Source organism: Kocuria gwangalliensis (assembly GCF_039544365.1).
Lineage (GTDB): Bacteria > Actinomycetota > Actinomycetes > Actinomycetales > Micrococcaceae > Kocuria > Kocuria gwangalliensis.
Genome location: NZ_BAABLN010000002.1, coordinates 57,672 through 114,889 on the forward strand (window position 1 = coordinate 57,672; position 57,218 = coordinate 114,889).

General features: G+C 65.1%; 54 protein-coding genes, 1 tRNA gene, 1 other RNA gene and 1 riboswitch (1 of these 57 only partly in view). Of the genes, 42 read left to right on the top strand and 14 right to left on the bottom strand.

The genetic code is table 11. From position 1 onward, the window contains the following. From ABEA06_RS01540 to ABEA06_RS01550, 3 genes are all read right to left on the bottom strand, one after another. Window positions 1–1,213, bottom strand: the 5' portion of a protein-coding gene (locus tag ABEA06_RS01540) for an AMP-dependent synthetase/ligase (RefSeq protein WP_345310339.1). It extends 596 nt beyond the left edge of the window; the window shows 1,213 of its 1,809 coding nt (coding positions 1–1,213); it begins with the start codon at window positions 1,211–1,213; its stop codon lies off the left edge, out of view. Window positions 1,214–1,315: 102 nt separating this feature from the next. Then, window positions 1,316–1,738: a hypothetical protein gene (locus ABEA06_RS01545; RefSeq protein WP_303381784.1), complete on the bottom strand. Its 423-nt coding sequence runs from the start codon at window positions 1,736–1,738 to the stop codon at window positions 1,316–1,318. Then, window positions 1,735–2,541 carry an alpha/beta hydrolase gene (locus ABEA06_RS01550; RefSeq protein WP_303381783.1) on the bottom strand — a complete coding sequence of 269 codons (807 nt, stop codon included), beginning with the start codon at window positions 2,539–2,541 and terminating at the stop codon, window positions 1,735–1,737. Before ABEA06_RS01550 ends, ABEA06_RS01545 begins: the two co-directional genes overlap by 4 nt. Window positions 2,542–2,684: 143 nt before the next feature. Between ABEA06_RS01550 and ABEA06_RS01555 the strand changes: the two genes are divergently transcribed. Together ABEA06_RS01555 and ABEA06_RS01560 are read left to right on the top strand one after the other, a co-directional pair. Further along, window positions 2,685–3,539 carry a lysophospholipid acyltransferase family protein gene (locus tag ABEA06_RS01555; RefSeq protein ID WP_303381782.1) on the top strand — a complete coding sequence of 285 codons (855 nt, stop codon included), beginning with the start codon at window positions 2,685–2,687 and terminating at the stop codon, window positions 3,537–3,539. 9 nt (window positions 3,540–3,548) lie between these two features. Continuing rightward, a complete protein-coding gene (locus ABEA06_RS01560) occupies window positions 3,549–4,943 on the top strand; it encodes a class II 3-deoxy-7-phosphoheptulonate synthase (protein WP_345310340.1) in 1,395 nt (464 codons plus the stop codon). Between the two features lie 91 nt (window positions 4,944–5,034). On the opposite strand, the gene pknB is transcribed toward ABEA06_RS01560, so the two are convergent. After that, window positions 5,035–6,774, bottom strand: a complete 1,740-nt coding sequence (gene pknB, locus ABEA06_RS01565; RefSeq protein WP_345310341.1) for a Stk1 family PASTA domain-containing Ser/Thr kinase — start codon at window positions 6,772–6,774, stop codon at window positions 5,035–5,037. Continuing rightward, window positions 6,767–7,891, bottom strand: coding sequence for a lytic transglycosylase (locus ABEA06_RS01570; protein ID WP_345310342.1), 1,125 nt, complete (start codon window positions 7,889–7,891; stop codon window positions 6,767–6,769). The genes pknB and ABEA06_RS01570 overlap by 8 nt, the downstream gene beginning before the upstream one ends. A 136-nt stretch (window positions 7,892–8,027) precedes the next feature. Here ABEA06_RS01570 and ABEA06_RS01575 point away from each other — a divergent pair, with 136 nt between their 5' ends. Further along, a complete protein-coding gene (locus tag ABEA06_RS01575) occupies window positions 8,028–8,420 on the top strand; it encodes an Rv2175c family DNA-binding protein (RefSeq protein WP_345310375.1) in 393 nt (130 codons plus the stop codon). A 2-nt stretch (window positions 8,421–8,422) separates the two neighbouring features. Here the strand turns inward: ABEA06_RS01575 and ABEA06_RS01580 are convergent, their stop codons facing one another. After that, a complete protein-coding gene (locus ABEA06_RS01580; protein WP_345310343.1) occupies window positions 8,423–9,535 on the bottom strand; it encodes a polyprenyl synthetase family protein in 1,113 nt (370 codons plus the stop codon). A gap of 185 nt (window positions 9,536–9,720) precedes the next feature. Between ABEA06_RS01580 and dinB the strand changes: the two genes are divergently transcribed. From dinB to ABEA06_RS01710, 26 genes are all read left to right on the top strand, one after another. Continuing rightward, the gene (dinB, locus tag ABEA06_RS01585) at window positions 9,721–10,989 is read left to right on the top strand and encodes a DNA polymerase IV (RefSeq protein WP_345310344.1); all 1,269 of its coding nucleotides are present in this window, start codon (window positions 9,721–9,723) and stop codon (window positions 10,987–10,989) included. Window positions 10,990–11,039: 50 nt separating this feature from the next. Next, window positions 11,040–11,426 carry a DUF3040 domain-containing protein gene (locus ABEA06_RS01590; protein ID WP_303381776.1) on the top strand — a complete coding sequence of 129 codons (387 nt, stop codon included), beginning with the start codon at window positions 11,040–11,042 and terminating at the stop codon, window positions 11,424–11,426. Window positions 11,427–11,650: 224 nt separating this feature from the next. After that, the gene (gene mraZ / locus ABEA06_RS01595; protein ID WP_303381775.1) at window positions 11,651–12,082 is read left to right on the top strand and encodes a division/cell wall cluster transcriptional repressor MraZ; all 432 of its coding nucleotides are present in this window, start codon (window positions 11,651–11,653) and stop codon (window positions 12,080–12,082) included. Between the two features lie 203 nt (window positions 12,083–12,285). After that, window positions 12,286–13,269, top strand: a complete 984-nt coding sequence (rsmH, locus tag ABEA06_RS01600) for a 16S rRNA (cytosine(1402)-N(4))-methyltransferase RsmH (RefSeq protein WP_303381774.1) — start codon at window positions 12,286–12,288, stop codon at window positions 13,267–13,269. After that, window positions 13,266–13,892, top strand: a complete 627-nt coding sequence (locus ABEA06_RS01605) for a hypothetical protein (protein ID WP_303381773.1) — start codon at window positions 13,266–13,268, stop codon at window positions 13,890–13,892. Before rsmH ends, ABEA06_RS01605 begins: the two co-directional genes overlap by 4 nt. Before the next feature lie 89 nt (window positions 13,893–13,981). Continuing rightward, window positions 13,982–15,835, top strand: coding sequence for a peptidoglycan D,D-transpeptidase FtsI family protein (locus tag ABEA06_RS01610; protein ID WP_345310345.1), 1,854 nt, complete (start codon window positions 13,982–13,984; stop codon window positions 15,833–15,835). An 84-nt stretch (window positions 15,836–15,919) separates the two neighbouring features. After that, window positions 15,920–17,578: a UDP-N-acetylmuramoyl-L-alanyl-D-glutamate--2,6-diaminopimelate ligase gene (locus ABEA06_RS01615; protein WP_345310346.1), complete on the top strand. Its 1,659-nt coding sequence runs from the start codon at window positions 15,920–15,922 to the stop codon at window positions 17,576–17,578. Continuing rightward, on the top strand, window positions 17,575–19,086 hold the full coding sequence (locus tag ABEA06_RS01620; protein WP_303381770.1) for a UDP-N-acetylmuramoyl-tripeptide--D-alanyl-D-alanine ligase: 1,512 nt from the start codon (window positions 17,575–17,577) through the stop codon (window positions 19,084–19,086). Before ABEA06_RS01615 ends, ABEA06_RS01620 begins: the two co-directional genes overlap by 4 nt. Then, window positions 19,083–20,216 (top strand): phospho-N-acetylmuramoyl-pentapeptide-transferase, encoded by a 1,134-nt coding sequence (gene mraY, locus ABEA06_RS01625; protein ID WP_303381769.1) that lies wholly within the window; start codon window positions 19,083–19,085, stop codon window positions 20,214–20,216. Before ABEA06_RS01620 ends, mraY begins: the two co-directional genes overlap by 4 nt. Beyond that, on the top strand, window positions 20,213–21,751 hold the full coding sequence (murD, locus tag ABEA06_RS01630) for a UDP-N-acetylmuramoyl-L-alanine--D-glutamate ligase (RefSeq protein WP_303381768.1): 1,539 nt from the start codon (window positions 20,213–20,215) through the stop codon (window positions 21,749–21,751). The genes mraY and murD overlap by 4 nt, the downstream gene beginning before the upstream one ends. Continuing rightward, window positions 21,751–23,178 carry a putative lipid II flippase FtsW gene (gene ftsW, locus ABEA06_RS01635; protein ID WP_303381767.1) on the top strand — a complete coding sequence of 476 codons (1,428 nt, stop codon included), beginning with the start codon at window positions 21,751–21,753 and terminating at the stop codon, window positions 23,176–23,178. The genes murD and ftsW overlap by 1 nt, the downstream gene beginning before the upstream one ends. Beyond that, complete coding sequence (gene murG, locus ABEA06_RS01640) at window positions 23,168–24,292, top strand: undecaprenyldiphospho-muramoylpentapeptide beta-N-acetylglucosaminyltransferase (protein WP_303381766.1); 1,125 nt, start codon at window positions 23,168–23,170, stop codon at window positions 24,290–24,292. Before ftsW ends, murG begins: the two co-directional genes overlap by 11 nt. Before the next feature lie 44 nt (window positions 24,293–24,336). Continuing rightward, window positions 24,337–25,746, top strand: coding sequence for a UDP-N-acetylmuramate--L-alanine ligase (gene murC / locus ABEA06_RS01645; protein ID WP_345310347.1), 1,410 nt, complete (start codon window positions 24,337–24,339; stop codon window positions 25,744–25,746). Next, complete coding sequence (locus tag ABEA06_RS01650; RefSeq protein ID WP_312395326.1) at window positions 25,746–26,771, top strand: cell division protein FtsQ/DivIB; 1,026 nt, start codon at window positions 25,746–25,748, stop codon at window positions 26,769–26,771. The genes murC and ABEA06_RS01650 overlap by 1 nt, the downstream gene beginning before the upstream one ends. 255 nt (window positions 26,772–27,026) lie before the next feature. Next, on the top strand, window positions 27,027–28,274 hold the full coding sequence (gene ftsZ, locus ABEA06_RS01655; RefSeq protein WP_303381763.1) for a cell division protein FtsZ: 1,248 nt from the start codon (window positions 27,027–27,029) through the stop codon (window positions 28,272–28,274). Between the two features lie 108 nt (window positions 28,275–28,382). Beyond that, window positions 28,383–29,144 carry a polyphenol oxidase family protein gene (locus tag ABEA06_RS01660; RefSeq protein WP_345310348.1) on the top strand — a complete coding sequence of 254 codons (762 nt, stop codon included), beginning with the start codon at window positions 28,383–28,385 and terminating at the stop codon, window positions 29,142–29,144. After that, complete coding sequence (locus ABEA06_RS01665) at window positions 29,141–29,968, top strand: YggS family pyridoxal phosphate enzyme (protein WP_303381761.1); 828 nt, start codon at window positions 29,141–29,143, stop codon at window positions 29,966–29,968. The genes ABEA06_RS01660 and ABEA06_RS01665 overlap by 4 nt, the downstream gene beginning before the upstream one ends. A 64-nt stretch (window positions 29,969–30,032) precedes the next feature. After that, entirely contained in the window at window positions 30,033–30,557 is a 525-nt protein-coding gene (locus ABEA06_RS01670; protein WP_345310349.1) for a cell division protein SepF, read from the top strand. 2 nt (window positions 30,558–30,559) lie between these two features. Continuing rightward, the gene (locus ABEA06_RS01675) at window positions 30,560–30,856 is read left to right on the top strand and encodes a YggT family protein (protein ID WP_303382865.1); all 297 of its coding nucleotides are present in this window, start codon (window positions 30,560–30,562) and stop codon (window positions 30,854–30,856) included. A 120-nt stretch (window positions 30,857–30,976) separates the two neighbouring features. Next, the gene (locus ABEA06_RS01680) at window positions 30,977–31,663 is read left to right on the top strand and encodes a DivIVA domain-containing protein (protein WP_345310350.1); all 687 of its coding nucleotides are present in this window, start codon (window positions 30,977–30,979) and stop codon (window positions 31,661–31,663) included. Window positions 31,664–31,669: 6 nt separating this feature from the next. After that, window positions 31,670–32,272 carry a signal peptidase II gene (lspA, locus tag ABEA06_RS01685; protein WP_396415689.1) on the top strand — a complete coding sequence of 201 codons (603 nt, stop codon included), beginning with the start codon at window positions 31,670–31,672 and terminating at the stop codon, window positions 32,270–32,272. Next, on the top strand, window positions 32,265–33,242 hold the full coding sequence (locus tag ABEA06_RS01690; RefSeq protein ID WP_345310351.1) for an RluA family pseudouridine synthase: 978 nt from the start codon (window positions 32,265–32,267) through the stop codon (window positions 33,240–33,242). Before lspA ends, ABEA06_RS01690 begins: the two co-directional genes overlap by 8 nt. Window positions 33,243–33,446: 204 nt before the next feature. Continuing rightward, entirely contained in the window at window positions 33,447–36,941 is a 3,495-nt protein-coding gene (gene dnaE, locus ABEA06_RS01695) for a DNA polymerase III subunit alpha (RefSeq protein WP_425559484.1), read from the top strand. Between the two features lie 79 nt (window positions 36,942–37,020). Continuing rightward, window positions 37,021–38,400: a histidinol dehydrogenase gene (hisD, locus tag ABEA06_RS01700; RefSeq protein WP_345310353.1), complete on the top strand. Its 1,380-nt coding sequence runs from the start codon at window positions 37,021–37,023 to the stop codon at window positions 38,398–38,400. Window positions 38,401–38,403: 3 nt separating this feature from the next. Continuing rightward, the gene (nrdR, locus tag ABEA06_RS01705; RefSeq protein WP_303382860.1) at window positions 38,404–39,066 is read left to right on the top strand and encodes a transcriptional regulator NrdR; all 663 of its coding nucleotides are present in this window, start codon (window positions 38,404–38,406) and stop codon (window positions 39,064–39,066) included. Between the two features lie 58 nt (window positions 39,067–39,124). Further along, window positions 39,125–39,697, top strand: coding sequence for a hypothetical protein (locus ABEA06_RS01710; RefSeq protein WP_345310354.1), 573 nt, complete (start codon window positions 39,125–39,127; stop codon window positions 39,695–39,697). A 23-nt stretch (window positions 39,698–39,720) separates the two neighbouring features. Here ABEA06_RS01710 and ABEA06_RS01715 read toward each other — a convergent pair whose 3' ends face one another. The 3 genes from ABEA06_RS01715 to ABEA06_RS01725 all read right to left on the bottom strand — a co-directional run bounded on the left by ABEA06_RS01715 (window position 39,721) and on the right by ABEA06_RS01725 (window position 41,401). Further along, the gene (locus ABEA06_RS01715) at window positions 39,721–40,386 is read right to left on the bottom strand and encodes a histidine phosphatase family protein (protein ID WP_312395311.1); all 666 of its coding nucleotides are present in this window, start codon (window positions 40,384–40,386) and stop codon (window positions 39,721–39,723) included. A 128-nt stretch (window positions 40,387–40,514) separates the two neighbouring features. Next, window positions 40,515–41,192, bottom strand: coding sequence for a YoaK family protein (locus tag ABEA06_RS01720; protein WP_345310355.1), 678 nt, complete (start codon window positions 41,190–41,192; stop codon window positions 40,515–40,517). A gap of 133 nt (window positions 41,193–41,325) precedes the next feature. Further along, window positions 41,326–41,401 (bottom strand) — tRNA-Val (locus tag ABEA06_RS01725). A 428-nt stretch (window positions 41,402–41,829) separates the two neighbouring features. Here ABEA06_RS01725 and gndA point away from each other — a divergent pair. Next, complete coding sequence (gndA, locus tag ABEA06_RS01730) at window positions 41,830–43,287, top strand: NADP-dependent phosphogluconate dehydrogenase (protein WP_345310356.1); 1,458 nt, start codon at window positions 41,830–41,832, stop codon at window positions 43,285–43,287. 94 nt (window positions 43,288–43,381) lie between these two features. Here gndA and epsC read toward each other — a convergent pair whose 3' ends face one another. The 3 genes from epsC to msrA form a co-directional block, all read right to left on the bottom strand. Then, on the bottom strand, window positions 43,382–43,966 hold the full coding sequence (gene epsC, locus ABEA06_RS01735; protein WP_303381617.1) for a serine O-acetyltransferase EpsC: 585 nt from the start codon (window positions 43,964–43,966) through the stop codon (window positions 43,382–43,384). 239 nt (window positions 43,967–44,205) lie between these two features. Further along, the gene (gene cysK / locus ABEA06_RS01740; protein ID WP_303381618.1) at window positions 44,206–45,141 is read right to left on the bottom strand and encodes a cysteine synthase A; all 936 of its coding nucleotides are present in this window, start codon (window positions 45,139–45,141) and stop codon (window positions 44,206–44,208) included. 85 nt (window positions 45,142–45,226) lie between these two features. Then, the gene (gene msrA, locus ABEA06_RS01745; protein ID WP_303381619.1) at window positions 45,227–45,766 is read right to left on the bottom strand and encodes a peptide-methionine (S)-S-oxide reductase MsrA; all 540 of its coding nucleotides are present in this window, start codon (window positions 45,764–45,766) and stop codon (window positions 45,227–45,229) included. Between the two features lie 70 nt (window positions 45,767–45,836). Here msrA and ABEA06_RS01750 point away from each other — a divergent pair, with 70 nt between their 5' ends. From ABEA06_RS01750 to ABEA06_RS01765, 4 genes are all read left to right on the top strand, one after another. Then, window positions 45,837–46,760 (top strand): Nif3-like dinuclear metal center hexameric protein, encoded by a 924-nt coding sequence (locus ABEA06_RS01750; RefSeq protein WP_345310357.1) that lies wholly within the window; start codon window positions 45,837–45,839, stop codon window positions 46,758–46,760. Next, a complete protein-coding gene (locus ABEA06_RS01755; protein ID WP_345310358.1) occupies window positions 46,757–47,485 on the top strand; it encodes a zinc ribbon domain-containing protein in 729 nt (242 codons plus the stop codon). The genes ABEA06_RS01750 and ABEA06_RS01755 overlap by 4 nt, the downstream gene beginning before the upstream one ends. Before the next feature lie 39 nt (window positions 47,486–47,524). Continuing rightward, window positions 47,525–47,899: RNase P RNA component class A (gene rnpB, locus ABEA06_RS01760), an RNA gene on the top strand. Between the two features lie 17 nt (window positions 47,900–47,916). After that, entirely contained in the window at window positions 47,917–48,699 is a 783-nt protein-coding gene (locus ABEA06_RS01765; protein WP_345310359.1) for a YaaA family protein, read from the top strand. Between the two features lie 111 nt (window positions 48,700–48,810). Here ABEA06_RS01765 and def read toward each other — a convergent pair whose 3' ends face one another. Beyond that, window positions 48,811–49,380 carry a peptide deformylase gene (def, locus tag ABEA06_RS01770; protein WP_345310360.1) on the bottom strand — a complete coding sequence of 190 codons (570 nt, stop codon included), beginning with the start codon at window positions 49,378–49,380 and terminating at the stop codon, window positions 48,811–48,813. Window positions 49,381–49,666: 286 nt separating this feature from the next. Here def and ABEA06_RS01775 point away from each other — a divergent pair, with 286 nt between their 5' ends. The 8 genes from ABEA06_RS01775 (at window position 49,667) to ABEA06_RS01810 (ending at window position 56,115) form a co-directional block, all read left to right on the top strand. Beyond that, window positions 49,667–50,656 carry a glycosyltransferase family 1 protein gene (locus ABEA06_RS01775; protein WP_345310361.1) on the top strand — a complete coding sequence of 330 codons (990 nt, stop codon included), beginning with the start codon at window positions 49,667–49,669 and terminating at the stop codon, window positions 50,654–50,656. Further along, a complete protein-coding gene (locus ABEA06_RS01780) occupies window positions 50,653–51,714 on the top strand; it encodes a glycosyltransferase family 4 protein (RefSeq protein ID WP_303381625.1) in 1,062 nt (353 codons plus the stop codon). Before ABEA06_RS01775 ends, ABEA06_RS01780 begins: the two co-directional genes overlap by 4 nt. After that, on the top strand, window positions 51,711–52,727 hold the full coding sequence (locus ABEA06_RS01785; RefSeq protein ID WP_345310362.1) for a glycosyltransferase: 1,017 nt from the start codon (window positions 51,711–51,713) through the stop codon (window positions 52,725–52,727). Before ABEA06_RS01780 ends, ABEA06_RS01785 begins: the two co-directional genes overlap by 4 nt. Further along, the gene (locus tag ABEA06_RS01790) at window positions 52,712–53,545 is read left to right on the top strand and encodes a glycosyltransferase family 2 protein (protein ID WP_303381627.1); all 834 of its coding nucleotides are present in this window, start codon (window positions 52,712–52,714) and stop codon (window positions 53,543–53,545) included. Before ABEA06_RS01785 ends, ABEA06_RS01790 begins: the two co-directional genes overlap by 16 nt. Before the next feature lie 34 nt (window positions 53,546–53,579). Beyond that, window positions 53,580–54,218 carry a response regulator transcription factor gene (locus ABEA06_RS01795; RefSeq protein WP_312397001.1) on the top strand — a complete coding sequence of 213 codons (639 nt, stop codon included), beginning with the start codon at window positions 53,580–53,582 and terminating at the stop codon, window positions 54,216–54,218. Between the two features lie 53 nt (window positions 54,219–54,271). Continuing rightward, a complete protein-coding gene (locus ABEA06_RS01800; RefSeq protein WP_303381629.1) occupies window positions 54,272–55,177 on the top strand; it encodes an SDR family oxidoreductase in 906 nt (301 codons plus the stop codon). A gap of 172 nt (window positions 55,178–55,349) precedes the next feature. Beyond that, a riboswitch (guanidine-III (ykkC-III) riboswitch) is annotated at window positions 55,350–55,416 on the top strand. Between the two features lie 12 nt (window positions 55,417–55,428). After that, on the top strand, window positions 55,429–55,743 hold the full coding sequence (locus ABEA06_RS01805) for a DMT family transporter (RefSeq protein WP_303381630.1): 315 nt from the start codon (window positions 55,429–55,431) through the stop codon (window positions 55,741–55,743). Continuing rightward, the gene (locus tag ABEA06_RS01810; protein ID WP_303381631.1) at window positions 55,744–56,115 is read left to right on the top strand and encodes a DMT family transporter; all 372 of its coding nucleotides are present in this window, start codon (window positions 55,744–55,746) and stop codon (window positions 56,113–56,115) included. Window positions 56,116–56,218: 103 nt separating this feature from the next. On the opposite strand, the gene ABEA06_RS01815 is transcribed toward ABEA06_RS01810, so the two are convergent. Then, window positions 56,219–57,157, bottom strand: coding sequence for an SDR family NAD(P)-dependent oxidoreductase (locus ABEA06_RS01815; protein ID WP_345310363.1), 939 nt, complete (start codon window positions 57,155–57,157; stop codon window positions 56,219–56,221). Window positions 57,158–57,218 lie beyond the last annotated feature (61 nt).

Sequence of the window (57,218 nt, forward strand, 5' to 3'; positions counted from 1 at the left end):
GGATCGGGTGGCCCACGGTGCCCAAACGGTTGATGCTGGGGAAATTCGCGGAGATGGGTGCGGTCGTTTCGGTGAGGCCGTAACCCTCCACCACGTAGACGCCTATCCCGTTGAAGAAGTGACCCAGACGCGAGCCCAGGGCGGCACCGCCGGACACGGCGTAGCGAACCGCACCTCCCATGGCGTTGCGCAGCGTGGAGTACACGAGCTTGTCGTAGAGCCGATGCTGGGCCTCGAGCAGCGGGGAGACCTTGCCCGCCTGCGAGGCCTTGGACCACTCGACGGCCACGGAGACGGCCCGGGCGAAAATGAGCTTCTTCACGGGGGAGGCCGCCGAGGCCTTCAGGCGCGCGCCCACGAAGATCTTCTCGAACACGCGAGGTACGGCCAGGATGAATGTGGGGTTGAACCGCCCCAGGTCCTCCATGAGCCCGGAGACGTCCGGGGTGTGGGCCAGGGTGACGCCGGCGTCCAGCGCGATGACTTCCACGAACCGTGCAAACACGTGGGCCAGCGGCAGGAACAACAGCGTGCGGGCACCCGGATAAATGACTTCCGAGGCCACGGGAATGGTGTTGGCCGCGCATCCGACAAAGTTTCGGTGAGTCAGTTCGCAGCCCTTGGGCGGGCCGGTGGTCCCCGAGGTGTAGATCAGGGTGGCGGTGTCGTCCAGGGAGATTCCGCCGTGTGGGTTGTCGAAATCCGTCCGGTCGGCACCTTCGGCAATGAAGGTCTCCAGTGATGACTTCTGATCCGCCGTGTCGAAAACACACATGCGGGACACGGCATCGAACGGGGTGATGGCGGCGGCCAGCTCAACGCGTTCGGCCAACTCATCGGTTTCCACGAAAATCGCCCGCGCCTTGGAATCGGACAGGATCCAGGCGATCTGGTCCGGGGAAGACGTGTCGTACACGGGTACGGGCACGGCGCCGACCCACCACAGGGCGAAGTCCACCAGCGACCACTCGTAGCGGGTGCGGCTCAGGATGCCCACGCGGTCGCCGGGTTGAATGCCCCGAGCGGCCAAGCCACGGGCCACGGCAATGACCTCGTCGCGGAACTCTCGCGCCGTGACATCGCGCTCCTTGCCTTCGGCCAGGATCGTGTACAGGACAAGGTCCGGGTTTTCGCGTGCTTGGCGGGCCAGGATCTCGGCCACGCTGTTGTGCGGAAGCGGGTCAACGGCGGGGGGTACGCTCACGCGTCTCATGGGTCACCCTTCTGTGCAAGGACTTTCAGCCAGCCTACTGTGTGATGCGGATCATGCCGCGGCATGTATGGACGTGTCCACCGTCAGCTCGGAAAAACTCGTTCAGACCACGGCGCCGTCGTCATCCCGGGGATCCTCGGGAAGAGCGCGAAACACCAGGTACAGACCACCGATCAAGCCGGCGACACCGGCGGCCCACACCACCGCGGGCAGCGAACCGGGCAGCACCGCCAGGCCCACCATGATGACGAGCACCGCAAGAATCACTGTAACGGCTCGGATCATCGTGGCACTCACACCGCGGGTGATCTCTCCAGGATCGGGGTTGTACGACTCGTCCTCCTCGGACTCGAAGAGCTCGAGGGGTACCTCCGCGGCGGGTTGCTCCCGGGGTTCCCACGGAATCTCATCGGCCCAGGGCTCGGCCCCCTCATCATCGCGGGGCACGTTGTCCCAGTCGTTGCCGTCAATGATGCGGCGGAAATCGTCGTCGGGCCGGGAGTCCTCGGGGTCGCGTGCGCTCATGCCGACGCCGCCACCTCACCGGCGGAGTGCGTCAGACCAAGGCCGCGCATGAGGTTCTGTACCGCCTGACGGGAGGCCGTTTCCACGATGCCCTGGTCGTAGTCCATGGTGGCCACGTGAAAACTGTTGGGCAGGGCAATCACTTCCACCGGCCCCGCGCTGCGCTCGCGGATGAGGTCCACGGACGCACCCGCCACCACGTGGTCCTCCGCCGAGCGGAAGACGAGGGCCGGAGCGCTCACCGCGGGAAGCGTCTTGATCGCCTGTCGAATCAGGAGGTTGAGCTGGGCCACCGCGGCCAGCGGAGTGCGGTCATAGGTGACCTCACCCTCGGAGGGTCGCTTGATGTCGCTGCCGATTCCGGGGACCGAGGTCACTACGTGGCGGGCAATATGGCTGTACGCGGCGGCACGGTTGGTCAACGCCAGAGCGGGATTGACCAGGAGCAGTCCCGCCACCCGGTACCGGGCGGCCAGCTGAACCGCCAAGGCGCCACCCATGGACAAACCACACACCACCACGTGGTCGTGCCGGGAACGCAACCGCCAGTACTCCTCGTCCACGGCGTCGCGCCACGCGTGCCAGTTCTCCTTGGCCAAGTCCTCCCACGAGGTGCCGTGACCCGGCAGGAGCGGAACGGACACGGACGGGTGGTGGCCGGCGGCGTCGTCGGCGTGGTGGATGGCGCGCGCCCACTCGATGACCGAGGCGGTCGTGGACGTGAACCCGTGCAGCACCAGCACCCCCACGGACGCGGAACCGGGGAAGAACTGATGGCCGTGTGTGGCGGGATCGAAGCTCATGGCGCCATTGTGCCAGCCCGGGCACAAGGCATGAGAGAATCCAGCGGTGAAGTCGCTACGCGCACTGCTGATCCGCGCGTACCAGACCCGTTCGACGCCGCGGTCACGTGGTTCAACAAAAGCTTTCCGGAAGGATCCGAGTCATGGTGTACATGTTCCTCAAGCGCTACGTGGTGGGCCCCGTGGTGAACACGGTTTACCGACCCAAGGCGATCGGATTGGAGAACGTCCCCTCCCAGGGTGCGGCCATCCTGGCGAGTAACCACCTGTCCATCTCGGATTCCGTGTTCATGCCGGTGGCGGTGCCCCGCCAGGTCTATTTCCTGGCCAAGTCCGAGTACTTCACCGGCCCCGGGGTCAAGGGCAAGGTCGTGGGGGCCTTCTTCCGCGCCATCAACCAGATCCCCATGGACCGCAATGGGGGCAAGGCCAGCGCCAAGGCCCTGAGCGCCGGCGGTCAGGCCCTGCAGGACGGGAAGCTGCTGGGAATTTATCCGGAGGGCACGCGCTCGCCGGACGGTCGCCTGTACCGCGGCAAGATCGGTGTGGCTCGTCTGGCGCTGGAAACCGGCGCGCCCGTGGTGCCGATCGCGATGGTCGGTACGGACAAGATCCAGCCGCTGGGGTCCAAGTTCCCGGACCCCCGGAAGGCCAAGGTCACCACGATTTTCGGCAAGCCGCTGGACTTCTCCCACCTCAAGGGCCGGCACGGGGATCACGCCCTCATGCGTGAAGTCACCGACCAGATCATGGTGGCCATCCAGGAACTGTCCGGCCAGGAGACCGCGGACGTGTACGCCGCCAACCACAAGAAAGAACTGGCGGAGCATAAACGTGAACAGTTCAAGACCCAGGTCAAGGACGCCGCCGAATCCGCCCGTGAAAAGGGCCGCTCGATGTCCGCCACCGTGTCCCAGCAGGCGGAGCAACTGGGTTCCAAACTGCCCGGCCGTTCACATGATGGTAACGATGACCACCCCTCGGACCGGAACGCCTAGACTGGGACAATGACCTCTGTAACCCAGTCTGAACAAGCACGCTCCAGGACTACCCCCTCACCCAGTGCCGCCAACTATCCCGGGCTGGACGAGTGGCGTCAGCGGACCATTGGTCAGCACCCGCAGTGGTCCGAGCACCCGGATTTCGCCTCCGCCATTGAGGAGCTCAACACTGTTCCGCCGCTGGTCTTTGCCGGTGAGGTGGACCTGCTGCGGGAGCGCCTGGCATCCGTGGCCGCGGGCGAGGCATTTTTCCTGCAGGGTGGCGACTGCGCCGAGACGTTCGGCGGTGCCACCGCGGACAAGATCTCCGGCCGCGTTCAGACCCTGCTGCAAATGGCCGTGGTCCTGACCTACGGCGCCTCACTGCCCGTGGTGAAGATGGGCCGCATGGCGGGTCAGTTCTCCAAACCCCGCTCCTCCAACCTGGAGACCCGCGGTGATCAGACCCTGCCGTCCTTCCGCGGTGAGATGGTCAACGGTTTTGATTTCAACGAGTCCTCCCGCGTTCACGACCCCAACCGCATGCTGCGCGGCTACCACACCTCCGCCTCCACGCTGAACCTCATTCGTGCCTTCACCACCGGCGGTTTCGCGGACCTGCGCCGCGTGCACGCCTGGAACATGGGCTTCGCGGCCAACCCCGCCTACGCCCGCTACGAATCCATGGCCCGCGAAATCGATCACGCGGTCAAGTTCATGGCGGCCTGCGGCGCCGACTTCGACGCGCTCAAGACCACCGAGTTCTTCGCCGGTCACGAGGCGTTGTTGCTCGACTACGAGCGCGCGTTGACCCGTATCGATTCCCGCACGCACCTGCCGTACGGCACATCCGGGCATTTCCTGTGGATCGGGGAGCGCACCCGCGAGCTCGACGGCGCCCACGTGGACCTGCTCTCGCGGCTGCGCAACCCCATTGGTGTGAAGCTCGGCCCGTCCACCACGGGTGAGGATGCCTTGCGTTTGATCGACGCCCTGGACCCGAAGCGCGAACCGGGTCGACTCACGTTCATCATCCGCATGGGCGCCAAGAACATCCGCGAGAAACTCCCGGCCATCATTCAGGCGGTCGAGGGTTCCGGCGCCAAGCCCGTGTGGGTCACCGACCCCATGCACGGCAACACCGTGTCCCTTCCGTCCGGGTACAAGACCCGCAACTTCGACGACGTGGTGGACGAGGTCCGCGGCTTCTTCGAGGTGCACCAGTCCCTGGGTACGTTCCCGGGTGGCATCCACGTGGAGATGACCGGCGACGACGTCGCCGAGTGCCTGGGTGGTTCGGACCCGGTCAATGAGTCCTCCTTCGCGGAGCGCTACGAAACATTGTGCGACCCGCGACTGAACCACATGCAGTCGCTGGAAATCGCGTTCCTCGTGGCGGAGTACCTCTCCGCGCAACGCTGAGCCCGTTCAACCACCATCGCGGCACCGCCGGATGATTTCCGCCAAGGATGTCATTCGCCGGTGCCGCGGCGCGTTGGTGATCGAATCGTCCTCAGAACACCGTGAGGATCACGGTGTCGCCGTCCTCGCGCTGGTGAATCACGCGGTCCAGAGTGGATCCCACGGGGCGGTTCACCTCCACGGTGAATCCCAGTTCCTCCAATGACTCCCGTGCGGAATCCACGGTCTGACCGACCACGTTGGGAACCTCCTCCGTGGGGCTGGCCGTGGCGACGGTAAGGCCCACGGCCGAGCCCTCTTCGGCCTTGGACCCCGAGGCCGGTTGCTGCTCCACCACGGTGCCCTCGGGTTCCTCCGAGAACCGGGACTGTACGGCGCCCACGGAGAAACCCGCCTGGCTGATTGCGTTGCGGGCCTCGTCCAGGGACATGCCCTCGAACAACGGCACGTCCAACTGGGCCGGACCTTCCGAAACCACCAACACCACCTGTTCGATCCCGCGCACCTGGGAGGATGCCCCGGGATCCGTGGCAATCACGGACCCGGCAGGGATCTGGGCGTTAGTCGCCGTGTGCACGCCCACGTTGCTGATCCCGGCCGCGTCCAGGGTGCGTTCCGCAGTGGCCACGGGCACACCCGACACATCGGGCACGGTGGCGGCGGCGGTCCCCGGCCCGGAGGCCAGCCACCAGCCCAAGAACCCGGCCAGGGCCAGAGACAGGACGAACAGCACGGCGCCGATGGCCAGGTGCAGCGGTTCGGGTTGTGGGTTGAGCATGACGCGGGGTTGTTCCGGCGTGCGATGCGCGGTGGAGCCTGCCGCCGTGATGGCCACGGTCCGGGTTGCATCCAGGTCTTCCCGGGGCAAAATGCCGGCGGCCGGAACAGTCCGATACGCCGGAGCGGACCGCGGCAATGACTGGGTCTCATCCGACGGGGGAATCAGGTCGGTCGGCTGATCCAGCGAGGCCGAATCAATTACGGGTGGCAACGACCGTTGAATTGCGAGGGCAAGGTCCAGGAGGGCGGCGGCGTCGGCGGGGCGGGCCCTTGGATCGCGCGCGGTGCAGCGCAGCACGAACTCGTCCAGGCTGCCAGGGATCCCGTGGGACGTGCGACTCGGTGCGGGGACGTCGCGACTGACGTGGGAGGTGGCCACCTGCAGTGCGGTGCCGGTGTAAGGCCGGGAGCCGGTGAGCATTTCGTAGGTCATGATGCCCACGGCGTACACGTCGCACCGCTGATCCACGGGTTCGTGGCCCACGAGTTCGGGGGCGGCGTACGCGACCGTGCCCAGGATGGTGCTGCTCGTGGAGGTGTGCTCGTCCACCGCGCGCATCAAACCGAAGTCCGCCACCTTGACGTCCCCGCCGGTGGTCAACAGCACGTTCTCCGGTTTGATGTCTCGGTGGACCATGCCGGAGCGATGCGCCTGGGCCAGGCCGCGCAGCACGGGGATCAACAGTTCCAGGGCGCGGCGCGCGGTCATGGGGGATTCGCGGGCAATCACCTGGCGCAGAGTGGGTCCGTCCACGTACTCGAGGACCAGGTACACCACGCCGTCCTCCGTGTGACCCTGATCCAGTACGGCGACCACGTTGGGGTGGTGCAAGCGTGCGGCGGCCTTGGCCTCACGCTGGGCGCGTTCCACGAATTTGGGGTCGTGCGCGTAGTGGCCGTGGATGATTTTCAGCGCCACGGGACGGTCGAGGCGCTCATCCAACCCCACGTAGACGGAGGCCGTTCCGCCCGTGGCCAATCGCCGCTGGATCCGGTAACGCCGGTCCAGCAACGTGCCGCTCAGGCGGTCCTGCTGAGAATGATCAGGCAAATCGTTTTTCCTGAGCGGAAACCGCCCGTACGTAGTCCTTGGTGTCCGAGAACAAACCATAGGTCTTCACACCGTGCAGACCCTGGTAATACGCGGCGATACCCATCTCCTTGGACGGCGTCTTGTCCTGGAGTTCCTTGATGATGGCCACACCGGCGGTGACATTGTCGCGCGCGTCCAACAGGTCCAGATCGCGACCCACCAGCTGGGACGCCCACTCTCCCGCGGACGGGATGACCTGCATGGTTCCCACGGCATCCGCGGGGGAGACCACGCCCTGCTGGAAACCGGATTCCTGAGCGGCATGAGCCAGCGCCAACGTGGGTTCCACGCCCATTGACTCAGCGGTCTCTCGGACCAGGGATTGCAGGGCTTCCTGGGACGGCAGCTCCCGCTTCTGCAACTCGGCGTGGTGCTCGTTCGCCGAATTCACCACGTGCTGGGGATAGGTTCTCCCGGCGAACGTGTCGTCCACGGCGGCATTGGGTGCCGCCTTCGCAGCCTCCGGCGCCTTGGGCTCGGGTGCGGGTTCGGTCGCCGACGCCGCGGCGGGCGCCTGAGCGGCGTCGGCGGCCTGGGGCGTGGCCTGCGAGCCGGGGATGGTGAGCGTGCGCCCCGGCCGCAGCAACGAGGAGGCGTCGAGGTCGTTCGCTCGCTGCAGTTCGACCACGCTGACCCCGTGCTGGTCGGCGAGGTCCCACACGGTGTCCCCGGGGGCAACGGTGTGCTGCGCGCTCGGAGGCCGGGGCTCCGACGGCTCGGCGGGCTCGGCCTCGGTATGTTCTTTGGGCCGACCGGGGATCGCGAGGCGATCCCCGGGGCGGACCATGGCGTGAGCCGGGATCTTGTTGGCGTTCATCATGTCGGTCACCGTCACGCCGTGTTTGGTGGCCAGGGACCACACGGAATCACCGGGGGCCACGGTGATCTCGCCCCGCGTGTGAGCATGCTGGGAGGCCGCATTGTTCTGAGGTGTCACCGGCGAGTGCGCGTGGGCCGCGCCCAGGGAACCGAGGGCGGAGAGAGCCGCCAGCGCGGTGACAGCGGAGCCCTTGGTGGCCCTGCGCGCCCACGCGGACCGGGCGGACGGGCGATGTTCTGGTGGCTCAACCGGCATGTTCGTGCTTCCTGCCTAAGTACGAGGGTGAGGGGGAAGGCCACCGACTCGCGGGAGCCGTGACAGCGTCTCCAGAGTACCTGACCTGGCCGGACGAGTTGAAGACATGAACCTGACCGCCAACCGTGGCAAAGTATTGTCCGTGAATCATTCATCCGAGATCAGCGCCGAAACCTTTGCCGAACTTGACTCCTTGGTGGGGGAGTGGACGTATCTGCCCGATATCGCCCAGGCCCTGGACATCCAGATCACCAAGGTGCACCGCATGATGGACCAGGGAGAGTTCCTGGAGGTCCGCCGCCCCTCCGACGGCGTCCGCGTGGTTCCGGCGGAGTTCATGGCGGAGGGCCAGCCGCTCAACGCTCTCAAGGGCACCATTTCGGTGCTGCGCGACGCCCGCTACACGGACGAGGAGGCCATTCGCTGGCTCTTCACCGACGACGAGTCCCTTCCGGGCCGTCCCGTGGACGCGCTGCGTGAGGGTCGCAAGACCGAGGTCCGACGCCGGGCGCAAGCCCTGGGCTGGTAGCCTTACCGGCTGCGCCGCACCGCGGCGTCCGCGAGCGCGCGCAGTCCGGCGCGGGCCACCTCATTCGTGGGGAGCGTTGCCAGCTGCTGCTCGGCCGTGGCCACGAGTTCACCGATCAGAACTTCGGTGTGTCCTAGCGCCCCGCTGTCGGTCATGAGTGTGCGGGCTCGTTCTACGTCGTCTTCGCTGAGATCGGCGCGGCCCAGGGCAGAATCCAACCACTCGATCTCTGCCCGGGAGGCGCCCCTGGCGCACAGGGCGACCAGTGCGGTGCGCTTACCCTCCCTGATGTCGTCACCGGCGGGTTTGCCGGTGGTTTCCGGATCACCGAAAACCCCCAGGACGTCGTCGCGCAACTGGAATGCTTCTCCCACGGGCAGCGCGAAGGACGAGCAGTGAGCCACGAACCGCTCGTCCGCTCCCGCCAGTGCGGCGCCGATTCGTACCGGGTGTTCGACCGAGTACTTGGCCGACTTGTAGCGCAGCACGGCCAGGGCACGAGCCAGCTGCTCCTCCGGATCGTCCGGCGCGGGGGCGACCTCGGCGTGGACGTCCAAATATTGACCCACCATGACCTCGGTGCGCATGGTGTCGAAAATGGCTCGTGCCGAGCGCTCGTCGTCGCGGGGTAATTGCGCGCAGGCCTGAGCGAACAGTTGCTCGGAGAACGACAAACTCAAGTCCCCGGTCAGCACCGCGGCACCGACACCGAAGTGCGCGGCGTCATCACGCCAGCCCTGTTGTGTGTGTACCCGCTCGAACTCCCGGTGCACACTGGGCTGTCCGCGGCGGGTGTCGGAGCGATCCAGGATGTCGTCGTGGATGAGTGCCGCGGATTGAAACAACTCCAACGCGGCGGCCGCGTGCACAATGGCCGGCGCCGGGGACCCGCCGCCGGCTGCGCGCCATCCCCAGTAACACAGCCGAGCGCGCAATCGTTTGCCACCGGAGGTGAGCCGTTCAATGGAGTCCACCAGCCGCGGGGCGTCCGGGGAAATCTGGGTGACCCGCTGGCGCTCCACCGCGAAGAACTCCGCCAGCTGATCGGTGAGCGCCCGAGAGAACTGTGCGTCCTCGGCACCTGCTGCGGCTGCGGATTCTGGCGTCTCGGTCATACGGCGGGCACCTCGTGTGCTGGTGGTCTGGTGATGGCTGCCCCCGCCACGGGCGTGGAGCACCACTCCAGCCTAGCGGGGCACCCCAGGGTCCTTGCGTGTCTGAGGCGCTGCATAGGCTGGTGGCATCGCGGCGGACGAAACCGCGGTTCACCGCAGCCATGACCACGGGGAGGGCAGAGCCAATGGGTGAGTCGAGACTGTCCACGGAGCCCGCGCAAGGCCCGTCCCCGGAGCAACTGGACCGGTACCGCCGCTGCGCCATCCTGCACGTGGACATGGACATGTTCTACGTGGGTGTCGAACTACTGCGGACACCCCAGCACCGGGGCAAGCCGGTGATCGTGGCGGGTCTGGGCCCCCGATCCGTGGTGCTGTCCGCCTCGTACGAGGCGCGGAAATTCGGCGTGAATTCAGCCATGCCTCTCGTCCAGGCCCGTGCGGCGTGTCCACATGCCGTGATCCTGGAGCCCCACCGGGAGGATTACACGCAGTACTCAGGGCTGGTCATGGCCATGTTCCGTGAAATCACCGACCGCGTTGAGCAGCTCAGCGTGGACGAGGCCTTCTTGGACGTCTCCGGGGCAATCCGTCGGCTCGGGCCGCCGGCCGTTATCGCCAGGCGGATTCGTGCGGAGATCGAACACCGCACGGGACTCACCGCCTCAGTGGGTGTGGCAGAGAACAAAACGGTTGCCAAAATCGCATCCGCCCACTGCAAGCCGGACGGCCTGCTGATCGTGGAACCGCAGCACACCCTGGCATTCCTGGCGCAGCTGTCCTTAACCGCACTATGGGGAGTGGGCAAGCGAACGGCCGCCGTTCTGCAGGGTGCCGGGCTGAGCACGGTGGGGGATATCGCAGCCACCCCCGTCACTCGTCTCCGATCACTCGTGGGTGACGCCGCAGGCCACCATCTGCATCAACTCGCCAACGGTCACGACCCCCGCGCGGTGACGCCCGTGCGTGCAGAAAAGAGCCTGGGAGCGGAACGCACTTTCGACCGCGACATATCGGACACCGCTCAGCTCAAACGAGTGCTCCTGGGGCTGTCCCACGACACTGCGGCTCGGTTACGCAGACACGGGCTCCGCGCGGAACGCGTGGGGCTGAAACTGCGGTACGCGGACTTCTCCACCGTGTCGCGCTCGCGGACCCTGAGTCATCCCATCACGTCAGCCCATGATTTGTACGCGGAATCCACAGCCCTGCTGGACCATGTGGGGCCACGGAAACAATCCGTCAGGTTGCTGGGAGTTCGCGCTGAAAAATTGGCGGCCTCCGGTGACGCGTTGCAGCTCAGCCTGGACGGTCGCGAGGAGGAATGGGGGGCAGCCGAGCAGGCCATGGACCGAGTTCATCACAGGTTCGGCCCGGGAGTGCTTCGCCCGGCCAAACTCCTGGGCCCTGCCGTGCCAAACCAGGCCGCAAAGGATATCCTTGATGACACGTGATGATTTTCCGGGTTTCGCGGTCAACTTCACTTCAACACTCAGGAGGAAACGTGCCCCTTTCCGAGCACGAACAGCAGCTTCTGGCGCAGCTTGAGAAGCAACTGCACCAAGAAGATCCGCGTTTTGCGTCCACCATGCAGCCTGAGCCCACGCGTGGGCGCGGGTCCAAGCGCAACGTGGTGCTGGGCGTGGTGATTGCCGTGGTCGGTCTGGGTGTCGTTCTGGCGGGTGTGGCCGCCAACTTGATCATTCTGGGTGTACTGGGCTTCATCGTCATGGGAGTGGGCGTGTACGTGGCATTCATTCCGGCCGGGGGAGACCTTGCGGACGCCAAACCCTCCGGTACCAAGCGCGGCGGTAGCACCAAGTCCTCGTCCGGCTTCCTGCAGAACCTCGAGCAGAAGTGGGATCAGCGCAATCAGGGTGGCGGAAACTAACCCCCGCCCCACGCCCCCCACTTTCCTCCTCGTACCCCCTCTTTCCACTCCTCGGTCCGCGACCGGGGAGTATTTCTTTGCCCGAAAACTGGCGGGGACACGCCAGAACCCTTGACGGGCCGGGGCCGGGGAGGCGCTGCGTTGACGGTGGAGGCAAGTGGAGTAAAGTGGAGCGCGATAGAGGAACGAGGGTGCGGCTGGACCCCTGACTCAAGGCGGTGGAGATGTTTCTAGGAACATATTCGCCACGCCTCGACGAGAAGGCCCGGTTGATCCTTCCGGCCAAGTTTCGGGCCGAACTGGCGGACGGACTCGTACTGACCCGCGGGCAGGAACGCTGCCTGTACGTGTTCAGCATGGAGGAGTTCGCCCGGGTGCACGAACACATGCGAGCGGCACCGTTATCGTCCAAGCAGGCACGGGACTACATCCGCGTTTTTCTGTCCGGCGCTTCGGATGAGGTACCGGACAAGCAAGGTCGAGTGACCATTCCCGCGGCACTGCGCACGTACGCCGGGCTCGGAAAAGAACTCGCCGTGATCGGCGCAGGGAGCCGCGCGGAGATCTGGGATGCGCAGGCGTGGCAGCAGTACCTGGATGAGAAGGAGGCAGCGTTCTCGGACACCGAAGAAGAGGTGATCCCGGGGTTGTTCTGATTTTCACCGCAGCGCACGCGCACCGGATATGAGATCTCCAGCCGCCCACGTCACCGTCCTGACTCGACTTCCCCCGAGTCAGGCCGGATTCGAGTGGCGAGTGGCGGAGGGGGATCTGGTAACCGGATCGCGGAAGACCACACATCGTCAATCACGCGGGTGACAGCGGCCAGGGCTGAACCCGGAGCAGATCAGGAGCCCGAATGCAGGACACACCAGCTGAGCAGCGCCACGTACCGGTGCTGCTCGATCGCTGTCTGGACCTCCTCGCTCCCGGTTTCGACGTTGATTCACCCGTCGCCCTGGACGCCACCTTGGGGATGGGTGGCCACACAGAAGCCATGCTCGAACGTTTCCCCCACCTCACCGTGGTGGGGATCGACCGAGATCCACAAGCCCTGGAACTCGCGGGACAGCGCTTGGCGCGCTTCGGGGATCGCTTCCTGAGCATCCACACCACCTACGACAACATTGCGGACGCCGCTGCGGTCGCGGGAGTCGAGATGGTGGACGGTGTCCTGTTCGACCTGGGTGTTTCCTCTTTGCAATTGGACGAACGTGAACGGGGTTTCGCGTATTCATTCGACGCGCCACTGGACATGCGCATGAACTCTCAGGCGGACTTCACGGCGGAAACCGTGGTCAACGAGTACGACGAGGACCAGTTGCGCGACATCTTGCGCAATTGGGGTGAGGAGCGCTTTGCCCCGCGGATCGCGCGAGCCATTGTGGCGGCGCGTGCGGTGAAGCCGCTCAAGACCACTGGCGAGCTCGTGACCGTGGTGAAAAGCGTGGTCCCCCTGAGTGTCCAGCACAAAAAGGGGCACCCGGCAAAGCAGACGTTCCAAGCCCTGCGCATTGAAGTTAATGAAGAACTTGATGTTCTGGCTCGTGCCATTCCCGCCGCATTGGAAACTCTGCGGGTCGGCGGGCGTGTCGTCGCCATGAGTTACCACTCACTTGAGGACAAAATTGTAAAGCAAGAATTTGCGCGCGGAGCGCGGTCCACGGCACCCAAGGGCTTCCCCGTCGAGCTGCCGGAGCACCAGCCCACGCTCAAGGTTCTGACCCGAGGGGCCGAGAGGCCCACCGAGGAGGAAACCGCAACCAACCCCCGAGCTGCCTCTGCTCGGTTGCGGGCCGTCGAGAAAATACGCACCACCATGAACTCAGGGAGAACACGATGAGCAGCGCGGCTATGACACGACCGGCGCCCCCATCGACCCCCGGGGAAGAAGAACACACGCCGCAACCGCGCACCCCGTTGTCGGTGGTGCCGCACCGCGAAGTTCGCCGCAGTCGCGTGTCGACCGTGGTGATGTGTGCCCTGGCCCTGGCCGCGGCGCTCATGGGCATCTTGTTCCTCAACATCCAGATCTCCTCGGGGCAGTATCGACTCACGGAACTCACCATTCAGGAACGGGCACTTTCTCAGGAGAACGAAGCCCTGACCCAGGACATCGAGGCCAACGCCGCCCCTCAGAACCTGGCCGCGCGCGCCAACGATCTGGGAATGGTTCAGGCTCAGGACATCGGAACGATTCAGCTGAGCAGCGGGGCCGTTGTTGCGGCGTCGGGCGCGGCAGAAAAGGGTGAGACCCAGGACATTCTGGTGCCTCCTGCCGAGATGAAGGGCTCCGAAGCCGCGGAGAGCGCTCGGGTGGCCGCCGAGGAACGTGCGGAAAAGCGCGCCAAGGAAGAGGCCGCGAAGAAGGCCGCCGATCGCAAGGCTCAACAGCAGGCCCAGCAGGAGGAGAGCCTCAACGGAGGCTCCGTCCCGGCACCTGCACAGCGTGAGCCCGGACAGTAACCTTCGTGCAGTTCCGGCTACGGAGCCGGAACACGGCCGGACCTTCGGAGGTAGCCCACTTCTCTGACCCTAGGAATTGAGGATTCACCGTGTCATCACCCGCAACCAGAACCGCGTCCTGGCGACCGCGTTGGACGCGCGCGCAGGTGGGCATCGCCCTGCTGCTGGCGCTACTTCTGGTGGTCGCGGGAAAGCTGTTCTGGGTGCAGGGACTGGACCCCACCGGCCGTGCGGAGGCTGCCGCGCAGAGCCGGACCCAGACGGAAGTCATCCCGGCGGTGCGCGGAGATATCCGCGACACGAACGGCAAGGTTCTTGCCAGAACCCTGCAGCGTTACGACATCACGGTGGATCAGACAGCGGTCGCCGAGTTCACCCGCGTCAAGGACGATCAGTCCACCGAGCAGGTGACACCCACCCAGGCCGTGTACGACATAGCCGATGCCCTGGGTCTCCCCGACACCGAGGTCAAGAACGCTCTGGACGGGGACAAGACCTTCAATTACGTGGCCCGCGGGGTGACTCCCGAGCAGTACGGAAAGATTCAAGACCTCAACCTGCCCTATGTCTTCGGCCAGCCGACCTTCCAGCGCAGCTATCCCAATGGTGCGGTGGGTGGTTCCATCGTGGGGTTCCTGGGTGGTGACAACGAGGCCTTGGGCGGTATCGAGCAAACGCAGGACGAGCAGTTGCGCGGGGTGAACGGTGAACGCCGGTACGAAATCTCCGGGGACGGCGTTCGGATCCCCGTGGCGCCACAGGAACTGCAAGCTGCCGAGGACGGCGCGGACGTGCAACTGTCCGTGGACAGCGACGTCCAGTATTTCGCGCAGCAGGCCGTGTCCGAGCGGGCCGAGGAACTCGATGCCGAATGGGGCAGCGCCGTGGTGATGGACATCAAGACGGGCAAGGTTCTCGCCATGGCGGATTCGTCCACGGTGGATCCCAATGTGCCCGGAGAGGCGGATTCGCAAGACCTGGGCGTCCGGTCCGTCACGCACGCCGTGGAGCCGGGATCGACCCAGAAGATCCTGACCACGGCCGCCGTGATGGACCAGGGAATCGCGGATCCCGAGACCGAGATCACGGTGCCACCGAACTTGCAGATCGATTCCGAGAAGATCACGGACGCCTTTGACCACGACACCCAGAACCGCACCGTGGCCGGCATCATTGCCGACTCCATGAACACCGGCACGGTGATCATGGGAGCCAAGATGGACAAGCAGACCCGGCATGATTACATGGCGGATTTCGGCGTCGGTCAGTCCACGGGTATCGAACTCCCGGGTGAGACGTCGGGCATTCTCGCGCCGGCGGACGAGTGGGATTTCCGGCAACAGTTCACGGTGTTGTTCGGCCAGGGTGTGTCCCAGAGCCCGTTGCGCACCGCCTCCATTTTCCAAGCGGTCGCCAACGGCGGCGTTCTGATCGAACCCCGACTGGTGGAATCCACGGAACAGGCCGATGGCACCGTGACCACCTCCGAACAGCCGGAAGGCAAACGAGTGGTCTCCGAGGACGCCGCCCAGAGAACCCTGGACGTTATGGAGACCGTGGTCACCGAGGGCGGCGCCGAGGAAGCCGCAGTACCCGGCTACCGGGTGGGTGGTAAGACCGGCACCGCAGAGGCCCCCAGTGACCAGGGCGGTTACGACGGTTACACGACATCCTTTGTGGGCGTCGCACCCATGGAGGATCCGCAGTACCTCGTGGGGATCACGCTGCAGCGGCCCGAGGGCGATGTGCACACCATCGGCGTGACCGAGACGTTCTCCACGATCATGGAGCAGGTGTTGCATCACTACAACGTTCCCCCGTCCACCAGCGATCCCGTGGCCATCACCAAGGAGGTCCCGGACAATCTGGATCGCTCGGTGACGCCGTCGAACGCGTTGGAGCAAACGTGGCCTGCACCGGCTCGGGAAGAGACGGCCGGATAAACTCGCACGACGAGGTGATATATCGGTAAGTACCGGCCCGGGCGAGTGGGGAACACTCGCGACAGCTCATTGAAAAGGAATTTCATGCTTGAATCTGCCGACCAGGGACCCGACGCGCAGTCCGCGCGGCCGTCCCGTCCCGTGGCGCACACTGTTGAGCAGTTGGCCCGCCTCACGGGCGCGCAGATCGTGGCTTCCCCCGGTGCCCGGGAGACGCGGGTGACGGGAGTGGTCCTGAACTCTCGCGAGACCCAGCCGGGAGACCTGTACGCGGCTCTTCCCGGAGCACATGTTCACGGTGCGACATTCGCCGCCGACGCCGCCGCGTCCGGTGCCCTGGCCATTCTCACCGATGCCGCGGGTGCGGAGCTCGTGGCGCAAGCGGGCGTGGAGCTCCCGGTGCTGGTCAGCGCGGATCCGAGGGCCTGGACCGGTCGCGTTGCGGCCGAGATCTACAACTCCCACCCCGGGGACGCCAGCGCCCAGAAACTGTTCGCCGTGACCGGTACGAACGGGAAGACCACCACCACGTACTTCGTGAATTCCATCCTGCGGGCGCTGGGGCATTCCACGGGCTTGATCGGGACCATTGAGATCCTGGCCGGGGACACTCCCATTCCGTCCAAGCTCACCACTCCCGAAGCACCCCACGTGCACTCGCTCTTGTCCCTCATGCGTGAGCGCGGTATCGACGCCGCTGCCATGGAGGTCTCCTCCCACGCGTTGGAGTTTCACCGCGTGGACGGCGTCCACTACGACGTGGCGGGGTTCACGAACCTCACCCAGGACCATTTGGACCTGCACGGGTCCATGGAGGCGTACTTCGAGGTGAAGGCCCAGCTGTTCACCGCCGAACGCACCGAGCGCGCCGTCGTCCTGCTGACCGAGGGCGATACGTGGGGCGAGGCAATGGCCCGCCGGGCACGCGAGAATCTCGGAGCGGAACACGTCACCTCGGTGGCCCTGCGCGGCAACATCGGGGACGACGCCCACGCCGGCCCCGACCGGTCCGGCGCCGATTGGACACTGGATTCGTTGACCCGGCGGGGTATTGGCCACGCGTTCACCCTGCAACACCGCGATGGTCGGAAACTGTCGGTGTCCACGGCACTGCCCGGCGACTTCAACGTGGCCAATGCGGCACTGGCGGTACTCATGGTGCTGGATTCGGGAGTGGAGCTGGACACCCTGCAAAAGACGCTGGACGACCATGATCCACTGACCACGGACGTGCCCGGCAGGATGCAGTTGATCGGAACGCGGCCCACGTCCGTCGTGGACTTCGCCCACAACCCGGACGCCATGGCCCGGGCCCTGCAATCGGTGGAACCCACCGAGGACGGTGGCCGCACCATTATCGTGTTCGGTGCCACGGGACGCCGTGACAAGACCAAACGGCCCATCATGGGCAGGATTGCCGCCGAGGGCGCGGACATTGTGATCATCACGGACGACGATCCGCATGACGAGGATCCCGCCCCGATCCGCGAACAGGTTGCCCAGGGTGCGCGAGCCGCCCAGGAACACGGCGCGAGGGCCGCCGAGGTGCACGTGATTGCGCCTCGTGAGGTGGCCATCCACACCGCGGTGCGCCTGTCCCGGCCCGAGGATTCCATCATTGTGGCCGGCCGCGGCCACGAAACTTTTCAAGATCTCAACGGCGTGGCTCATCCCCTGGATGACCGCGTGGAGCTCACGGCGGCGTTGGACGCGTTGCACTCGAGTCGTAAGGAGCAGTCATGATTCCCCTGTCCGCAGCTCAGGTGGCCCGGGCCACCGGAGGCAGATTGGTGGGCGTCCAGGACCCGGAGGCCGTGGTGATCACCGCGGTGACCACCGATTCCCGTGAGGTCACACCGGGCACCCTGTTCGTTGCCAAGCCCGGCGACACCACGGACGGCCACGCATTCGTGCCGCAGGCCGCAGCCGCCGGCGCCGTGCTCCATGTGATGCAGCACGAGATAGCGGATGAGGCGGGGGAGGCCTACCCCGGTGTTCTCGTTCCCGACGTGGTGGAGGCCATGGGCGCGCTGGCCGGTAACGTGATCGACCGCCTCCGAGCGGAGCACCCGGTCACCGTTGTGGCGGTCACGGGCTCCGTGGGTAAAACAACCACCAAGGACCTGCTGGCGGGCATCTTCGGGTCACAGGGACCCACCGTTGCGCCGCGTAATTCCTACAACGGTGAGGTGGGCGTACCCCTCACGGTGTTCACCGCGCAGGAGGACACCCGCTACTTCGTGATCGAGATGGGTGCCAATCATCTGGGCAACATCGAATACCTGTGCAACATGGTCCGCCCGGACGTCGGTGCGGTGCTGTGCGTGGGCACCGCCCACGCCGGTGAATTCGGTGGCGTGGAGAACATTGCCCGCACCAAGGGCGAAATGGTCGAGGGTCTCACCACATCGGGCACAGCCGTCCTCAACGACGACGACGCCCGCGTGCGTCAGATGCGTACCCGAACGCAGGCCCGGATCCTGAGCTTCGGCCTGGGTTCCGCGCCCCACACACCCGAACACGAAGATGAGCGGGTGTGGGCCGAGAACGTGATGGTGGGAGCCGACGGTTGCCCGCGGTTCACCCTGCACCTGCCGGACGGTTCTGCGCACGACATCGAATCCCAGCTCATCGGCGCCCATCACGTGGCCAACATCCTGGCCGCGGCCTCGGTGGCGTTCGCCGCGGGTGTCCCGGCGCCGGCCATAGTCGCCGGCCTCCATGGCAGGGGAGCCCAGTCGCGCTGGCGGATGGAGCGCATCGAGCGCCCGGACGGTGTCACCGTGATCAACGACGCCTACAACGCCAACCCGCAGTCCATGCGCGCTGCCCTGCAGACGCTGGCCCAGATGGGACGCGGTGACGGTGAGAGCGCACCGCGTCGAACCGTGGCCGTGTTGGGCGGAATGTACGAGCTGGGGGACAAGTCGGTCGCGGCGCACGATGCGCTCGGTCAGCTCCTGGTGCGGATGAACATCTCGCATGTCGTGGCGGTCGGGGACATTGCCCGCCCCATTTTCACCGCCGCAACCCTGGAGGGTTCGTGGGGAGACGAGGCCCAGTGGGTGGCCACCGCGGAGGACGCCGAGGATTACCTCATGCATGCACTGCAACCGGGTGACATCGTGTTGTTCAAATCCTCCAATGCAGCGGGTCTGAACCACCTGGGTGACCGGGTCGCGGCGGCAGCGTCCGGCCAGGCGGCCACCTCCAACGGCACCATCGACGGCACAGGGGACGAACCGGCATGATTCAGTTGCTCATGGCTTCGGGGCTGGGCCTCGTCTTTTCAATTTTCGGCACCCCCGCGCTGATCAAGATGCTGGCCCGCCGCGGATACGGCCAGTACATTCGCGATGACGGCCCCACGAGCCACCAGACCAAGCGGGGCACGCCCACCATGGGCGGGGTGGCCATCCTGTTGTCCGTGGTGGCGGCCTATGCGGTGACCCACGTGGTGAGCGTTCTGGCCTGGCCCGAGAACGGCGGTATGAGCGTGTCCGGGCTCTTGGCCCTGGGGCTGATGCTCGGCATGGGTTCGGTGGGTTTCCTGGATGATTACAAGAAGATCGCCCAGAAGCAGAACCTGGGGCTCACCGCGGCCGGCAAAATGATTCTGCAGGGCACCATTGGAGTGGCCTTCGCGCTGCTGGTGTTGTTCTTCCCGGACGCGGCCGGTAACACCCCCGCCTCCACGGCAATTTCCTGGACCCGTGACACCAACGTTGATCTGGCCTTCGCCGGACCGATCATCGGCGCCATCCTTTTCATCATCTGGGTCAACCTGATCGCGACCGGCACCACCAATGCCGTGAATCTCACGGACGGCCTGGACGGCCTGGCCACGGGCGCGTCCATCCTGGTGTTCAGCGGGTACATGCTGATCGCTCTGTGGCAGTCCGGGCACCTGTGCGAGAACGTGGACCAGGCGGCCTGTTACGAGGTGCGTGACCCCATGGACCTGGCCATTGTGGCGGCGGCCCTGGTGGGAGCCCTGATCGGTTTCTTGTGGTGGAACACCGCACCGGCCAAGATCTTCATGGGAGACACCGGTTCGCTGGGGCTCGGCGGCGCGCTGGCAGCATTCGCGGTGCTCTCCCGCACCGAGCTGCTCCTGATCCTGATTGCCGGTCTCTTCGTGATCATTACGCTGTCCGTCATCATGCAGGTGGGTTACTTCAAACTCTCGGGCGGAAAGCGCATTTTCAAAATGGCCCCGTTGCAGCACCACTTCGAGCTCAAGGGCTGGCAAGAGGTCACCATCGTGGTGCGATTCTGGATCATTGCCGGGCTGTTCGTCGCCGCGGCGCTGGGCGTGTTCTACGGTGACTGGTTGATTCACAACGGAGGGGCTTTCCCCGGAGCTGAGGCACTTCGATGATTCACGCCGGCAATGAAAATCCAATGGTGGGCAACCCCCGATTGGCCGGGCTGACCAGCTGGGATGCGGACTGGCGCGGGCTGCGAGTGGTCGTGGCCGGAATCGGTGTATCCGGTTTTGCCGCCGCGGACACCCTCATTGAGCTCGGTGCCCGCGTGGTCGTCCTGGACGGCAATGACACCGCGCGTAACAGACAACGCGCGGACACCCTGCGCATCGTGGGCGCCCTGGACATCAACCTCGGCCAGGACGCCATGACCTACGTTCCCGACGTGGCCGGTGAGCGCCCGGACCTGGTGGTCACCTCGCCCGGGTTCCCACCCACGCATCCCTTGTTGGCTGCTGCCCGGGAAGAAGGCGTCCAGATCTGGGGTGACGTGGAACTGGCGTGGCGCGTGCGTGAACGCGCGGGCCGCAAGACCGCCGAGTGGGTGTGCATCACGGGAACCAACGGCAAGACCACCACCGTGGGAATGACCGCCTCCATACTCCAGGCCGCGGGACTCAAAGCCATTGCCGTGGGCAATGTGGGCACCCCCATCCTGGACGCATTACGTGATCCGGTCGAGTACGACGTCCTGGCCGTGGAACTGTCCAGTTTTCAACTGCACTGGGCTCACTCACTGGCCCCCTTGGCGTCCGTGGTGCTCAACCTGGCCCAGGACCACGTGGACTGGCACGAGGGGTACGAGAACTACGTGGCCGACAAGTCCCGCGTGTACGAGAACACCAAACTGGCGTGCGTGTACAACGCGGAACAAGAGGGCTCCGTGGCACTCGTGGAGGAGGCGGACGTTCAAGAAGGCTGCCGCGCCATTGGTTTCACCACAGGCTCCCCGGATCTGTCCATGGTGGGAGTCGTGGAGGACCTGCTGGTGGACCGGGCCTTCGTGGAAGACCGCGCCAATACCGCCGCCGAACTGGGCAACGTGGCCGATACCGGCGCGCTTCCCACGCGACACGTGGTGGCCAACGCCCTGGCCGCGGCCGCACTGGCCCGCGCCGCCGGGGTCACCCCGGAAGCGGTCCGGGACGGGCTGCTCGCATTCCAACCCGGGGACCACCGCATCCAGCTGGTTGCCGAGTCCGACGGCGTTCGCTGGGTCAATGATTCCAAGGCCACCAATCCGCATGCTGCCCAGGCTTCCCTCTCGGCCTTCGACTCGGTCATCTGGATTGCCGGTGGGCTGTCCAAGGGCGTCAGTTACGACCAACTTGTCGAACGCCACGCCTCGCGCCTGCACACGGTGATCCTGATCGGAACCGACAACCAGTCCTTACTGAGCGCACTGGAACGCTATGCTCCCGCGGTGACGGTGGTGACGACATCGGGCCCCGGCGCTGTCGATTCCGCCGTGGACCCGGAGGACGGGCACGCTGCCATGCGCGTGGCCGTGCAGCAAGCACGCACGCTCGCGGCACCGCACGTCACCGTGCTCATGGCTCCCGCCGCCGCATCCATGGATCAGTTCCGGGACTACGCGGACCGCGGTGACGCCTTCATGAACAGCGTGCGCGAGGAACTGGGACTGTGATGGCGAAACGTCCTGGCCGGGGTTCCACCACCCCACGTAACGCCGCCGTGGTCGACCACCCCGTGGTCACTCCCGCACACGGAACCCAGACGCCGCCCGGCATGCCTGAGGACGACATGGGTGTGGTGCGGGCCGGCAACGGGGGAGACCGTCCCCTGACCACCAAACTGCGTCACCTGTGGCACCAGCTGGTCGACGGGCCGCTGTTCCATTCCTACTGGGCGTTGGCCGGGGCGGTGCTCATGCTCACCGCGATCGGCATGATGATGGTGCTCTCCGCATCGGCCGTTGAAGCTATTGCCGAGGACAGCTCCGCCTACTTCCTGTTCCAGCGCCAGGCCATGTTCGGCGTAGCGGGCCTCATTGCAATGATTGGCCTCTCCTTCGTCCCGGCCTGGATCTACCGCAAGTTCTCCTGGGGCCTGTGGGGATTCGGCGTGTTTTTATTGCTCTTGGTGTTCACACCCATCGGCCAGGAAGTGAACGGTAACCGCAACTGGCTGAATCTGGGCGGCATGACCGTCCAGCCCTCCGAGGCAGCCAAGCTGGCCCTGTGCGTATGGCTTGCGGCGCAGTTCGCCAAACAGGGCGATGAGATCCGGGACTGGAAAAAGGCCCTGTGGCCCTCTGCCCTGGGATTCCTGGTACCCACCGGCCTGGTGGCCGCCGGCGGGGACATGGGTACCGCGATCGTGTTCGTGTTGATTTACGCCGCTGCGTTGTTCTTCGCGGGGGCCCCGCTGAAAATCTTTGCCGGTGCGGCCGTACTCGGTGCCGTGCTCGGTGTGGGGGCGATCGTTACCGCCCCGCACCGCGTTGATCGAATCACGGGCTGGCTGTTCGGCGAATGCGGTGCCACGGATGCGTGTTGGCAAGCCCAACAGGGCCTCAACGCGCTGGCCACCGGTGGCTGGTGGGGCGTGGGCCTGGGGCAGTCCCGACTCAAGTACAACTACGTCCCCGAGGCGCACAACGACTACATTTTCTCGATCATCGGTGAGGAACTGGGGCTGCTCGGAACGGCCATCATTTTGCTGTTCTTCGCGATCATCGTGATCGCCATGGCGCGCATCATCCTGCGGACCCGCAGCATCTTCGTGAAGATCACCACCGCGTGTGTGGCCACGTGGATCGTGGGTCAGGCGTTCGTGAACCTCGGCATGGTCACGGGCCTCCTTCCCGTCATCGGCATTCCGTTGCCGTTCATCAGCTACGGTGGTTCGGCGTTACTGATCAGCCTGATGGCGGTGGGCGTGGTGATGTCCTTCGCCCGGGTCCCCCGCTCGGTTGAGGTCGGCATCAATTCCACGATCCTGGACCGGCAGGAGGCACACGAAGCCGCCGAGGACCACCAGCCGCGACGTCGGGGACCAGAATGGTTGCGGCGCATGACGTCGCAGGAGGGAAAGGCACACCTTGACCAGTGATCCACTGAACAACGACCGCCGGGCCGTGCACGTGGTGCTCGCCGGTGGGGGAACAGCGGGACACATCAGCCCGCTCCTGGCCATCGCCCGGGCAATTCGGGAGGCAGCTCCGGCGGCGTCGGTGTGCGCGGTGGGTACGGCGTCGGGAATGGAAACCCGCCTGGTGCCGGCCGCGGGGGTTCCCCTGGAACTGATCGACCGCGTACCCCTGCCGCGCCGCCCGTCCGCAGATCTGATGCGCCTGCCCGGGCGATTGAACCGCGCGGTCCAGCAGGCCGGGCGCATTCTCGACTCCCAACGGGCGGACGTCGTGGTGGGCGTGGGTGGCTACGTGTGTACACCCGTGTACCTGGCGGCCGCGCGGCGTCGGATTCCCGTGATCATTCACGAGGCGAACGCCCGTCCCGGCCTGGCCAACCGCGTGGGTGCCCGGTTCGCGTCCGTGGTGGCCACCGCCTTCCCCGAGACTCCGCTCAAGGGGGCGGTGGCCGTGGGCATGCCCATGCGCCAAGAAATCGCCGAGCTCGACCGAGGTGCCCTGCGGGCCCGGGCACGCGAAGAACTGGGACTCGAACCGGACCTGCCCACCGTGGTGGTGACCGGGGGATCCTCGGGTGCCCAATCCATGAACCGCACCGTGGCGAACATCGCACGGGAAGTCGCAGGCGGCGGCTACCAGTTGCTGCATGTCACCGGCCGGACCAAAGAGGTGCGCACCGGTGACGGAGAATTGCTGCGGGCACCGGGGTATGTGCAGACGGAATACGTGGACGGGATGGAAAAGGTCTACGCGGCAGCGGACCTGCTCGTGGCCCGCGCCGGTGCCGCCACCGTGTGTGAAGTCGCAGCCGTTGGGCTGCCGGCGGTCTTCGTGCCGTTGCCCATTGGCAACGGGGAGCAAGCGCTCAATGCGCGGTCGCTGGTGGCCGCCGGGGGCGCAGAACTCGTGAAGGATTCCGAGTTCACCGCGCACTACTACCGCACTACGGTGGCCGCCCTGGTCACCGATGCCCCCCGTCTGGAAAAAATGGCTCGGGCATCGGCCGCCCACGGTATTCGCGACGCGGCCCGGACCATGGCGCAGCTGGTGCTGGACCACGCACCGCAGCGTTAAGTTAGTCACCGATCACTCACTATTTCCGTTCGGAGGAGACCACCGTGAACCCCCAGGTCCAGCTCGACCCCCACGCTTTGGGGCGTGTCCACTTCATTGGCATGGGTGGGGCCGGTATGTCCGCCGTGGCCCGGTTGTTGCTGGCCCGCGGGGTACCCGTGAGCGGTTCGGATGCGCAGGACTCCCAGGGGCTGCGCGAACTGGAAGAGCTCGGAGCCACGGTGTTCGTGGGTCAGAGGGCCCAGAACGTGGCCGGTGCCGGGACCGTGGTGGTCTCCACCGCCATAAAGCCCACCAACCCGGAACTCGCGGCCGCGCGTGAGCAGGACCTGCGCGTGGTACACCGGTCGGAGGCACTGGCGTCCGCGATGCACGGGCAACGTGTCGTGGCCGTGGCCGGAACGCACGGGAAAACCACCACGAGTTCCATGGCCACGGTTGCCTTCCGCGCGGCGGGCCTCGACCCGTCGTGGGCCATTGGCGCGTTCGTGGCCGACCTGGGTGCCAACGCGGGATTCGCCGACGGCGAGTGGTTCGTGGCCGAGGCGGACGAGTCCGACGGCTCGTTCCTCGCCTACCTTCCCGAGATCGCCGTGGTCACCAACGTGGAACCGGATCATCTGGATCACTACGGTTCGGCCGCAGAATTCTTCGCGTCCTTCGACCGGTTTGCCGAGACCATCCGCCCGGGCGGCACCCTGGTCGTGTGCCTGGACGACGAGGGCTCGCGCAACCTGGCCGAGCGGCGTCGTCAGACCGGTGAGGCCGTGTTGAGCTACGGGCTGGACCGCGCCGCGGACGTTCACATCTCCGATGTGGAGGCGCGGGGCGTGGGCTCGCACTGCACCCTCACTTTCGCCCTGGCCGGGGAAGACGCTCGTTCACTCGAGTTGGACCTGCTGGTACCCGGAGCCCACAACATTGCCGACGCCGCGGCAGCGTTCACGGCCGGTGTGGCCGCGGGTGCGGAGCCGGAGGCACTCATCGACGGTCTGGGCCGGTTCCACGGCTCGGCCCGCCGCTTCGACCTGAAAGGCACCGCCCGCGGGGTCCGCGTCTTCGACGACTACGCCCACCACCCGACCGAGGTCCAGGCCGCGCTGACGGCGGCCCGTGAAGTGGCCGGAGAGCATAAGGTGCACGCAATTTTCCAACCACACCTGTATTCACGCACCCGCGAGTTCGCTGCCGAATTCGCCGCAGCGTTGGAACTCGCCGACCGCGCGTACGTCCTGGACGTCTTCGGGGCGCGCGAGGAACCCATTCCGGGCGTGACCGGGCACAGCATTGCGGAGCTCGCCGCATCCGGTCGTGTGGCGTCCACGCCGGAGGCGGAAGAAGCCATTGGTGCCGTCCTGCAATCGGCGGGGGCGGGTGACCTGATCCTCACGATCGGGGCCGGTGACGTCACGGCGCTGGGTCCCCAGATCGTGAACGGATTGGCGCTCAACTGATGGTCAGGCCCACTCCACCCCACCAACCGCGTCTGGGTCGGGAATCGGATTCTGCGGAACATGCGGATTCGCGAGCGGGCGAGGAGAATCTATTCGACCGTCCGACTCACGACGATTCGGGCGAGTTCTTCGAACCCGAACCGGTGCGGGTGCGCGTCAACGACGAGTCCAAAGTGTCCCGCGTGGACACCGGGCAGCTGGAAGAAACCCCGGTCCCGGGGAGCCGTTTCTCGTCCTGGCGCCAGCGCCGCAGGGTGGCCAAGGCGCAGTCAGCGGTGACCGAGGCGGAACCCACCGACGATGATCCGGACACCGTGGTGGCCTTTCCACGCAGTTCCCACCGCCGGCTCCGCCGCAACCGGTGGCTCGCCCTGCTCGGTGCATTACTGGCGGCGGGTCTGTTCGTGGGTCTCGTCTTCTTCTCACCGTTGTTCGCCACCCGCGCCATCGACGTGGAGGGCGCGCGCCTGACCAACCCCCAGAATGTCGAGGACGCCCTACAGCGGTTCGAGGGTGTACCACTGACCAGGATTTCCAAGGACGAGGTGCGTGAGGCCGTGGGCAACGTTCCCCAGGTGAAGTCCGTGGATGTGATCCTGAAACCTCCCCACACCATCACGGTGGAGCTGCACGAACGCGTGGGGGTGGCCACGGTACAGGAGGGACAGGAGCTGATCCTCGTCGATTCTCAGGGCAAGCAGTTGTCCACCTACGGGCAGCAGGACCGGCCCGACGTCCCCATGATCGAGGGTGGCAGGGACGTGCTGAGCACCGACAAATTCTCCGCGATCTCCAATGTCCTCGCCTCGTTGCCCGCCAACGTCCTGAGCCAGCTCGACACGGCCGCTGCGCCGTCGGAATCAGCGGTCGAGTTGACCTTTGCGGACGGCCGGAAGGCGATCTGGGGGGATTCCTCGAACAGTGAGTTGAAGGCACAGGTGCTCGCGGCTCTCGTGAACGATGAGGACACGGCGGACGGTACCGAGTACGACGTTTCAGCTCCCCTGCACCCGACCATTAAGTGACCGTGTCTCGATCCCATACCTCAGTGTCAAGCTCAGATTGAATGTACCGGATGCCCCGCTGATCAGCGGAAACGGCGACTTATCAGGAAACACAACCGATCGTGATAGGGAGAACCTCCGGGTGATTGGTACTCTAAGGGCGACATGAAAATCGATGTTTCCCCGCGTGTGTAAATTGCTCAAGTTTCAAGTGACTCTTGATCTTATTGGATTCGCACGTTGGATATCGGCAAGCCCCACGCGAGTTAGGTGCATATGGACTCCTCAACCCCCCAGAACTACTTGGCCGTCATCAAGGTGGTCGGCATCGGCGGCGGCGGTGTCAACGCTGTCAACCGCATGATCGAAGAAGGTCTGCGCGGCGTTGAGTTCATCGCCATCAACACCGATGCCCAGGCGCTGTTGATGTCGGACGCTGACGTCAAGCTAGACGTCGGTCGCGAATTGACCCGCGGTCTCGGCGCAGGCGCCAACCCCGATGTCGGACGCCAGGCAGCCGAGGACCACGAAGAGGAAATTCAGGAAGTGCTCAAGGGCGCCGACATGGTCTTCGTGACCGCCGGTGAGGGCGGTGGCACCGGTACCGGTGGCGCACCCGTGGTGGCGCGCATCGCCCGTTCGCTGGGTGCGTTGACCATTGGCGTGGTCACCCGTCCGTTCACGTTCGAGGGTCGGCGTCGCTCCAACCAGGCCGAAAACGGTATTGAAACCCTGCGCGACGAAGTGGACACGCTCATCGTGATCCCCAATGATCGGCTGCTGTCCATTTCCGATCGCAACGTGTCCATGTTGGACGCCTTCAAGTCCGCAGACCAGGTCCTGTTGTCCGGTGTCTCCGGTATCACCGATCTGATCACCACCCCGGGCCTGATCAACCTTGACTTCGCGGACGTGAAGTCGGTGATGCAGGGTGCGGGTTCCGCGCTCATGGGTATCGGATCGGCACAGGGCGAGGACCGCGCGGTCAAGGCCGCCGAGCTCGCCATCGCGTCGCCGTTGTTGGAAGCGTCCATTGATGGCGCCCACGGTGTGCTGTTGTCCATCCAGGGTGGTTCCGATCTCGGTTTGTTCGAGATCAACGAGGCCGCGCGCCTGGTGCAGGAAGTGGCTCACCCCGAGGCCAACATCATTTTCGGTGCCGTGATCGACGATGCCCTGGGTGACCAGGCACGCGTGACCGTCATTGCGGCCGGTTTCGACTCCGTGTCGCAGGAAACCAATGCCAACAACTCTTCTCCTGCGGATCGCCAGGCGGCCAATACCCGTGCGGCTTTCGGCGGCGACGCCTCACGCCCCTCGGGCGTGGGCCGTTCCCCGCAGCGCGGTGGCTCCTCCTACGGCAACAACAACTCGCAGTCCTTCGGTTCCCGGCAGTCCCAGCAGGACGACATCCCGGACGACGCCGGTTTCGACGTGGACCTGCCCGCCGAGGGCGAGTCCACCCCTTCCTCGGCCAACTCGTCCCGGAAGGATTCCCTGGACTTCCCGGATTTCCTGAAGTGAGTTGAGCGGGTTCTGCTGGCCGGGTAGACACCCGAGAGACTGAATCACGGGGTGGGTACCGCTTGGCGGTATCCACCCCGCAGTTTTGCAATGAGGAGATGATGTCTCGTGTGGTTCACCGACCGATTCGCCGGCGCGGCCGTGGCGTTCACGGACGCGACCGAGGGTAACCTGGCGGCGCACACCGGGGCGGACCCCGCCCAGGTGGCGGCACACAGGAGGGCACTCGAGGTCGGGCTAGGTCTGGCGGCCGGCTCCCTGCGGTACATGCATCAGGTCCACGGAACCGACGTGGTGACCTTCGCATCCAACGGCAGCGCGTCCAGGTCGACTCCGCTCGAGGCGCCCGTGGCGGACGCCGCGATCAGTGAGGACGGGACGCCCCTTGTCGTCTTGACCGCTGACTGTCTTCCGGTGATCTTTGTTGCCGAGCGCCCCGGAGCCGATACACCGCTCCTCGCGGTCGCCCACGCCGGCAGGCGCGGACTGCTCGACGGCGTGCTGCAGAACACCGTGGGAGCACTGCGTGAGCGTGGTGCTACCACGCTCACCGGGTGGATCGGCCCGGCCATCTGTGGTGCGTGCTACGAAGTGCCGGAAGACATGCGGGCGGAGTCCGCGCGCATGCTACCCGGTATCGACACCGAGACCTCCTGGCACAGTCCGGGACTCGACCTGCCGGGCACCGCACGCCGCGTCCTCGAAGGACTCCGGGTGCGAGTCGCTGACCCCGGCTCCGCTCGCTCGGACTGGTGCACGCTGGAGCACACCCAGCTGTACTCTTATCGACGCGATAAGACCACTTCTCGCCATGCGGGAATCGTGTGGGTGCCACCAGCATTCGAACCCGCGGGAAAGGACACACCGTGACTACCGCCGACGATCAGCAACCGGGTGATGACAACGTGGCCCGCACCGCGGAACTGGCACAACGGTTGTCCTCCGTGCGCCAACGAATCCTAGCGGCATCCGAGCAGCGTTCCGAGGACCGCGCCCACGGCGGTGAGTTGCCGTCGCTCATTGTCGTGACCAAGTTCTTCCCCGCCCAGGACGTGGTGCGCCTACGCGATCTGGGGGTGCGCGCCGTCGGCGAGAACAAGGACCAGGAAGCGCTGCCCAAGGCGCTGGAGGTCGCCGAGTCGCTGGCCGGGCGGGAGCCCGGCACGAGTGAACCCGTGTGGCATTTCATTGGTCAGTTGCAGTCCAACAAGGCAAAGCGCGTGGTGCGCTACGCATCGTGGGTGCATTCCGTGGACCGTGAGTCGCTGGTCGGTGCCCTGGGCAAGGCCGTGGCCAATCATCGCGCGGCGGTAGCAGCCGGTGATGTCACCGCCGGCCCGTGTGCCACGGCCGATCTCAAGTGCTGTATCCAGGTCAACCTGGACCCGTCAGCCGAGGAAGGCACGCAGCGCGGGGGAGCGCACCCCTCACACGTGGCCGAACTGGCTCGGCTGATCGACCGGACCGACGGGCTCGAACTGGCCGGTGTGATGGCCGTGGCCCCGCAGGATGGTGAACCGCGAGATGCCTTCGAGCGGCTCTGGAGCATTTCCCAGCATGTCCAGGGGGAATACCCCGGGGCCGGAGCCATCTCGGCGGGCATGAGTGGGGACCTCGAGGCTGCTGTGGCGGCCGGAGCCACTCACGTGCGCATCGGGTCGGATGTCCTCGGGCCGCGTCCCACCGTGCGGTAGCGTAAAGAGAGATAAATTTGCGGGTGAGTGTTGCACGCACCCGTCCAGTGATTGAGGAGTGACTATGGCCGGAGCGCTGCGTCGTACCATGATCTACCTCGGCCTTGCCGAGACCGACGACGACTACACCTCCGAAGCGACCGGACGTCCCCGGGAAGTCACACAGGTACCGGCAAGCGGTTCCACCGCCGCGTCCGGTGAGACAACGAGCGGCGCCGCGGCACGGCGTTCCGCGGAATACCGAGCCCCCGTGACACCCATCCGAAGGGCCCCCAGTTCCCGAGAGGACGACAGCGAATTGCGCACCATCACCACTGTGCACCCCCGCTCCTACAACGATGCCAAGTCAATTGGCGAAGCGTTCCGTGACGGTACCCCCGTGATCATGAACGTGTCGGACATGGGAGAGGCGGAAGCCAAGCGCCTCGTGGATTTCGCGGCCGGGCTGGTGTTCGCCCTCCACGGTTCGATCGAACGTGTCACCGCCAAGGTGTTCTTGCTCACGCCCTCCTATGTGGAGGTACGAGACCAGGGCCACACCAGTGACATTGATGAAGAGACCGACTCCTACGGTCAGGCCGAGGGCTGATCATGAGCCTGATCCTGTCCGTCCTGTATTTGCTGGTCCACCTCGTCTATGTGGCGCTACTGGGCCGACTCGTGCTGGACTGGGTGCAAATGTTCGCTCGGAGCTGGCGACCACAGGGAATCGTGCTGGTGGCGGCGTCGGCGATCTACTCGGTGACGGATCCCCCCATGAACCTGTTGCGCCGGGTGGTCCCGCCGCTGCGGCTCGGCGGCGTGGCCCTGGACCTGGGTTTCCTGATCCTGGTCTTCGCGGTCAGCATCATTCAGTCGATCCTGTGGGGAATGCTCCTGAGGGCATAAGTGTCGGTGACACCCCGCTCACCGCGCGTTAGTTACGCCGTAGTTGTATCCTTGGCGTGAAATAACTTGACCGAGGCCTGGCATTCGCGGCTTGATTGGAAGTAGGAGTAAAGCACTCACATGACTTTGACACCAGAAGACGTCATCAATAAGCGGTTCCAGCCCACCAAGTTCCGTGAGGGATACGACCAGGACGAGGTCGATGACTTCCTGGACGAGATCGTGGCGGAACTGCGCCGTTTGAACGAGGAGAATGAAGACCTGCGCAAGCAGGTCGAGACCGCCGGTGGCCAGGTGACTGCCGCGCAGCGTGACGATTCTGCGGCATCCGCGCCGGTCGCTCCGGAGGAGCCGGTGGTCGAGTCCGAGACCACGGAGGTTCGTGAAACCTCAGCTCCGGTCCCGGCCGCGGCTCCGACCGCTCCGGCCGTCGCAGAGGGCTCCCAGCCCAGCACCGAATCGGCCGAGTCCGCGGCGGGTGTGCTCGCCATGGCCCAGAAGCTCCACGACGAGTACGTGGCGCAGGGCCGTTCCGAACGCGAACGACTGATCTCCGAGGGCCGCACCCAGGCCGACACACTCGTGTCGGACGGCAAGCGCACCAAGGAAGAGACCCTTTCCTCGCTGGAGAAGGAAAAGTCCCGCCTGGAGGCGTCCGTCAACGAACTGCGCACCTTCGAGCGCGATTACCGTAGCAACCTCAAGGACTTCATCAACGGTCAGCTGCGTGACATCGATGCAACCGGCTCCTTGGCGCCCAGTGACGCGCCGGCCGGTAAGGCGTCGAACCGCACCGTGGTCAAGTAACACTCGGTGTCGCATCAAGCCCGCGAGACAGCGGCGGCTCCCACTCCTTCGGGGCGGGGCCGCCGCTGCCTCATTCTGTCCCTGGTGGTGGCCGCGCTCATTTACGCCGCTGATCAACTCACCAAACTATGGGTCGTTGCGGAACTACCCCTGGGTCAACAGTTCCCCGTGGTCCCGGGGCTGTTGTGGTGGCAGCACATCCGCAACAGCGGTGCCGCGTTCTCCCTGGGCTCGGATTTCACCTGGATCTTCACGGTCGTCATGGCCGCCGTGGTCGTGTTCATTGCAGCCACGCTGCGCAAGGTCCGGCACCCGATCTGGGCCGTGGGGCTGGGTCTGGTACTCGGTGGTGCCTCCGGTAATCTCACCGACCGCCTGGTGCGTGAGCCCAGCTTCGGGCAGGGTCACGTGGTCGATTTCATCGCGGTGCCGAATTTCGCGATCTTCAATCTGGCCGATTGCGGAGTAGTGGTGGGAATCGCCGTGATCATGATCCTGATCCTCGGCGACCGGGACATGACACGACCCGCCGATCGCCGCACGGCGGACACCGATGACCAGGCCTCCCGTGAATCGCAGACCGAAAGGCCCGCCCCCGACAATGACTGACTCCCGCACCCGCCCCACAGGCTCGGACCCCGAGTACGTGTCGGAGCGCTTCACCGTGTCCGACGACCTCGACGGTGCGCGCGCCGACGCCGCCGTGGCCGCCTGGACCGGCCTGTCCCGTTCCGCGGCGACCCAGTTGTGCGCCGAGGACCGCGTGCTGTTCAAGGGCAGGCCCGTTGCCAAGTCCCACCGGGTGGAGACATCCGAAACGTACGCGGTGGACGTTCCCGTGCCGGAGGATCCGACCCGCATCGCCCCGCAGCACGTGGCCGATCTGCAACTGGTGCACGTGACTCCGGGCTACGTGGTGGTCGACAAGCCGGCGGGCGTCGCGGCCCATCCGTCTCCCGGCTGGAAGGGACCCACCGTGGTCGGGGCGTTGGCGGGGGCCGGTGTGTCCATTTCGACCTCGGGTGCGCCCGAGCGGCAGGGCATCGTGCACCGCCTGGACGTGGGAACCTCGGGGCTCATGGTGGTGGCCCGCAATGAGAATGCATATACGGTGCTCAAGCGCGCCTTCAAAGAGCGCACGGTGACCAAGGTGTACCACACGGTGGTGCAGGGGATTCCGGATCCGCTCAAGGGCACGATCGATGCGCCCATTGGTCGCCACCCCGGGCACGAGTGGCGCTTCGCCGTGCTCGAGGACGGCCGCGATTCAATCACCCACTACGAGGTGCTGGAGGCCTTCGGCCGGGCGTCTCTCGTGGAGGTGCACCTGGAAACCGGGCGCACCCACCAGATCCGCGTGCATTTCTCGGCGCTGAAGCACGCGTGCGCCGGGGACCTGACCTACGGGGCGGACCCGGCATTGTCCGCGGGCCTCGGCCTGACCAGGCAGTGGTTGCACGCCAAGAAGCTGGGCTTCGCGCACCCCGAGACGGGGGGCTACGTCGAGTACGAAAGCGCCTATCCAGCGGATCTTGCGTTCGCCGTGGAAACCTTGCGAGAGGGCGGTCCGCAACTCTGAACGTGCCGGAAGCTTCGACCATCGCGAGAGCCAGCGGCGTCGTCGGGTAAGTGGCGGGTGTGGTCGGTAGGCGAGGCCCGAATGAGGCGTAGCTCGCGCTCGCCGGAACGTGAGGTTGTCGGCGTCCCGTCCTAGACTGGTCCGGTGACCACGGCGACCGGCAAAAAAGGCTTCACCCACCTCCACGTACACACCGAGTACTCAATGCTCGACGGTGCTGCACGCCTGGACGATTTGTTCGAGGAATGCCACCGTCAGGGCATGGATTCCCTGGCCACCACGGACCACGGGTTCGTGTTCGGCGCCTATGACTTCTGGAACCGCGCTCGCTCTGCGGGGATCAAGCCGATCATCGGTGTGGAAGCGTACCTGAGCCCGGGCACCGCGCGGCAGGATCGCACCCGCGTGAAGTTCGCGGACGGGGGCCGTGACGACGTTTCCGGTGGTGGCGCGTACACGCACATGACGATGCTCGCCGAGACGAGCGAGGGCATGCAGAACCTCTTCCGCGCCTCGACCAAGGCGTCCCTGGAGGGTCAGCTCTACAAGCCGCGCATGGACCGTGAACTGCTGAACCAGTACGGTAAGGGGCTGATCGCCACCACGGGGTGCCCCTCGGGCGAGGTGCAGACCCGGTTGCGACTGGGTCAGTACGATCAGGCCGTCCAGGCCGCCGCGGAGTACCGCGACATTTTCGGCGCCGAGAACTTCTACTGCGAGCTCATGGACCACGGTCTGGGTATCGAGAAGCGGGTGACACAGGATCTGCTGAAACTCGCCAAGCAGCTGAATTTGCCCCTCGTGGCCACCAACGATCTGCATTACACGCACGCGGAGGACGCCAAATCCCACGCGGCCCTGCTGTGCGTGCAATCCGGCTCCACGCTGCAGGATCCCAAGCGTTTCAAGTTCGACGCGGATGAGTTCTACCTCAAATCTCCCGAACAAATGCGTGAACTCTTCCGCGATTTCCCGGACGCCTGTGACAACACGTTGGAGATCGCCGAGCGGTGCAACGTGGGGTTCGACACCTCCGCCAACTACATGCCTCGCTTCCCCGTTCCCGAGGGCGAGAACGAGGAATCCTGGTTCGTGAAGGAGGTCGAGAAGGGCCTGCATTACCGGTTCCCGAGCGGCATTCCGGATGACGTGCGCAAACAGGCGGAGTACGAGAAGGGCATCATCATCCAGATGGGCTTCCCCGGGTACTTCCTGGTGGTGGCCGACTTCATCAACTGGGCCAAGGACAACGGCATCCGCGTGGGTCCCGGGCGTGGTTCCGGTGCCGGTTCCATGGTTGCGTATGCCATGCGCATCACCGAGCTCAACCCCCTGCAGCACGGACTGATCTTCGAGCGCTTCCTCAACCCGGACCGTGTGTCCATGCCCGACTTCGACGTCGACTTCGATGATCGGCGCCGTTCCGAGGTCATCCACTACGTGACCGAGAAGTACGGCGACGAGCGCGTGGCCATGATCGTCACGTACGGCACCATCAAGGCGAAGCAGGCGCTCAAGGACTCCTCCCGAGTGCTCGGCTACCCGTTCTCCATGGGCGAGAAGCTCACCAAGGCCATGCCGCCGGACGTCATGGGCAAGGGCATCTCACTCAAGGACGTCTACGACCAGGACGCCAAACGTTACGACGAAGCCGGTGAGCTTCGCGACACCCTGGCCGATGATCCCGAAGCCATGAAGGTTTTCGAAACCGCTCAGGGTCTGGAGGGGCTCAAACGCCAGTGGGGTGTGCACGCGGCCGGTGTGATCATGTCCTCGGACCCGCTCATCGACATCATTCCGTTGATGCGCCGTGAGCAGGACGGCCAGGTGATCACGCAGTTCGACTACCCCACGTGTGAGGGCCTGGGTCTGATCAAGATGGACTTCCTGGGGCTGAGGAACCTCACGATCATCTCGGACGCGCTCGAGAACATCACCCTCAACCGTGACGGTTTCGTGCTCGATCTGGAGCATTTGAACGTGGACGACAAGGGGTCCTACGATCTGCTGGCCCGCGGCGAGACCCTGGGAGTGTTCCAGCTGGACGGTGGCCCCATGCGCCAGCTGCTCAAGCTCATGCGCCCCGACAACTTCGAGGACATCTCCGCGACCATTGCGCTGTACCGTCCGGGGCCCATGGGCGCCAACTCGCACACCAATTACGCGCTGCGGAAGAATGGTGCGCAGGAAATCACGCCCATCCACCCGGAACTGGAAGAACCGCTCGCGGAGATCCTGGACACCACCTACGGCCTGATCGTGTATCAGGAGCAGGTGATGGCGATTGCGCAGAAGGTGGCCGGCTACTCGCTGGGTCAAGCCGACATTTTGCGCCGCGCCATGGGCAAGAAAAAGAAATCCGAGCTGGACAAGCAGTACAAGGGCTTTCACCAGGGCATGATCGACCGCGGGTATTCCGAGGCGGCCATCAAATCACTGTGGGACATCCTGCTCCCGTTCTCCGACTACGCGTTCAACAAGGCACACTCCGCCGCCTACGGTCTGGTGTCCTATTGGACCGCGTTCCTCAAGGCGCACTATCCGGCCGAGTACATGGCCGCGTTGCTCACCTCCGTGGGAGACGATAAGGACAAACTTGCCCTTTACCTCACCGAGTGTCGCCACATGGGCATCACGGTGCTCCCACCGGACGTCAACGAGTCCGCATTGAACTTCACTCCCGTGGGCACGGACATCCGTTTCGGCATGGGGGCCGTGCGCAACGTGGGTGCCAACGTGGTGCAGGCCATGGTCAACGCCCGCCATGAGAAGGAACGCTTCACGTCTTTCAACGACTTCCTGGCCAAGGTTCCCGCGGTGGTCTGCAATAAGCGAACCATCGAGTCCATGATCAAGGCCGGCGCGTTCGACCAGCTCGGTCATACCCGGCGCGGACTGGTCATGTGTCACGAACAGGCCGTGGAAGATTTCGTCGCCCAGAAAAAGAAAGAGGACAACGGCGAGTTCACGTTCGATCTCTTCGCCATGGGCGGTTCCGACGATCCCGAGGGGGACACGTTCTCGGTCGAGGTGCCGGACGTTCCCGAGTGGGAACGCAAGGACATGTTGGCGTTCGAGCGCGAAATGCTGGGCCTTTACGTGTCCGATCACCCGTTGCGCGGTCTCGACGACGCCCTGAGCCAGTACACGGACACCGCCATCCAGCCGCTGTTGTCCGACGACAACAACCGGCCCGACGGCGCCGTTGTCACCGTGGGCGGCATGATCACATCACTGTCGCGGCGCATTGCCAAAACCTCCGGTAACGCTTACGCGCGGATTGAGCTCGAGGACCGTTCGGGGTCCATTGAGATCATGTTCTTCGGCAAGGCGTACGCGCCCATTGCCGGGGTGCTCACGGAGGACCTGATCTGCGTGATCAAGGGACGCATGCAGCGCCGTGACGACGGTTCCATCTCGATCTCCGCCCAGGAACTCACCGTTCCGGAGCTCAGCATGGACGGTACCTCCGGTCCCGTGTGCGTGGCGCTGCCCGAGCACCGCGCCACGGAGGCCACCATCCGCCAGATTGGCGAGGTGCTGCGCAACCATCGCGGCGAGTCCGAGGTCCGCATCCACTTGGACACCCACCGCTCACTCCAGGTGCTGCGGCTAGGACCCGAGCATCGGGTCAATCCCACGCCGGCGCTGTTCGGTGACCTCAAGGTGCTGTTGGGTCCGGCCTGCCTGGAAGCCTGATCGGCTCGTGGTTCTCGCGGCCGGGCCGTCCAGGTTCTGGGTGCCCGGGCGATCCGCCGTGCGCTTGTAGAATGGCAGGGTGACTGAACAAACCCTGGATTCCGCAACCGCAACCACTCCCTCCGGCTTCCTGCGGGTCATCGACCTGCGCGGACAGCACCTGAGCTGGAACGAGCTGCGTCATGCGGTACCGAGGCAAACGGCGTCGTCCGTGGCCGAAGCGGAAGCCAGTGTGCGTTCGATCATCGACAACGTCCGGTCCAACGGCGCGGCGGCCGTCCGCGAGTACGCCCAGAAGTTCGACCGCGTGATGCAGGACCGCATCAAGGTTGACCCGGCAGAGATCCAGAAGGCCGTGCGCGAGCTGGATCCCGCGGTGCGCAAGGGTTTGGAAACGGCGATTGAGCGCACTCGTCGATTCGCCACGGCCCAGCGCCCGGCGGACGTCGAGGTGGAGATCGCCCCGGGTGCCGTGCTGAACCATCGCTGGACCCCGGTCAAGCGCGCGGGCCTCTATATTCCCGGGGGCCTGGCCGTGTACCCGTCGTCGGTGATCATGAACGTCGTGCCCGCTCAGGCAGCGGGTGTGGAGTCCGTGGTGCTGTGCACTCCGCCGCAAAAGAATTTCGGGGGGCTTCCGCACCCCGTGATCCTGGCCGCCGCCGGTTTGCTCGAGGTGGACGAGGTCTGGGCCATTGGCGGCGCGCAGTCGCTAGCGGCCATGGCATATGGGCTGACCGACGGCGAGGACGTCCTGGAACCGGTGAACACCGTGACCGGTCCCGGCAACATCTTCGTGGCGATGGCCAAACGTCAGCTGCGCTCCATGGTGGGTGTGGATGCCGAGGCCGGCACCACCGAGATCGCCATCATCGCTGACGCCACCGCGGACCCGCGTTTCGTTGCGGCCGACCTGATTTCCCAGGCCGAACACGATCCGGATGCGGGCTCGGTGCTGATCACCGATTCCGCCCCGCTGGCCCATGCGGTCGAGGCCGAGCTCGCCACCCAGGTGGCGGACGCCAAGCACCACGAACGCATAGGGATCGCCCTGCGCGGTCCCCAGTCCGGTGTGGTGCTGACGGACAACCTGGACCGTGCCATCGAGGTGGCCGATGCGTACGCCGCGGAGCACCTCGAGATCCACACGGAGAATGCCCGTGAGGTGGCCGCTCGTGTGCGCAACGCCGGTGCGATCTTCATTGGCTCCTACAGTCCCGTGCCGCTGGGCGATTACGCGGCCGGCTCCAATCACGTGTTACCCACGGGTGGCACCGCGGTCTTCAATTCGGGTCTGCAGGCGGCGTCGTTCATGAAGGCCGTGCAGGTCATCGAGTACAACCAGGACGCGTTGGCCGAACTCGAGGATGACATCGTGGCGCTGGCCACGAGCGAAGATCTGCCGGCTCACGCGCGCGCTGTGACCATCCGCTCCGAAACATCCGGCCGGAAAGGCTGACCCGTGCACTGCCCGTTCTGCCGACACAATGACTCCAAGGTGGTCGATTCCCGCACCACCGACGACGGTACGGCGATCCGCCGCCGCCGCCAATGCACGGAGTGCGGGCGCCGCTTCTCCACGTTGGAAACCACGTCGATCTCGGTGATCAAGCGCTCCGGTGTCACGGAGCCGTTCGACCGTCAAAACATTGTCAACGGTGTGCGCAAGGCGTGCCAAGGCCGTCCCGTGAGCGAGGACGACCTGGCGATGCTCGCCCAAGAAGTCGAAGAATCGGTGCGCGCCTCGGGCTCCGCCGAGATCGACGCCCACGATGTGGGCCTGGCGATTCTCACCCCGCTACGGCGACTGGATGTCGTGGCCTACCTCCGGTTCGCGTCCGTGTATCAGGCGTTCGAAGGCCTCGAAGACTTCGAGCGAGCCATTGATGTGTTGCGTGATCAGCAAGCGGAATTGGCCGGTCAGCAAACCTTGGTCCCGGACACCTCGCGGCGCCACACCGCTCCTGCCGCACGACGCCGCTCGGCGCGCAAACCCGTGTCGGGCACCGCCGCAACGTCGTTGCCGGCCCCGGCTGGTGAGGCGGAGGAGAGCGAACCCAAGCCCCGGCGCAAACGCGCCGCCAAGAAGCAGCAGGAAACGGCCACGCAGCCGCGGTTGCTGTAGCTCGGGTACTCTCACCTACCCTGGGTAACAGAAGTCACCCGCACGGAAGGGAACCAGCGTGGTCAAGGACCCGGAACATCTTCCGCCCTACAAGAAGTGGGACTGGCTCTGGCGTTCGACCTTCGAGCTGGAGTACCAGGGGACGCTTCTGGTGGCGGATGTGGACTACTTCGACTTCTCCGAGCGGATCCGCCTGTATCGGGACGGTGATTTCGTGGCCGCAGGCTCGTCACCGGTCAGGCTCCCCGTGGATTGCCAAGCAACGGTGGAGGCGGCGTTGTCGCTCTACGGGATGCGGTACGTCCGGCTCGTTCGCTCGAGCGCTGGAACCTCGGAGACCTTTCGTCCGAGCCCGGGCACGGGCGAGGACCGGCGCGCGCGGTTTGCGGCCAATTACCCGGGGCCGGACAGGATTATTTCGATGTGCTCGTGGATCGTGTTGATGTTGGCGCTACTCACGCAGGTTCCGGAGATTCTGAATGTCGTGGGCCGGATCTTCGACGTCTACGTGCCAACCTTTCAACTGCCCAACTGGTTGAACATCACGCTGCAGATCGGTGGCGTCCTTGCCGGGTTGGACCGTGCGCTGCGCATGAAGTTCAATCGCTGGATCGACGAAACACACCTGTAGGCCGGCTTCTTCGATCTGCGCATTCAGCGAACGGGATCCGCCGCCGCGCCGTCGGTTGCGGGGTCCTCGAGCGGTGCGCCGCCCAGGGCCTGCTCCTGCCAGTGGGTCACTACCCAGCGCTCGTCGGAGCCCTCGATCACCACGGCACCGGTGTTGGAAAGCGCGTTGTGCGCCACGAAGTCCACATCGACGTTCTCGCACCGGGCCGCGGTCCAGGCGCGAATAATGGCGCCGTGTGACACGAGAATGGCGACCTCTCCGTCACCTGGGCCGTGGGCGGCCTCCGACACGACAGCGTCAAATCGCCGGATCACGTCGTGACCATTTTCTTCCGAGCCCGGGACCCGAGCGTTCCAATCACCCGCGGACCACCCCACGGCGGTGCGGACGTAGGTTTGAATCGATTCCTCGTCGTTGGCCATTTCCAGATCACCCGCCGAGATTTCCCGGAGACTTGCCCGCACGGTCGGCTCCAGTCCGAAGTGCTCGGCCAGGGGAGCGGCGGTCTGCTGGGTCCTCACGAGATCGGACACGAATATTCTCCGGACTGATTCACGCCCCAGGGCGTCCACCAGCGCTTCGGCCTGTTCGCGCCCGAGATCGGTGAGGTCGGCACCGGGGACCGCGGTGTCCAAGTGCTGACCCACATTGGAGCTGGTTTGACCGTGTCGAACGAGAATGAGCCGCACGAGAATTTCTCGCCTTTCCGCAGGTAAGTAGCAACCACAGGGTGCTTCGGTTCACGCTAGTGCACCCGTGAGCGCCGAGGACAATCGGGTGTCCGCGGTCAGCAAGAGGCGGCGGGTGACGGGGATGGCTAGACGGGGAGCCCCAGGCGACGTCGTCGTTGCCTGTTGATCAAGGCCGTTGTGGTACCCAGCAGCACCAGGGCGGACACCACCCACACCGATTTGATCCCGATGGTGACGTAGCACAGGCCGCCCAGCACGGCGCCGATGACCAGCGAGAGCCACAGGATGAAGTACCGTAACCATGCCCGGTGACTGCCCCCGAAGAACGCGCCCACGAACCGCTGGGACATCTTGACCAGGGTGCCGGTCATGTATGTGAGCGAAATGGACACCTCACCGTCCCGTTCGAAAATGCTGTTCATGGCGCCCACGGTGAATGACAAACTGAGCACGGCTAGGAGACCGTGTCCTAATGCCACCCAGACCGAGGCCACGGAGACGGTGAAACACACGAACAGGAGGACGGCTTCCCTGGGTCGGGTGGGCGGGAGGCGACGATGGGCCACACGGCTGATGAGGGAGCCGATCATGACTCCCGTGAGGAACAAGGCCATGACCCCGGCAGCTCGCCACGCAACATCCCAGCTGCCCTCCACGGCCGCGGTGGTCATTCGGGTGGTGTTACCCGACATGAAGGACAGGAAGAACCCGCCCAGGTAGAGGAACCCCAGAGCGTCGATGAACCCGGTGATCGAGGAGAGATACCACGCCAACGCTCGCTCTCCGAGGCGATACCCTTCCATGCCCGTCCGTCCCTCCCGTGGTCGACGTGGGGAGCTCTCACGGGGTGAGCTCCCCACGAAAAAAGCGGCCTCCCTCGAGGGGAGACCGCAGTGAGACCGTGCTGACCGGTCCCTGGTGGCCGTGTCCACCATCTGGTGGGCCCTACCGGGATCGAACCGATGACATCTACGGTGTAAACGTAGCGCTCTACCAGCTGAGCTAAAGGCCCTTTATAATCGGGTGGGCATAACTGATCCAGCTGCCAGCACCCGATTGGGGTATAGCCTACCTGCACGTACGTAATTCCTGGTAGCCGCGACCGAACGTCCGGTGTGTGTAGTTGATCACGTATCCGCCCGCCACCGGGCTGGTGCGTCAACGGGTTGTGAGCCATTCGACAGTGCAGAAGTTGGCATCTGATGGCAAGCATGGGTTAACGTAGGAGTCACGAACGCACGGAACAGTGCCTTCGTACCAGGGGACGCTGGTGCGCTGGATCGCTTTCGGGCGTGACAGATACGGCGGTTCGATTCCGTCGGTCTCCACCGTAGAAGCCCCGGACCGCACAGGTCCGGGGCTTCTCCCTTGCCCAACTGTGAGCGTGGGAACAAAAGGCAATACCCGCTCAGCCGCCCCCTCGGTGCGTAGGCTTGTGCCATGGCTGCAGATAAGAAAGCTCAAATTGGTGTCACCGGCCTCGCGGTGATGGGCGCGAACCTCGCCCGCAACTTTGCTCGCCACGGTTACTCCGTGGCCCTTCATAACCGCTCGGTGGGTAAAACCGATGCTCTGCTCGAGGAGCACGGTTCGGAAGGCGATTTCATTCGCACCGAGACCATGCAGGAACTCGTGGACTCCTTGGAGAAGCCGCGGCGCATCCTGGTCATGGTCAAGGCGGGTGCTCCCGTGGACTCCGTGATCGAACAACTCACTCCGTTGCTCGACAAGGACGACATCATCATCGACGGGGGTAACTCGTACTTCCAGGACACGCGCCGCCGCGAGCGGGAATGCGCGGAGAACGGCCTGCACTTCGTGGGAATCGGTGTGTCCGGCGGTGAGGAGGGCGCTCTGAACGGCCCGTCCATCATGCCGGGTGGTTCCGAGGAGTCCTACAAGAGCCTGGGTCCCATGCTCGAGGACATATCAGCCAAGGCCGGCGACGGTAAGCCCTGCTGCGCTTGGATCGACACGGACGGTGCCGGTCACTTCGTGAAAATGGTGCACAACGGCATCGAGTACGCAGACATGCAGGTTATCGGTGAGGCGCACGAGCTGCTGCGCTCGGTCGCCGGGCTGGAACCGGCCGAACAGGCAGACGTGTTCGACGAGTGGAACAAGACCGAGCTGTCGTCCTACCTGATCGAGATCACCGCCCACGTTCTGCGTCAGGTGGACTCCAAGACCGGCAAGCCGTTCATTGATATCGTGGCCGACGCCGCCGGGCAGAAAGGCACCGGGCGTTGGACCGTTCAGGAAGCCCTCGAGTTGGGGTCGCCCGTCACGGCCATAGCCGAGTCCGTGTTCGCTCGGGCGCTGTCCTCCTCCGAGCCGGAAATGCGCCGTGAGGCCCAGGACATCCTGCCCGCGGGCATCGGAGACACCACCGAAGACGTGGTCAAGGACCCGGAGTTCGTGGACGACATCCGTAAGGCGCTCTACGCGTCCAAGTTGGTCTCCTACGCCCAGGGCCTGGACATGCTCACCATGGCCGGCCGTGAATACGGTTGGGATCTGAACCTGGCCACCATCGCCAGCCTGTGGCGCGAGGGCTGCATCATTCGAGCGGAGCTGCTCAACGTGATCATGGAGGCCTACGCGGGGGACAAGGATCCCCTGAACCTTCTGTTCGCCCCCGAGTTCATTGCGGCCATGGAGGATGCATTGCCCGCATGGCGCCGGGTGGTGGCACGCGCCGTGGAACGCGGCATTCCGGCACCGGTGTTCTCCTCGGCGTTGGCCTACTACGACGCCCTGCGGCGCCCCCGGTTGAATGCCGCCCTGACCCAGGGCCTGCGCGACTACTTCGGCGCGCACACCTACAAGCGTGTGGACGATCCGGAGAGCTCGTTCCACGTCCTGTGGAGCGGAAACCGTTCAGAGGTCGTCTCCTGATTCGCAGACAGTAGAGCCACTCACGACGCCGCGGGCCGCCTTTCGAACGAAAGGCGGCCCGCGGCGTCGTGATTCTCAGAAGAGCTCGACAGCCTCAGATCCACATGGCGGGATCGATGTAGGTGGCCGGGTCCACCAGGGGTTCCTGCTTCTCGGGCGTGCGCTGGCGAATCTTGCCGGGAATGCCCGTGACGATGGAGTCCTCCGGGACGTCCTTGACGACCACGGCATTGGCACCCACGGCGGAATCCGATCCGATCATCAGGGGGCCCAGGATCTTGGCGCCGGCGCCGATGGTGACACGGTCGCCCACGGTGGGGTGACGCTTGACCGGCTCCAGGGAACGGCCGCCCAGGGTCACGCCGTGATAAATCATGACGTCCTCGCCGATCTCAGCGGTTTCCCCGATCACCACACCCATGCCGTGATCAATGAAGAAACGCCGGCCAATGGTGGCGCCAGGGTGGATCTCCACACCGGTGGCCCACCGCGCAGCCTGGGACACCGTGCGGGCCAGTAAACGCGTGTTGGGGTCCTGCCACAGCTTGTGTGAGAGCCGGTGCGCCCAGATGGCGTGCAGCCCCGAATAATTCAGCGCGATCTCGAGATTCGAGCGAGCCGCTGGATCGTGGACGTGGGCGGTTTCGAGATCCTCCTTGAGTCTGCGCCAAAAGCTCACGTGTCATTACCTCTTCTGCTCCGCCCCGTGTCCGGGGGCCCAATGATCTCGTGATGTCAGCCGACACCGGTGGCGTCGTTTGTGCCAACGCTATCGAACTCTCATGCTATTCCCGCGCCCGAAGCATCCTCGAGAAGCCGCGGGTCTCGGCGGCAATGGTCTTAAAAGCGCATGCGCGGCGGCGACCCTCTGGCCGCTCGCCGCGCATGCGTTCTCGACTCATCCGCTGTGAGGCGGAATCAGCCGCGGATGTCTTCGTAAAGGATGGTGGAGATGTAACGCTCACCGAAGTCGCACACGATCGCCACGATCAGCTTGTCGCGGTTCTCTTCCTTGGCGGCTTCCTCGAGCGCGGCCCACACGATGGCACCGGATGAGATGCCGCCCAAAATACCCTCGCGTGAACCCAGTTCACGGGCGGTGGTCACGGAATCTTCAACGGTGACGTCGTACACGTCGTCGTAGATCTCGCGGTTGAGGATCTCGGGAATGAAGTTCGCGCCGAGACCCTGAATCTTGTGGGGGCCGGCCTTGCCCTCGGTCAGCAGCGGGGAATCCGAAGGCTCCACAACGACCATGCGAATGTCGGGCTTCTGCTCGCGCAGGTACTTGCCGGCACCGGAAATGGTGCCACCGGTGCCAATGCCGGCTACGAAGATGTCGATGTCGCCGTTGGTGTCTTCCCAGATCTCCGGGCCGGTGGTGTTGTAGTGGACATCCACGTTGGCGGGATTGGCGAACTGACGGGCCAGCACGGCGTTCTCGGTGGTGTTCACGATTTCCTCGGCCTTGTCCACGGCACCGCGCATGCCCTCGGCGCCGGGGGTCAGAACGATTTCCGCGCCGAAGGCACGCAGCATCACACGACGCTCGGTGGACATGGTCTCGGGCATGGTCAGGATGACCTTGTAACCGCGAGCCGCACCCACCATGGCCAGAGCGATACCGGTGTTGCCGGAGGTGCCCTCCACCACGGTGCCGCCGGGCTTGAGCTCACCGGACGCCTCGGCGGCGTCAATGATGGCCTTACCGATCCGGTCCTTGACCGAGTTGGCCGGGTTGTAGAACTCGAGCTTGACGGCAACATTGCCGGGAAGGTCCTGGTCCAAGTGGTTCAAGCGGACCAGGGGAGTTCCGCCCACGATTTCCGTGATGTTCTCGTAAATCTTGCCCATGGATGTTTCTCCTGTCGTGGATTCGTGCCGGGAGGTGTGTCAGCGCAAAACTGGTTTTCAGCCTAGCGCCGGTGCCTGTCGGATCTCAGTGCGTTAGCCACACGGCGTAATCTTTGCGGACCTTGGCCAACTTGGGATTGATGATCACCTGGCAGTAGCCGTTGAATGGTTGGTTTCCGTAAAAATCCTGGTGGAAATCTTCGGCCTCCCACAGTGGCTGGGGTTCTTCGATGGTCGTGACGATCGGGTCCTGAAACAGGGGCTGAGCTTTGTTGATTGCCTGCTCGAAGAGTGCCCGCTGCTGCTCGTTGGCGGGGAACATGGCGGAGCGGTACTGCGTGCCCACGTCGTAGCCTTGCCGGTTCAACGTGGTGGGATCGTGGCCGGTGAAGAACAGGTCCAGGATCACGTCCGCGGGAACCACCATGGGGTCGAAGGTGACGACCACGGCTTCCGCGTGACCCGTGGTGCCCGAGCACACTGATTCGTAATCCGGGTGCTGCGTCTGGCCGCCGGTGTACACGCTGCGGACGTCTTGCACGCCGCGGACCCGGCGGTAGACGGCGTCCAAGCACCAGAAGCAACCGCCGGCGAGCACAAAGGTTTCTGTTGAGGGAGAACTCATAGTCCATATAACGCGCAAATCGCCGCACAATTCCCGAGCCGCCGGCGGTCTGCCCTCCTAGGATGGTCACATGACGTCCGAGGCCCAACCCCACCACCGATTGATGCCCACACTTGCACAGGTGGTGGATGCCGCGGATTCCCTGTGGCCGTTCCGGCTCCAGGAGAACTGGGACGCCTCGGGCTTGGTCACCGGCCGTCCGGACCAGCCGGTGCAACGCATCCTTTTCGCGGTGGATCCGGTGGCCCCGGTCATCGCTGACGCGCTCCAGCGCCACGCCGACCTCCTGATCACCCACCACCCGCTCCTCCTGCGAGGTGCCACCTCCGTGGCGGCGCTCGGGTTCAAGGGACGGGTGATCCACGACCTGATCGAGAACCGCTGTGCCCTCCTCGCCTGCCACACCAATGCGGACTCCGCTCGCCGGGGCGTGTCCGACGCCCTGATCGCGGCCACCGGTGTCAATCCCGACGACGCCGCCCCGCTCTTTGCTGACGGCACCGACCCGAACGCGGGGCTGGGGCGCGTGGGCACCCTGTCCCGCAGCGTGAGCTTGCGGGAACTCGCCCACCGCCTGGCCACGAATCTCCCTGGCACCGCGCAGGGACTGCGCATCGCGGGGGACCCGGATCAAATGATCACCACCGTTGCCGTGTGCGGTGGCGCCGGCGATTCACTGTTCGAAGAGGTCCGTGCCGCGCGGGCGGACGTGTACATCACCGCGGACCTGCGCCACCACCCCGCCTCAGAAGCACGCGAGCACGCCCTGGGACCCGGAGGTCATGGCGCGCCCGCACTGATCGACGCCGCGCACGCAGCGAGCGAGGCCCTGTGGCTTCCCTGGGGTGCCCAGGACCTGCAGCGAACGCTTGCCGCCCGGGGATTCGACGTGGAGGTATCCGTGAGTGATGTGCGAACCGACCCGTGGGATTTCCGGGTAGCCTCACCCGACTCCGATTCAACGCCGAATCACACCTCAGGAGAGACTTCATGACCGAACAACAGGCCGCTTTGCTCGCCCTCCTGGACCTCCAGGCGGTGGATTCCGAACTGCACGCCATCATGGTCAAGGCCAAATCCTTGCAGGAGTCCGAGCATGTGAAATCGTTATTGGCCCGCCGCGCCCAGGCCATCGAGGCGGCCAAGCAGTTGGATGCCCGTGGCAAAGAAGCCGCGAGCGCCGTCGACGGGGCGGACACCAAGGTGCGGGAGATTCAGGCCAGGATCGACCGGGACAGCGAGCGGCTCAACCACGGTGGAACGGCCAAGGATTTAATGGGGATCCAGCACGAGATCGACACGCTCACCAAGCAGCGTGGCCACGCCGAGGACGCCCAGTACCAGGCCATGGAACACGCCGAAGCGGTGGCGGCGGACCGGGAACAGAAACTCCCGCTGTTGCGCGCCGCGGACGCCCAGGCCCGAGATGCGGTGAGCGAGCGGGATCGGGGTTTGGCCGAGTTGCAGGATCGTCACCGCGAGCTCACGGCCCAACGGCCCGAACGGGTGAGCGCGGTGGGCGACGAGACCCTGGTCGCGCGCTACGACTCGCTGCGCAATGCCCGCGGGGGCGGGCGGATCGCGGTTGCACGGTTCGAGCGCGAGACATGCGGGGCGTGCGGAACGCACATGAGTCCGGGGGACGCGCAATTGATCCTCAACGCGCCCGCCGGAACCATTCCCACGTGCATCGAGTGCTCCGCGCTCTTGGTCCGCTGAGCAGACCGGGCCGGGTCGCGCGGTAGGATCGACGCTGGACAGGCGGGCCGGGTGACCGCGCGGCGCACCGAAAGGCGCGTCTCGAGGAAAGTCCGGGCTCCGCAGAGCTGGATGGTGGGTAACGCCCACTCGGGGAAACCCGCAGGAAAGTGCCACAGAAAATAAACCGCCCGCCACGCGCGGGTCAGGGTGAAAAGGTGGTGTAAGAGACCACCAGCGTGCCGGGTGACCGGTGCGGCTCGGTAAACCCCATCCGGAGCAAGGCCATGCAGGGTGCGTTCGAGGGCTGCTCGTCCAAGTGCCCGGGTAGGCTGCTTGAGCCGCGCGGCAACGCGCGGCCTAGATGGATGGTCACCACCGCGGTTCGGGTAACCGGCCGCGGCACAGAACCCGGCTCATAGGCCCGCCTGTCCCTCCACTAGACTTCTGGGGTGCTGATTCTGCTGCCCCCGTCCGAGTCCAAGACCGCTCCCGTCTCCGGTGCCCCCATTGCCCGAGGCGCCCTCAGCTTTCCGGAGCTGACCGAGGATCGAGAGCGTCTGGTCGCCACACTGGCGCACGTGAGCGGGCAGAAGAACGCGCTCGCGGTTCTGGGTGTGGGGCAATCCTTGGCGGACGACGTCGCTCGCAACCGTGAGCTTCTCACCGCGCCTTCCGGCCCGGCACTGTCCGTCTACTCCGGAGTGCTGTACGACGCCCTGGACGCGGCCTCACTCTCCGACGCCGCTCGCGAGGTGGCGGATCGCTCACTCGTGGTGATCTCCGCACTGTGGGGCGCCGTGCGGCCCCACGACCATATTCCCGCATACCGGTTGTCGATGGGAACGGATCTGCCCCGGCACGGAAAGCTCAACACCTGGTGGAAGCCGCGTCTGTTCCCGGTGTTGGGTCAGGCCGCAGCCGGCCGGGTGGTCGTGGATTGCCGCTCGGCCGCCTACGCCGCCGCGTGGAAGCCGCCGGCCGCTCGAACCGTTGCCGTGCGGGTGGAACAGCTCAACGAGACCGGGAAGCGCTCAGTGGTCTCGCACAACGCGAAACACACCAGGGGCCTGGTGGCGCGGTTCTTGTGTGAACACGTGGCGGCGCACGGAACTCTTGAGACCGTCGAGGCCGTCCGTGCTGCCCTCGCTCAGCGCTGGACGGTAGAGCTGACCGAGCCCACTGCGCGCAAAGCCGGAACACTCACCGTCGTCCTGGACCCGCCCGCGAAGTGAAGTCCTCCGGACCCGCAGACTCGACACGGCGCCCACCCGTCCCATCACGACGTCCGAGTTTGCGAGCCGCGGGCAATGGGTGGCTGGCCAGCCGGTTCTGCTGCCCGGGAGTCAGTGACCGAACGGGTCCTCGTCCTCGCCCGGCAGCCAGGTCGAGTCGTTGGACCACTGTTCCTGCTTAATGGCCTTCCTGGCCTTCTTGCCCCATTTGGTGTTGAGCCGGTCCACGTAGAGCTTGCCGTCCAAGTGGTCGTACTCGTGCTGCATCACGCGGGCGAACCAGCCGTTGGCCTCGAAGGCGAGCGGGTCGCCGTTCTCGTCCTGACCCGCTACGCGGATCCAATCGGCACGTTTGAGCGGCCACGAGTAACCGGGAACCGACAGGCAGCCTTCGGATTCCTCATCCGGGTCCGGGGCCACTTCGGAGATCTTGCCCGCGGTCAGTGCCGGGTTGACGATCACGCCGCGTGCAGGGACTCCGTCATCGTTGTCGAAGCCGTAGGTGAAGATCCGCAACCCCACCCCGATCTGGGGTGCCGCGAGTCCTACGCCGTGGGCCTCGTCCATGGTCTCGTACATGTCCGCAATCAACGCGCGCAGTTCGTCGTTGAATTCGGTGACCTTCGCCGCGGGACGGTGGAGCACCGGATTCCCGGTAATGACGATGGGGCGAATGGCCATGTTGTGGTTCCTCACACAGTGCTGTCGGGGCTGATGGTCCGCAGGCCAATATATCGCGTGACGTGTGATGTCGCGGGCGCATCATGTGCACCGCTAATATTAAGCATGCTGCATATCCTCCCCCGGAGGGGTGTGGCGCCAGATTCGCGGTTCGGGATGAACTGGCCGATGGATCACAACACCTAATGGACTGAGTTGAAGGGGGCATGCCCGAGTGAGGGTCGCGTCAGCACCGCACGGCCACGTGTATATCCAACACCTGGCGGACCCAGAAGGCTCGGGCTCTGTGTACCGCCTGCCCGACCCGACCCCGGAACGATCGGTTCCCGGTGCACCCTGGTGGCCCCTGGTCATGTTGGACGTGGAGTGGATCAATGACCACGCCCATGAATTCGATGTTTTTCATTTGCACTTCGGCTTCGATGCCGTGCCGCCGGCGGAGCTCCAACGCATCGTTGCGGCATTGCGCGACAACGGCAAGCCGCTTGTCTACACGGTTCACGACCTGCGCAACCCGCATCAGACGGATCCTTCGATCCATGACGTCGCACTGGATGTTCTGATTCCCGCGGCGAATCACCTGATCACCCTGACTCCGGGGGCGGCGCAGGAGATCCGCCAGCGCTGGGGTCGCGACGCCACCGTGATTGCGCACCCGCACGTGGTGCAGTTGGAGGTACTGGACCACCCGCGTCCGCAGCGCGAGACCGTCACCGTGGGAATGCACCTGAAAAGCATGCGCACCAATATGAATCCACTGCCGGTCCTGCGAACCCTGCTGGCGGAAATCCGTGACCGTGACATGGATTTACTCATCGATGTCCACACGGATGTGCTCACCCCCGGTATGCCCCATTACAACCAGGAAGTTTCCGAACTCTTGAACCACGCGCGTGATCGCGAGGACGTGCGTGTCCACGTCCACGATTTCTACACGGACGACCAGCTGTGGGATTACTTGCTGGGCGTGGATCTTTCCGTCCTCGCGTACCGGTTCGGTACGCATTCCGGGTGGCTCGAAGCCTGCTACGACCTGGGCACGCGCGTGCTGGCCCCGAAGGTGGGTTTTTATGACCAGCAGCATCCGGGGGTTCTGAGTTTTGACTGGGATGAGCAGGGGCAACCGGATTCGAATCAAATTGCGGCCGCACTCGACGGGTTACCCGCCTTGCCGCCGTGGCGAACCACGCGCTCGGAACGCACTCGACAACGGCAGGACATCGCGCGAGCACACTCGCGGATCTATCAAGCGGCAACGGCGGGGAGGTCATCATGAAAATTGCGTTGTTGGCCCATGACCGCTTTCCCATCGCGGTTCCTTTCGCGGGTGGCCTCGAATCATTCACGTGGTACCTGGCCAAGGGACTTCGGGAACGAGGGATCGACGTGGTGGTCTTCGCCGCGCCCGGAAGTGACCCGGAATTAGGCGCCGAAGAGCTCGCCGTCGAACCGGTGTCACTCAGTGAGCAGGCCCGCAGCGACGTCTCGATGCCCCCTGAGGGCCAAGTGCGCGAGACCATTTCCTACCTGCAGGTCATGACCGCCCTGGCTGAACGTGATGACATCGATGTGGTGCACAACAATTCACTGCACTACCTGCCGATTGCCATGGCCCAGTCACTCAAACAGCCCCTACTGACCACGTTGCACACGCCCAACACGCCGTGGATGGAACCGGCGTTACGGTTGAGCCCCTCGGTACGAACCGCAGCCGTGAGCACGTCGATCGCGCACATGTGGCGTGATGTGACGGACGCGCGGGTGATTCCCAACGGCGTGGACCTCGACCGTTGGTCATTGGGTCCCGGAGGGGACTCGTTGGTGTGGTCCGGAAGGATCGTGCCGGAAAAGGCACCCCACCTCGCCGCGCTGATCGCTCGGGAGGCGGGGTGGAAACTGCGCATTGCCGGTCCGCTGTCCAACCAGGAGTACTTCGAAACTCAGTTGAAGCCCTTGCTGTCGGAGGACATCACCTACGCGGGTCACCTGGAACCGGATGAGCTGCACCACCTGGTGTCCCACAGTGCCGCGTGCCTGGTGACGCCGCAATGGGAGGAACCCTACGGACTGGTCGCGGCCGAGAGCATGGCGTGCGGTACCCCGGTTCTGGCGATTGCTCGAGGTGGTTTGGCGGAGGTGGTGCGTGCCCCGGGCGGGTTATCGGTGCTTCCCGAGGCCACCGACGACCTCACTGTCTCGAGCGCCGCGCGCGCCCTGGAGGGAGTGCTCGCCCTGGATCGTTGCACGGTGCGTGAGCATGCACGCGCCCACTGTTCGCTGGACGCCACCGTTGATCGGTATGTGGACTACTACCGGGAGCTGGTCGCGCAATGATCGGTTACTACATCCATCACCAGGGGCTGGGCCATCGCACCCGAGCGCTGGGCATTGCGCGCGAGCTCGGCGTGCCCGTGACGGGGTTCAGTTCCTTGGGGGCACCGGAGGGTTGGCCCGGTGAGTGGTGCACGTTGCCCATGGATGTTCCCGGTTCCCCTGTGGATCCCACGGCCAATGGTGTGCTGCACTGGGCGCCCCTTGATCACGCGGGATACCGCGAACGCATGCGGTTGCTGGCCGAGCGGCTGGGATCGGACATATCGGTCATGGTCACGGACACCTCCGCGGAGGTGACGCTCCTGGCTCGGCTCCTGGGGGTCCGTACCGTGGTCATGGCCATGCGCGGAAACCGCACGGATCGCACGCATCGGGACGCATATGATGCCGCCTCCCTCATTGTTGCCCCGTGGACCGCGGAAACGGCCGAGGAGTACTGGCCGCGCGAGTGGACCGACAAAACCGTGTTCACCGGAGCCACTTCGCGTTTCGACCAACTCGCGGCCGCGTACGCGGGGCCTGCCGCCGACGTCACTGGGCCGAGTTCGCGCCGCAAAGTTCTGGTGGTCTGGGGCGGGGGAGGCACCGAGGTGACGGAGCAGGACATTGACCGAGCCCGGCTGGTGAGCCCCGACTGGGAGTGGACCGTTCGCACACCCGCACACCCCTCGCCCGATCTGTGGGCGGACTTGCAGGACGCGGATGTGGTGGTGACCCACGGCGGTAATAATGCGGTGGCCGAACTCTCGGCGGCGGCCCGGCCGGCAGTGGTGATTGCCCAGCCCAGGCCCTTCGACGAACAGCACGCGACCGTCCGAGCGCTCAGGAACGCAGATGTGTGCACCGCACTCGACGGCTGGCCGGAGGCGGCGCAGTGGCCCACGCTGTTGGGCAACGCGCTGGCCCGCGGTAATTCCGGCTGGTCCCGGTGGCGCCACGGAGACGGTGCACGCCGTGCGGCGCAGGCCATCGAGCGCCTCGATGATGTGGTGGTGACGTGCGGATCGCATTGATCACCATTGTCAGCGGCCGCCACGCGCACCTTCGCAGACAACTCGATTGGGTGTCCGCGCTGGACCCGCAACCGCATGCACACGTTGTGGTGAGCATGGGTGACCCCGAGATTGCGGATCTGGTGGCCGGGCACGGGAACGGGCGCGGCGTCGTCGTCAGCATGGAACCCGCCCGGGAACTGCCGCTGGCCGCGGCGCGAAACGCGGGGGTGGCCACTGCGAGCGGGCTGGGGGCCGACGCCGTGGTCCTGCTGGATGTGGATTGTCTGCCCGAACGAGGTTTGCTGGGCGATTACGAACGAGCGTTAGTGGAGATCGGATCCGAAACGGCCGTGATCAGTGGCCGGGTCAAGTACCTGCCCGAGGGCATGGGCGAGCACGACTACACCCCCCAGCGCGTGGTCGAGCTCGGTCGTGATCACGACGCGCGAGTGATACCTCAGGGTGCAGCCCTGGTTGAGGCTGATCCCCGCATGCTGTGGTCCCTCAACATTGCCGCCACGGTCGAAACCTGGAACCGGGTTGGTGGGTTCGACGAGTCCTACGTGGGTTACGGGGGAGAGGACACCGATTTCGGGCAGCGGCTCGCCGCGGCCGGAGGGAGCATGTGGTGGAGCGGGCTGGCCTGCGCCTACCATCAGCATCACCCCACCGTGACGCCCCCGGTGCAGCACGCGGCGTCGATAGCGCGCAATGCCAACATCTTCCGCGGCAAATGGGGGTTCGACCCCATGGAAGGTTGGTTGCAGCACATGCTCGGGTCGGGGCACCTGACCCGAGAGGGTGGGCAGTGGCGCGCTGCGACCGACCCTCGATAGCACCTAGGGATCATCTGCCACTAAAGTCATTCTTGTGAATGATCAGCACGTTCCGATTACGTTGGCCCTGGTGAATGACTACCCGGTGGTGACGCAGGGCATTGCACGGATGCTGGAGGACTTCGACCGGCTCGAGGTCGTGGAGCTTGCAGCGGGGGAGAACCCCAGCCGTGTCGTGGACCTGGTGCTCTACGACGCCTTTGCCGCACGTGGCCGGGGCCGGTACGACGTGGTGCGGCTTCTCGAGGACGAGCGCAACCGGAAGCTGGTCGTCTATACGTGGCACGTGGCCGACGTTCAGGTGCAGCAAGCGCTAGACCTCGGTATCGACGGCTATCTGTCCAAGCAACTCGATGCCGATGAACTCGCCGAGGCCCTGATCCGGATCCACCAGGGCGAACGCGTGGTGGAGCCGAAACCGATGTCGGAACATATCGAGATCGCCGATTGGCCCGGCCGCAGTGCCGGGTTGTCACCGCGCGAAGCAGAGGTTGTCGCCCTGATCACCCAGGGTGCGACCAACGATGAGATCGCCCGCACGTGTTACCTGAGCATTAACTCCGTCAAGTCCTACATCCGTTCCGCGTACCGAAAAATGGGTGTGGAGCGACGCAGTCAAGCGGTGCTGTGGGGCGTGCAGAACGGGATGCAGCCAGAAAGAACTCATCATTGATTTCACCCCCTGAGGTGGTAGAACCACTCAGGTCGACGCGGCAGAATAGTCATATGACTGATCAATTTGCCGCAGACAAAGCCGCACGTGAACTCGCCGGAGAAGAAGGCGGGTTCCCCACTCAGGAACAGGCTCCCCCGGGGCTGACCACGGAGATGACCCCCGTGCCCGACCACGGTGAGGAGAGCTGGGTCGGGCGAGGCCGGCTCGAAGGCCTGAAGGCGCTGGTCACCGGTGGTGATTCGGGTATCGGCCGCGCCGTGGCCATTGCGTACGCGCGGGAAGGCGCGGATGTGGCCATCAATTACCTCCCGGAAGAACAGTCCGACGCCGAGGACACCAAACAGTGGATCGAGAAGGCCGGCCGCAAGGCTGTGCTTCTTCCCGCGGATCTCCGGGACGAACAGGACGCCCGTGGTGTGGTGGATGACGCCGCCTCCCAGCTGGGTGGTTTGGACATCTTGGTCAATAACGCCGGGTTCCAGTGGGCTCGCCGCGATGGCGGTCTGCAGGGTCTGAAGACCGAGGAAATGGACCGTGTCTTCAAGACCAACCTGTACGCCCTGTTCTGGGTCTCCCAGCAGGCCCTGAAGTACCTGAAGGACGGCTCGAGCGTCATCAATGTGAGCTCGATTCAGGCCTACGACCCGTCCGAGAACTTGATCGATTACGCCTCCACCAAGGCGGCCATCAACAACTTCACGGTCAACCTGGCCAACGAGGTCGGCGGGAAGGGTATCCGCGTCAACGCGGTGGCGCCCGGCCCGATCTGGACCCCGTTGCAGCCGGCCACCAAGGCCGGCGAGTCGATGCCCGCGTTCGGCGGCGACACCGCCCTGGGCCGTGCGGGTCAGCCTTCCGAACTGGCCGGCGCCTTCGTGTTCCTCGCCAGCCCGGCCGAGGCCTCCTACGTCTCCGGCACCGTTATCGGTGTCACCGGAGGTAAGCCGGTCTTCTAACCCGGACCGCGCTCGGACCGCTGGGCACGCGGTGCTCACGTTCGGATCATCTTGGACGACCACGGCCGCCCCTCCCGGGCGGCCGTGGTCGTACGCCGTCGCCCGCGCGGGGACTGCTGCCGGAGTGTTCATGGAGGATCGAGATCGGCACCCTCCTTTGCTACATTGAGCAGCGGAGCCCCGCATCTGGGCTCGCGGACGAGGGAGCAGTACCCGCACCACGACAAGACTGACTCAGAAAGATGCACGTCATGGCGTGGTTGATTCTTATTCTGTCCGGGATGTTCGAGGCCGTTTGGGCGGCCGCCCTGGGAGCATCGCACGGATTCAAACGTCTGGTCCCCACCCTCATTTTTCTCATGAGTCTGAGCCTGAGCATGGCTGGTCTCGCGTGGGCGATGACCTCACTTCCCACCGGCACGGCGTACGCGGTGTGGGTCGGGATTGGCGCAACGCTCACCGTGATTTGGGGCTTCGTGAAGGGTTATGAGCGTCCCACCATTGTGCGGGTGCTCCTGCTCGTGTTGCTCGTCGGCTCCGTGATCGGCCTGAAGGTGGTGAGCTGAATGCCGTGGATTGTGCTGTTGATCAGTGCCGTGTTCGAGGCTGTCTGGGCCACCGCCCTCGGTGAATCCAATGGCCTGAGCGAGTTGACCCCCACCATCGTGTTCTTCGCCGGACTCGCCGTGAGCATGGCGGGACTCGGCTGGGCCGCCAAACACATTCCCATCGGCACCGCATACGCCGTGTGGACCGGCGTGGGGGCCGCCTTGACGGTGATCTATGCCATGGCCACCGGAACGGAAAGCGTCTCGGCCGGGAAGATCATTTTTCTCTCGGGCATCATTGCGGCGGTGGTCGGCCTCAAACTGGCCCCCAGTAAGCCGGTTGACGCCCTGGACTCCGCAGGTGGAGCCGGGTCTTCGACCACTCGCTGACCCTGGCCCCTCATTAACCCTGCCCACTCACTGACCCAGCCAGGAACCCGGTGCCTTGTTGAGTCCGGAAGGCACCGGGTTGTTCACGACGTGGCTGCGGGCATTATCCGCGTTCGTTGTTCTTGCGCGCAGCCTTGGAGCCCAGGGTGGTGAGTACCTTCACAACCTTGGAATTCAGGGCGGAAGCGGCTTCCCTGCCTTCCTGGAGCCCGGATTGTTCCGGTCGTGCCCCGGGAAGTAGCCGATTTGCCAACCCCAGGCCGCGCGTGGTCAGGCCTGGCGCCAGGCCGTGGACTCGCTGGGCGACCTTGGGCAACCAGCCGACCAACACCGTGGGTTTGCCCGCCAATACACCGTCCACGATGATCCGCGCCGCGCGGTCCGCGTTGATGGAGAGAACGGGCAAGGACGCTGCCGGGGCAAACCATGCGTACTCCTTGGCCGACTGACCCGTGAAGAAGGCTCTCTCATGGGAACCGGTGCGCATGAGACCCGGAGCGATGGTGGTAGCCGTAACGCCGGAACCGGCCAGGGCCACCGCGAGTCCTTCGCTGAAACCCACCGCGCCGAACTTGGCGGTGGCATAGGGGAGTAGATGGGGAGGAGATATCAGCCCACCCACTGAGGTGACGGTCCCAATGCGACCGGATCGTCGCTGCCGCATGCCGGGCAACACCTCCAGCGCGCAGTAAATGGGGCCGTAGGTCATGGTGTCAATGGCGTCCTTGAAGTGTTCCACGGTGATCGCCTCGAGCGGGCCGGCCTGAATGATGCCGGCCACGGTGATGAGGACCTCCACGGGGCCCATGTCCTGTTCCACCTCGCGAACCAGTTGCTTCACGGCGTCTGCGTCGCGGACGTCGCAGACATAGTCCTTGACGGTTCCATGGGGTGATAGCTGCTCCTTCGCGCGAGTGAGCTCATCGTGGTCCCGAGCGGCAATGGCTACCGCGTGGCCCCGGTCCAGGAGCTCGCGGCTGACCAGGAGGCCGAGACCTCGTGACCCACCGGGTACCAGTGCAATCTTCAGTGTGCTTACCATCCGTTTAGTTTACGGGAGGCTGGGCATCGGAAACCGGAGGATTTGCCGTGAATCGCGATGA

Coding starts and splice junctions, on each gene's coding strand:
- ABEA06_RS01615 (WP_345310346.1), top strand. CDS start 15,920: ATGCTTGAATCTGCCGACCAGGGACCCGACGCGCAGTCCGCGCGGCCG.
- ABEA06_RS01690 (WP_345310351.1), top strand. CDS start 32,265: ATGACTGACTCCCGCACCCGCCCCACAGGCTCGGACCCCGAGTACGTG.
- dinB (WP_345310344.1), top strand. CDS start 9,721: ATGGGTGAGTCGAGACTGTCCACGGAGCCCGCGCAAGGCCCGTCCCCG.
- ftsW (WP_303381767.1), top strand. CDS start 21,751: ATGGCGAAACGTCCTGGCCGGGGTTCCACCACCCCACGTAACGCCGCC.
- gndA (WP_345310356.1), top strand. CDS start 41,830: ATGGCTGCAGATAAGAAAGCTCAAATTGGTGTCACCGGCCTCGCGGTG.
- ABEA06_RS01605 (WP_303381773.1), top strand. CDS start 13,266: ATGAGCAGCGCGGCTATGACACGACCGGCGCCCCCATCGACCCCCGGG.
- ABEA06_RS01750 (WP_345310357.1), top strand. CDS start 45,837: ATGACGTCCGAGGCCCAACCCCACCACCGATTGATGCCCACACTTGCA.
- ABEA06_RS01675 (WP_303382865.1), top strand. CDS start 30,560: ATGAGCCTGATCCTGTCCGTCCTGTATTTGCTGGTCCACCTCGTCTAT.
- ABEA06_RS01805 (WP_303381630.1), top strand. CDS start 55,429: ATGGCGTGGTTGATTCTTATTCTGTCCGGGATGTTCGAGGCCGTTTGG.
- mraY (WP_303381769.1), top strand. CDS start 19,083: ATGATTCAGTTGCTCATGGCTTCGGGGCTGGGCCTCGTCTTTTCAATT.
- cysK (WP_303381618.1), bottom strand. CDS start 45,141: ATGGGCAAGATTTACGAGAACATCACGGAAATCGTGGGCGGAACTCCC.
- murD (WP_303381768.1), top strand. CDS start 20,213: ATGATTCACGCCGGCAATGAAAATCCAATGGTGGGCAACCCCCGATTG.
- ABEA06_RS01800 (WP_303381629.1), top strand. CDS start 54,272: ATGACTGATCAATTTGCCGCAGACAAAGCCGCACGTGAACTCGCCGGA.
- rsmH (WP_303381774.1), top strand. CDS start 12,286: ATGCAGGACACACCAGCTGAGCAGCGCCACGTACCGGTGCTGCTCGAT.
- ABEA06_RS01720 (WP_345310355.1), bottom strand. CDS start 41,192: ATGGAAGGGTATCGCCTCGGAGAGCGAGCGTTGGCGTGGTATCTCTCC.
- ABEA06_RS01650 (WP_312395326.1), top strand. CDS start 25,746: ATGGTCAGGCCCACTCCACCCCACCAACCGCGTCTGGGTCGGGAATCG.
- ABEA06_RS01755 (WP_345310358.1), top strand. CDS start 46,757: ATGACCGAACAACAGGCCGCTTTGCTCGCCCTCCTGGACCTCCAGGCG.
- def (WP_345310360.1), bottom strand. CDS start 49,380: ATGGCCATTCGCCCCATCGTCATTACCGGGAATCCGGTGCTCCACCGT.
- msrA (WP_303381619.1), bottom strand. CDS start 45,766: ATGAGTTCTCCCTCAACAGAAACCTTTGTGCTCGCCGGCGGTTGCTTC.
- ABEA06_RS01815 (WP_345310363.1), bottom strand. CDS start 57,157: ATGGTAAGCACACTGAAGATTGCACTGGTACCCGGTGGGTCACGAGGT.
- dnaE (WP_425559484.1), top strand. CDS start 33,447: ATGCTCGACGGTGCTGCACGCCTGGACGATTTGTTCGAGGAATGCCAC.
- ABEA06_RS01570 (WP_345310342.1), bottom strand. CDS start 7,891: ATGCCGGTTGAGCCACCAGAACATCGCCCGTCCGCCCGGTCCGCGTGG.
- ABEA06_RS01545 (WP_303381784.1), bottom strand. CDS start 1,738: ATGAGCGCACGCGACCCCGAGGACTCCCGGCCCGACGACGATTTCCGC.
- ABEA06_RS01580 (WP_345310343.1), bottom strand. CDS start 9,535: ATGACCGAGACGCCAGAATCCGCAGCCGCAGCAGGTGCCGAGGACGCA.
- mraZ (WP_303381775.1), top strand. CDS start 11,651: ATGTTTCTAGGAACATATTCGCCACGCCTCGACGAGAAGGCCCGGTTG.
- ftsZ (WP_303381763.1), top strand. CDS start 27,027: ATGGACTCCTCAACCCCCCAGAACTACTTGGCCGTCATCAAGGTGGTC.
- ABEA06_RS01785 (WP_345310362.1), top strand. CDS start 51,711: ATGATCGGTTACTACATCCATCACCAGGGGCTGGGCCATCGCACCCGA.
- ABEA06_RS01780 (WP_303381625.1), top strand. CDS start 50,653: ATGAAAATTGCGTTGTTGGCCCATGACCGCTTTCCCATCGCGGTTCCT.
- ABEA06_RS01620 (WP_303381770.1), top strand. CDS start 17,575: ATGATTCCCCTGTCCGCAGCTCAGGTGGCCCGGGCCACCGGAGGCAGA.
- ABEA06_RS01560 (WP_345310340.1), top strand. CDS start 3,549: ATGACCTCTGTAACCCAGTCTGAACAAGCACGCTCCAGGACTACCCCC.
- ABEA06_RS01680 (WP_345310350.1), top strand. CDS start 30,977: ATGACTTTGACACCAGAAGACGTCATCAATAAGCGGTTCCAGCCCACC.
- ABEA06_RS01810 (WP_303381631.1), top strand. CDS start 55,744: ATGCCGTGGATTGTGCTGTTGATCAGTGCCGTGTTCGAGGCTGTCTGG.
- ABEA06_RS01555 (WP_303381782.1), top strand. CDS start 2,685: ATGGTGTACATGTTCCTCAAGCGCTACGTGGTGGGCCCCGTGGTGAAC.
- ABEA06_RS01670 (WP_345310349.1), top strand. CDS start 30,033: ATGGCCGGAGCGCTGCGTCGTACCATGATCTACCTCGGCCTTGCCGAG.
- ABEA06_RS01550 (WP_303381783.1), bottom strand. CDS start 2,541: ATGAGCTTCGATCCCGCCACACACGGCCATCAGTTCTTCCCCGGTTCC.